This window comes from Paenibacillus nitricinens, assembly GCF_052056485.1.
Classification (GTDB): Bacteria; Bacillota; Bacilli; order Paenibacillales; family Paenibacillaceae; genus Paenibacillus_AQ; species Paenibacillus_AQ nitricinens.
On the sequence record NZ_CP183948.1, the window covers coordinates 5,824,824 to 5,882,494 of the forward strand.

At 44.3% G+C, this 57,671-nt stretch carries 44 protein-coding genes (2 of these 44 cut by a window edge); 7 read left to right on the top strand and 37 right to left on the bottom strand.

Features of this window, described 5'->3' with window-relative positions:
* The 8 genes from ACN6KS_RS25870 to ACN6KS_RS25905 form a co-directional block, all read right to left on the bottom strand.
* Nucleotides 1-2,493, bottom strand: the start of a protein-coding gene (locus ACN6KS_RS25870; RefSeq protein WP_440960782.1) for a pectinesterase family protein. 4,881 nt of this gene lie to the left of the window's left edge; the window shows 2,493 of its 7,374 coding nt (coding positions 1-2,493); the start codon lies at nucleotides 2,491-2,493; its stop codon lies beyond the left edge, outside the window.
* Nucleotides 2,494-2,574: 81 nt separating this feature from the next.
* On the bottom strand, nucleotides 2,575-4,161 hold the full coding sequence (locus ACN6KS_RS25875) for a glycoside hydrolase family 43 protein (RefSeq protein WP_440960783.1): 1,587 nt from the start codon (nucleotides 4,159-4,161) through the stop codon (nucleotides 2,575-2,577).
* Complete coding sequence (locus ACN6KS_RS25880; protein WP_440960784.1) at nucleotides 4,158-5,129, bottom strand: pectinesterase family protein; 972 nt, start codon at nucleotides 5,127-5,129, stop codon at nucleotides 4,158-4,160. The genes ACN6KS_RS25875 and ACN6KS_RS25880 overlap by 4 nt, the downstream gene beginning before the upstream one ends.
* A 17-nt stretch (nucleotides 5,130-5,146) precedes the next feature.
* On the bottom strand, nucleotides 5,147-6,040 hold the full coding sequence (locus ACN6KS_RS25885) for a dienelactone hydrolase family protein (RefSeq protein WP_440960785.1): 894 nt from the start codon (nucleotides 6,038-6,040) through the stop codon (nucleotides 5,147-5,149).
* Entirely contained in the window at nucleotides 6,040-7,410 is a 1,371-nt protein-coding gene (locus ACN6KS_RS25890; protein ID WP_440960786.1) for a glycoside hydrolase family 28 protein, read from the bottom strand. The genes ACN6KS_RS25885 and ACN6KS_RS25890 overlap by 1 nt, the downstream gene beginning before the upstream one ends.
* A 5-nt stretch (nucleotides 7,411-7,415) precedes the next feature.
* Complete coding sequence (locus ACN6KS_RS25895) at nucleotides 7,416-8,573, bottom strand: glycoside hydrolase family 88/105 protein (protein ID WP_440960787.1); 1,158 nt, start codon at nucleotides 8,571-8,573, stop codon at nucleotides 7,416-7,418.
* 99 nt (nucleotides 8,574-8,672) lie between these two features.
* Nucleotides 8,673-10,220 (bottom strand): extracellular solute-binding protein, encoded by a 1,548-nt coding sequence (locus ACN6KS_RS25900; RefSeq protein WP_440960788.1) that lies wholly within the window; start codon nucleotides 10,218-10,220, stop codon nucleotides 8,673-8,675.
* An 88-nt stretch (nucleotides 10,221-10,308) separates the two neighbouring features.
* Nucleotides 10,309-11,244, bottom strand: a complete 936-nt coding sequence (locus ACN6KS_RS25905) for an ABC transporter permease (protein WP_373455834.1) — start codon at nucleotides 11,242-11,244, stop codon at nucleotides 10,309-10,311.
* Nucleotides 11,245-11,549: 305 nt separating this feature from the next.
* Here ACN6KS_RS25905 and ACN6KS_RS25910 point away from each other — a divergent pair, with 305 nt between their 5' ends.
* The gene (locus tag ACN6KS_RS25910; protein ID WP_094871828.1) at nucleotides 11,550-12,434 is read left to right on the top strand and encodes a carbohydrate ABC transporter permease; all 885 of its coding nucleotides are present in this window, start codon (nucleotides 11,550-11,552) and stop codon (nucleotides 12,432-12,434) included.
* Between the two features lie 68 nt (nucleotides 12,435-12,502).
* Here the strand turns inward: ACN6KS_RS25910 and ACN6KS_RS25915 are convergent, their stop codons facing one another.
* From ACN6KS_RS25915 to ACN6KS_RS25950, 8 genes are all read right to left on the bottom strand, one after another.
* On the bottom strand, nucleotides 12,503-14,746 hold the full coding sequence (locus ACN6KS_RS25915) for an AraC family transcriptional regulator (protein ID WP_440960789.1): 2,244 nt from the start codon (nucleotides 14,744-14,746) through the stop codon (nucleotides 12,503-12,505).
* Between the two features lie 232 nt (nucleotides 14,747-14,978).
* Entirely contained in the window at nucleotides 14,979-17,642 is a 2,664-nt protein-coding gene (locus ACN6KS_RS25920) for a copper amine oxidase N-terminal domain-containing protein (protein ID WP_440960790.1), read from the bottom strand.
* Nucleotides 17,643-17,821: 179 nt separating this feature from the next.
* On the bottom strand, nucleotides 17,822-19,894 hold the full coding sequence (locus ACN6KS_RS25925; protein ID WP_094871833.1) for a peptidoglycan D,D-transpeptidase FtsI family protein: 2,073 nt from the start codon (nucleotides 19,892-19,894) through the stop codon (nucleotides 17,822-17,824).
* 543 nt (nucleotides 19,895-20,437) lie between these two features.
* Nucleotides 20,438-22,495, bottom strand: a complete 2,058-nt coding sequence (locus tag ACN6KS_RS25930) for an iron ABC transporter permease (protein WP_094871856.1) — start codon at nucleotides 22,493-22,495, stop codon at nucleotides 20,438-20,440.
* Nucleotides 22,496-22,503: 8 nt separating this feature from the next.
* Nucleotides 22,504-23,526 (bottom strand): ABC transporter substrate-binding protein, encoded by a 1,023-nt coding sequence (locus ACN6KS_RS25935; protein ID WP_440960791.1) that lies wholly within the window; start codon nucleotides 23,524-23,526, stop codon nucleotides 22,504-22,506.
* Between the two features lie 210 nt (nucleotides 23,527-23,736).
* The gene (gene licT, locus ACN6KS_RS25940; RefSeq protein WP_440960792.1) at nucleotides 23,737-24,576 is read right to left on the bottom strand and encodes a BglG family transcription antiterminator LicT; all 840 of its coding nucleotides are present in this window, start codon (nucleotides 24,574-24,576) and stop codon (nucleotides 23,737-23,739) included.
* A gap of 67 nt (nucleotides 24,577-24,643) precedes the next feature.
* Complete coding sequence (locus ACN6KS_RS25945) at nucleotides 24,644-26,509, bottom strand: beta-glucoside-specific PTS transporter subunit IIABC (protein WP_440960793.1); 1,866 nt, start codon at nucleotides 26,507-26,509, stop codon at nucleotides 24,644-24,646.
* Nucleotides 26,510-26,783: 274 nt separating this feature from the next.
* Entirely contained in the window at nucleotides 26,784-28,196 is a 1,413-nt protein-coding gene (locus tag ACN6KS_RS25950) for a glycoside hydrolase family 1 protein (protein WP_280788502.1), read from the bottom strand.
* Between the two features lie 112 nt (nucleotides 28,197-28,308).
* Between ACN6KS_RS25950 and ACN6KS_RS25955 the strand changes: the two genes are divergently transcribed.
* From ACN6KS_RS25955 to ACN6KS_RS25975, 5 genes are all read left to right on the top strand, one after another.
* Entirely contained in the window at nucleotides 28,309-29,277 is a 969-nt protein-coding gene (locus ACN6KS_RS25955; protein ID WP_094877118.1) for a LacI family DNA-binding transcriptional regulator, read from the top strand.
* A gap of 59 nt (nucleotides 29,278-29,336) precedes the next feature.
* Nucleotides 29,337-30,008 (top strand): response regulator transcription factor, encoded by a 672-nt coding sequence (locus ACN6KS_RS25960; protein WP_341135729.1) that lies wholly within the window; start codon nucleotides 29,337-29,339, stop codon nucleotides 30,006-30,008.
* Entirely contained in the window at nucleotides 30,005-31,057 is a 1,053-nt protein-coding gene (locus ACN6KS_RS25965) for an ATP-binding protein (protein ID WP_440960794.1), read from the top strand. The genes ACN6KS_RS25960 and ACN6KS_RS25965 overlap by 4 nt, the downstream gene beginning before the upstream one ends.
* Nucleotides 31,058-31,169: 112 nt before the next feature.
* Nucleotides 31,170-32,927, top strand: a complete 1,758-nt coding sequence (locus tag ACN6KS_RS25970) for an ABC transporter ATP-binding protein (RefSeq protein ID WP_440960795.1) — start codon at nucleotides 31,170-31,172, stop codon at nucleotides 32,925-32,927.
* Nucleotides 32,927-34,687: an ABC transporter ATP-binding protein gene (locus ACN6KS_RS25975; RefSeq protein WP_341135731.1), complete on the top strand. Its 1,761-nt coding sequence runs from the start codon at nucleotides 32,927-32,929 to the stop codon at nucleotides 34,685-34,687. The genes ACN6KS_RS25970 and ACN6KS_RS25975 overlap by 1 nt, the downstream gene beginning before the upstream one ends.
* 72 nt (nucleotides 34,688-34,759) lie before the next feature.
* On the opposite strand, the gene ACN6KS_RS25980 is transcribed toward ACN6KS_RS25975, so the two are convergent.
* Nucleotides 34,760-35,548 (bottom strand): TrmH family RNA methyltransferase, encoded by a 789-nt coding sequence (locus tag ACN6KS_RS25980; protein WP_094871847.1) that lies wholly within the window; start codon nucleotides 35,546-35,548, stop codon nucleotides 34,760-34,762.
* Between the two features lie 321 nt (nucleotides 35,549-35,869).
* Entirely contained in the window at nucleotides 35,870-36,529 is a 660-nt protein-coding gene (locus tag ACN6KS_RS25985) for a potassium channel family protein (protein WP_076285312.1), read from the bottom strand.
* A 232-nt stretch (nucleotides 36,530-36,761) separates the two neighbouring features.
* Here ACN6KS_RS25985 and ACN6KS_RS25990 point away from each other — a divergent pair, with 232 nt between their 5' ends.
* Nucleotides 36,762-36,998, top strand: a complete 237-nt coding sequence (locus tag ACN6KS_RS25990) for a small acid-soluble spore protein SspI (RefSeq protein ID WP_042130985.1) — start codon at nucleotides 36,762-36,764, stop codon at nucleotides 36,996-36,998.
* Between the two features lie 104 nt (nucleotides 36,999-37,102).
* On the opposite strand, the gene ACN6KS_RS25995 is transcribed toward ACN6KS_RS25990, so the two are convergent.
* The 19 genes from ACN6KS_RS25995 to ACN6KS_RS26085 all read right to left on the bottom strand — a co-directional run.
* A complete protein-coding gene (locus tag ACN6KS_RS25995) occupies nucleotides 37,103-38,701 on the bottom strand; it encodes a peptide chain release factor 3 (RefSeq protein WP_094871849.1) in 1,599 nt (532 codons plus the stop codon).
* A gap of 1,575 nt (nucleotides 38,702-40,276) precedes the next feature.
* Nucleotides 40,277-41,827 carry a glucose-6-phosphate dehydrogenase gene (gene zwf / locus ACN6KS_RS26000; RefSeq protein ID WP_094874745.1) on the bottom strand — a complete coding sequence of 517 codons (1,551 nt, stop codon included), beginning with the start codon at nucleotides 41,825-41,827 and terminating at the stop codon, nucleotides 40,277-40,279.
* A gap of 190 nt (nucleotides 41,828-42,017) precedes the next feature.
* On the bottom strand, nucleotides 42,018-42,833 hold the full coding sequence (locus ACN6KS_RS26005; RefSeq protein ID WP_440960796.1) for a YwmB family TATA-box binding protein: 816 nt from the start codon (nucleotides 42,831-42,833) through the stop codon (nucleotides 42,018-42,020).
* Between the two features lie 117 nt (nucleotides 42,834-42,950).
* Complete coding sequence (locus ACN6KS_RS26010; protein ID WP_179281788.1) at nucleotides 42,951-43,604, bottom strand: response regulator; 654 nt, start codon at nucleotides 43,602-43,604, stop codon at nucleotides 42,951-42,953.
* Nucleotides 43,605-43,622: 18 nt separating this feature from the next.
* Nucleotides 43,623-44,657, bottom strand: a complete 1,035-nt coding sequence (locus ACN6KS_RS26015) for a sensor histidine kinase (protein ID WP_094874747.1) — start codon at nucleotides 44,655-44,657, stop codon at nucleotides 43,623-43,625.
* Between the two features lie 30 nt (nucleotides 44,658-44,687).
* Complete coding sequence (gene liaF / locus ACN6KS_RS26020) at nucleotides 44,688-45,335, bottom strand: cell wall-active antibiotics response protein LiaF (protein WP_094874748.1); 648 nt, start codon at nucleotides 45,333-45,335, stop codon at nucleotides 44,688-44,690.
* 124 nt (nucleotides 45,336-45,459) lie between these two features.
* Nucleotides 45,460-46,164, bottom strand: a complete 705-nt coding sequence (locus ACN6KS_RS26025; protein WP_094874749.1) for a PspA/IM30 family protein — start codon at nucleotides 46,162-46,164, stop codon at nucleotides 45,460-45,462.
* Between the two features lie 3 nt (nucleotides 46,165-46,167).
* On the bottom strand, nucleotides 46,168-46,635 hold the full coding sequence (locus ACN6KS_RS26030; protein WP_094874752.1) for a PspC domain-containing protein: 468 nt from the start codon (nucleotides 46,633-46,635) through the stop codon (nucleotides 46,168-46,170).
* A gap of 4 nt (nucleotides 46,636-46,639) precedes the next feature.
* Nucleotides 46,640-47,317, bottom strand: a complete 678-nt coding sequence (locus tag ACN6KS_RS26035; RefSeq protein ID WP_440960797.1) for a PspA/IM30 family protein — start codon at nucleotides 47,315-47,317, stop codon at nucleotides 46,640-46,642.
* A gap of 44 nt (nucleotides 47,318-47,361) precedes the next feature.
* A complete protein-coding gene (locus ACN6KS_RS26040) occupies nucleotides 47,362-47,664 on the bottom strand; it encodes a LiaF transmembrane domain-containing protein (RefSeq protein WP_042191767.1) in 303 nt (100 codons plus the stop codon).
* Nucleotides 47,665-47,994: 330 nt separating this feature from the next.
* Nucleotides 47,995-49,017 carry a sensor histidine kinase gene (locus ACN6KS_RS26045; RefSeq protein WP_440960798.1) on the bottom strand — a complete coding sequence of 341 codons (1,023 nt, stop codon included), beginning with the start codon at nucleotides 49,015-49,017 and terminating at the stop codon, nucleotides 47,995-47,997.
* Nucleotides 49,018-49,019: 2 nt separating this feature from the next.
* Complete coding sequence (locus ACN6KS_RS26050) at nucleotides 49,020-49,697, bottom strand: response regulator transcription factor (RefSeq protein WP_094878670.1); 678 nt, start codon at nucleotides 49,695-49,697, stop codon at nucleotides 49,020-49,022.
* A gap of 66 nt (nucleotides 49,698-49,763) precedes the next feature.
* On the bottom strand, nucleotides 49,764-52,262 hold the full coding sequence (locus tag ACN6KS_RS26055) for an ABC transporter permease (RefSeq protein ID WP_440960799.1): 2,499 nt from the start codon (nucleotides 52,260-52,262) through the stop codon (nucleotides 49,764-49,766).
* Complete coding sequence (locus ACN6KS_RS26060) at nucleotides 52,262-52,936, bottom strand: ABC transporter ATP-binding protein (RefSeq protein ID WP_440960800.1); 675 nt, start codon at nucleotides 52,934-52,936, stop codon at nucleotides 52,262-52,264. Before ACN6KS_RS26060 ends, ACN6KS_RS26055 begins: the two co-directional genes overlap by 1 nt.
* A 121-nt stretch (nucleotides 52,937-53,057) precedes the next feature.
* Nucleotides 53,058-53,885, bottom strand: coding sequence for a MetQ/NlpA family ABC transporter substrate-binding protein (locus ACN6KS_RS26065; protein WP_094874514.1), 828 nt, complete (start codon nucleotides 53,883-53,885; stop codon nucleotides 53,058-53,060).
* 72 nt (nucleotides 53,886-53,957) lie between these two features.
* Nucleotides 53,958-54,620: a methionine ABC transporter permease gene (locus ACN6KS_RS26070; RefSeq protein ID WP_440960801.1), complete on the bottom strand. Its 663-nt coding sequence runs from the start codon at nucleotides 54,618-54,620 to the stop codon at nucleotides 53,958-53,960.
* The gene (locus ACN6KS_RS26075) at nucleotides 54,613-55,374 is read right to left on the bottom strand and encodes a methionine ABC transporter ATP-binding protein (protein ID WP_094874523.1); all 762 of its coding nucleotides are present in this window, start codon (nucleotides 55,372-55,374) and stop codon (nucleotides 54,613-54,615) included. Before ACN6KS_RS26075 ends, ACN6KS_RS26070 begins: the two co-directional genes overlap by 8 nt.
* Nucleotides 55,375-55,748: 374 nt before the next feature.
* A complete protein-coding gene (locus ACN6KS_RS26080) occupies nucleotides 55,749-57,146 on the bottom strand; it encodes an ADP-ribosylglycohydrolase family protein (RefSeq protein WP_094878675.1) in 1,398 nt (465 codons plus the stop codon).
* Nucleotides 57,147-57,149: 3 nt separating this feature from the next.
* Nucleotides 57,150-57,671: the 3' portion of a nucleoside hydrolase gene (locus tag ACN6KS_RS26085; protein ID WP_094874517.1), read on the bottom strand. The gene runs 432 nt beyond the window's last position; the window shows 522 of its 954 coding nt (coding positions 433-954); the start codon falls outside the window, past its right edge; its stop codon occupies nucleotides 57,150-57,152.

Sequence of the window (57,671 nt, forward strand, 5' to 3'; positions counted from 1 at the left end):
CATGGAATCGAAGCTTTCTCCAAGCTCATTCACCGCACTAACTACGTAATAATAGGTTTTCCCTGGGCTCAATCCAGAATCCTTATACTGGCTATCTAGGACATCTGTGCTGATCGTCTTGTAGGGACCACCTGAAACCTCACTACGTTTAACACTATACGATTGAGCAGTTTCTACCGTCTCCCAGTCCAGCTTCACCTTCTCCTCGCCTGCTGTTGCCGTAAGTCCACGAGGAGCACTCGGAAACTTATCCCCAAGCGAATTTAGCTCCACACCACTGAAGACAGAAGTATTATATCTGTTAACCTTGTTGTCTACTTTTGCTGCATCGGCTCCAAGACCAAAATAAACCGTGTCACTAAGACCAAGACTTACTGTACCGACCTTACTCCAAGTTAACTTATCTGGTGATATTAGGCCCGTCACTTCATTACCAAGACGAACCAATTTAACCCAATAAGGCGTATTGATGAAGCTTTCTGGCTCGGTTTTTATTACCTTGGCCCCTTCAGTAGAACGTGTAATTAGAACGCCTTTCTTGCCATATTTAACATAAGGGATCGCCAGCAAAGCCATCTTGGCATTATCCTTGAGGCCATCACGAATCATGACTCCTGCTTTAGCATAATCATCAGTCGGTGTCACGGAATCAATTTTAGCGATAATTTCTCCGTTGCCTTTCAGGGTTTGATAAGCAAAGTGAAAGTTATCAACCGCGCTTTCGCTTTCCGAAGTAGCTCCGATAAGTCCAGCCGACTTGAGCGTGATTTTGCCACTCTCCGGATGAAGTGTGGTCTGTCCGGCAATCCCTGGATGGCCAATATCCACTGACGTCCACGGGAGCGTAGAGCCTATTGTATTAACATGAATAGCCACGTTATCCGATTGTGTCTTAAGACCCTTATGGTCTATGGCCTGAACAACGAGGTAATGGGTCCCGTCTTGAACATTGTTCCAATCGAAACTGTAAGGTGCAGTGAGATCTTCCCCTAGCTTCACACCATTTACAATAAACTCCACTTTAGCAATTCCATCGCTATCACTCGCAGAAGCAGTTACGTTCACCTTACTACCTGACTCAAAGATTTGATTATTCGCAGGATAATTGATAGCGGTTACAGGATTATCTATGTGCTCCCCCTCTGCTTCACCTTGAATAATTAGATCATTCAAATATACTTCCAGATTGGTGTAACCTTCCATAGAAAGCGTCGTTCCATTGCGATCTTCAGGATCGGAAGGAGACAGACCTTTCGCCAGCTCCCATGCGTCATCCATTCCATCATGATCACTATCCACCACGCTTGATGCTGTCTCTGGATAATCGGGATACCCGCCAATTTCAATAGGAGAATTAATATGCTGCCCGGTACGGTTCTTCACATCATTAATGACTCGTGCATCATAGGCATCTCGTCTAGGCAGAGTGGCTCCCGCATCAGCCAGTACATTTACGTAAGCCTCCTCCGCTGACACCGCTTTATACGGATTAGGCATCGTTGCAGGCTCTGTAAGCTTAGAGATATTGGAGAACTTCTGCACACCCTTCCAATTGTCCGCAGTAACTTCCGTACTCCCCTCCATTATGTTCCCATCAATAAACAATCTGGTTTCTGGAGCCACTTCCCCGAACAATTGTTTATTCACACTGCTGTAGGTGTTTGGTCCATTTTTATAGTAATTATTAGTAATGTTATATCGATAATCCTCTGCTCCGCCACCATAAGTCGAGGCGAATCCCCAGTTATAAATAACGTTATTGGTCATCTCCGTCAGATCAATCAGCTTGGTGATCGTAGGTAATCGAGGGTTACGACTCGTACTATGAGCGATTAAATTATGGAGATAGCTGGCATTTTTACCACCCCAAATCCCCCCGTAACCATGGCGACCTTTTTGATGGCTAGTCATCAGCATACTTTCAGCAGATATCGACCATTGCACAGTAGTATTCTCGTTATCGTACAGACTGACCACTTCATCCACGGACCTGCTGAATGAGCTATGGTCAATAATAATATCCTTATGGTATCGTGATCCAAAGGCATCATCTTCACTAGCTACCCGGTCTCCTAGCCGGAAACGCATATACCGCATAATAATATTGTCCGCCTCAACAGATGTTGTGTAGTCGGTAACTGTGATCCCGTCACCTGGAGCCGTTTGCCCGGCAATCGTCAGATTGGAGCCGGTAATCTTGAGGGATTCCTTCAGATGGATGGTCCCTCCCACACGGAAGACAATAGTCCGATTGCTTTGGCTTACCGCATCGCGGAAAGAACCTGGAATGGGTGTTTCCTTGAGACCGTAATCAGCCAGCGTCGTCACTTCATACACAGATTGAGCTCTTCCACCGGTTACATATTTCCCGCCACCTTCCGCGCCGGGAAAGGCAGGAAGCGCTTCCAAATATGCAGCTTCAACACCCCCAAACGGTATACTTGTTGCGAGAAGACCTGCGACCAGCGCCCCAGATAACCATTTCCTCTTCATACAAGACCTCCTACTATCTATTGGAATAGGAAAAGGGCCTGATCCATTTGAAGCAGAACCCCTTCCTTAGTGAAGCCGTGTTTATTCCTTGCCCTGATAACGGAAATGAGCAAAATCAGCACTGCTGCCACCAGACTGCTGCATATCATGCGCTGCAATCCCAACAAAATTTCCAGTGAAACCACCCGATAAGAAGCTGATATTGTATGGATTGCCAAACAGCTTCCACTCCGTATCCTCACTGGTTTGATACATAAATTGACCCGTTACTTCCTTCACCTCAACTGCGATTCGAAGTGCTTCTCCCGCTTTCAGTCCAATCCTTACAGGTTCCGCAGTGAACTCATCCCTCTCACAACGCATTAACCGCAAGACCTTTCCAAGCCCTTCTTCATGACTGATGTACGCATACAGATAGTTATCTTCATTTAAGTATAGGAGCAGCCCCGCCATCTGAAGATAGCTAGACGGTTCATATTCAAGCGCTGTTTCTGCACGGAAACTCTTATCGGTCTGACGAATAGCCAGAATATGATGCTCAAATAGACTTTGTACCGATTCCCCAGCCCTGATCCTTAGCCATCCCGGTCTTTCAGCTAGAGAACACCAGCTTTCATTCCCAGGAATTCGTAATGTATTCCAGTTTTTTTTCAGCTCTGGACCGTTAAAGTCATCTTCAAACGCAAGTATCTGCGCTTGTTTGCGTGCTTGCGTCCCTTTAGGTGCAGGCACCTCTAGTAGCGGTGTATTTCCGCCAGAGGTTAGTCTTAGCCAGCCATCCTCATTCCAATACACCTGCTGAATAGCTGTCTCTCTCCCCAGAATGGCGAACTGACCTTCCAGTGGACGGGTGCACAAATGAGCCATGTACCACTCCCCATCAGGTGTCTCAACTAGACTTCCATGGCCTGCACATTGAAGCGGAAGTTCAGGATTATTCCGAGAGGTTAACATCGGATTGAGCGGATCGACCTCATACGGTCCGAGTAGCGCTTTAGATCGCGCCACGGTTACCGCGTGCCCTGATCCGGTGCCCCCTTCCGCCGTAATTAAATAGTAATAGCCTTCCCGCTTGTAAATATGTGGTGCTTCTGTCTTCTTGAGCGATGTACAATCAAAGATCTTAACGGACTCTCCCCTTAATTGACGCTGCTCAGGATCGTATTCCTGAATCACAATACCGCAGGACTTATTGCCTTCTGTGATGCGGTAATCCCACAGCTCATTCAGCAGCCATTTTCGCCCATCCTCATCATGATACAGAGAAGGATCAAACCCGCTGCTGTTCAGATAAATCGGCTCAGACCATGGACCCTCGATTGACTTCGCAGTCATCAGAAAGTTGTGGCAATCTTTAAAGGGCCTTTTGGTACTTTTTACGTCGGTATAGATCAGATAGAACAAGCCGTCATTATAACTAAGCTGTGGTGCCCAAATACTACAGTTGTTTGGATTGCCACGCAGATTTACCTGATGGGTTAGTACATCTGTACAATGCTCCCATTCCACCAAATCAGTTGATTGATACACACGCACACCAGGCAACCAGCCAAACGAGGAGACGACGATATAATAAGTTTCCCCTGCTCTTACGATACATGGATCTGGATTAAACCCTCTTAATACCGGATTGCGGATAACTGCGGTTTGTATATTGTCTGTAATCATTGTTGTGCTCCTTCCGAATTCCAAAAATTATTTCCTTTGAAAACTACATTCGCACTTGGCATCTCGTCTTCCGCTTCATAATATTGCACCCATTCCACACGCTGACGCTTCAAGCTGTTGGCATTCCGGATCCCGTGTTCTCGATAGCGGGCCGTTCTACGATTCGCTTCATTTCCCCAGTCGTTCCATCTCTCAGGATGAATATGAATTCCCATCAGACAGTTCACATACTCGGCAGCGGCATGCTCCCGCCATGGTCGCCCTAAATAGACATTCACTACATTGTCTGCTGCCGTCAATACACATTCGTTAAAAATATACCCGTACTCGGATTCTTTAGGTGTGGAAGCTGCGGTAATATAGCCCGGCTCGCCGTTTGAACGGCTCAGACTATGCAACTCACAATGCTCAAACCACGCCGTCGCACCACCAAAAATATAATCCACGGTCCCTTCTATTCGGCAGTGCTGGTACATCTGACGGTAATGGACATGATGTTCTCTCAAGGGAACGCCGCCAAAACCTCCACCCTTCTTCGAAGCAGACGGTAACGGCCCCGTAAACAGTGTGTCCTGATGCCCTTTAAAGGTGCAGTAACGAAAAACCGCTTCATCACAGTGAGCATATAGGGCAATGGCCTGCCCGACTGTATCTCCCTGTCCAGCCGTATTCGAAATGATCAGATTCTCCAGTGTCAGCCTACGCCCGCCCAGAAATAAGGTCGGGGTTGCGAACGTGCCAATTTCCTCTCCGTATTCATCCCTCTCCTTGGCATAACGGTTCATCCGAATCTCAACCGCCCCTATTCCAATAAGGGTTAGGTCCGAACGGTAAATTCGCACCTCTTCTTCATAGAGGCCTGACAAGATATATAAGGTTTCAGGCTGCATTGGAAACTGCTCTTCAAGAGCATCAACAGCCTCTTGAAGGGTATGATAATCGCAAAAATCTTCTTTCCCCACCAGCAAAGAGCATCCCTCTCATCCTATAAATGCTTGGTCATAAACGATTTCCAAGCTACCCGCATTTCCAGGGTTTCCATATGTCCGCTACCGGATATCATTGGTTTCCAGTTCTCTGGACTCCCTGCCATTCGGTACTTCTCATGCAGGCCTGAGGCTAAAAGCTCTACCCCTTCGAGCGGACACATCCGGTCATTGCGACCCGTCAGACTCATACGAGGACGAGGGGCAATTCTCGACTGAATATCAAGTGTGGTATAATGCTTCAGCAGTCCTAGAACATAAGAATAGAACCCATGATGGTCCAGTCCTCTTTTGGCGATTAGGGTATGAGCATCTACCTGTCCGCATATATCAACGGTTACCTTAATTCGTTCGTCCAGCGCAGCCAGCCACCAAGACATCAGCCCACCCATAGACATTCCAATCGTCGCCACCCGTGAGGCGTTTATATCAGGCCGTTCAGACATATAGTCAAGCAGACGTCGGCAGTCATGCAGCATCATTCCCCATAAGACCTGACCCTGCCAGAGCATTTCCTTCACTAGCTCACTTTCAGTTTTGCCCCGCCGTTCACCAAAGCACCACACATCGATGCAGCAAGCAGCATATCCCATACCCGTAAGCGTCTTTGCAAAAGAAGGCTGCTGCAGATAAGGACTGCTGCAAATGAATTCATTCCGTCCATTCTCATAATTCCCTCCATGGGAATGGTTGAAGATAACGAGTGGAAAAGGACCCTGCTGTTCAAGCGGAAGTGCAACATATGCCGGAACCTTCTCTATACCATTCAAATCCAGCAAAAGCGTCTCTAGCCGATAGCCGTCCCTTTCCTCTACACATAACAGCTGCACAGAAATCGGCCTGTTCTCTGGAAGATCGCCAAGCAGAGCTGTAAGTTTATCCTGTTCTAGCATTAGTCTTCCCGCCCGCTCAAATCTTCCTGTGAAGGAGCGACGGTCACCTGTTGGACTAACTCCTCCACTTTAAGAGTGTTTTTAGACTGACAGCCGCTAATGTCAATCGCCTCTCCATTTTCAATATAAAAAGCAGGTCCCTCATGATTTTCAATCGTTACTTGGCGGAAGCGGATGTCTTTTACGTTGCCAAGATAGAACCCGCGATTACTCATATCCTGAATCCCAGACATCATTGCCGGACGACCAGGAATCGCGTCTTCTGCCATCGATATATCAATATCTGAGAAGGTAATCTCCGAAATATACTGCTCTGCTAGACCGTATAGAAAACCAGCAGCAGCATGAACGTTCCGCGCAGTAATGTTGGCAAAGTGAATACGTCTGAAGCAAGGTGTTTCCTCGGTAATCGGATAAGGATTTTTGTCCCACACATATTTGTCCTTCCCACGAGAACCACAATAATAATAAAGATTAAGGATAAACGGACAAATCACGTCATCCATCACGATATTACTAACACGGATATCTTCGACAACACCTCCGCGTCCACGTCTAGATTTCAGCCGAATACCGCGATCCGTCTGTTTGAATACACAGTTGCTAATAACGATATTACGGATATCCCCGCTCATTTCACTTCCCAATACAACCCCGCCATGTCCATGGATCATCGTACAGTTCGTAATCGTAATATTTTCGCAGGCGATTCGCTCCTTCGTTTCCTCTGTTCCCGCTTTAATGGCAATGCAGTCATCACCTACATCAATATTGCAGTTGCTGATCCGGACATTCACGCAGGATTCTGGGTCAATGCCATCCGTATTGGGCGAATCCGCCGGGTTAAAAATCGACAGATTATCTATCGTAACATCTTGGCAACAGATAGGATTCACAGTCCAGCTAGGGGAGTTCACAAGTGTCAGATCTCTAAGTGTGACTCTACGGCAGTTATCGAAGCTGATAAGCTTCGGGCGAGGAAAGATCAGCGACTCGGGGGAATTACGTATCTTATCCCACCAAGATGCTCCCCCTCCATCCAGCTTGCCTGCACCCGTAACCGATACGTTTTCTAGATTGATCCCAAAAATACAAGAAGCATGAACTTTCTGCTTTACTCCCTCCCAGCGAGACTCCATCACGGGATAATCGTTCGGATCAGAGCTGAATTGAAGTACGGCTCCATGGCTAAGCTGTAGCTCAATGTTGCTCTTCATAAAGATTGCACCGGTATGATAAGTACCAGAAGGAACATAAACTATTCCTCCTCCAGCTTCGCTTGCTGCCTGAATCGCGCTAGCAATAGCTTCCGTCGAAGACTCCGTACTATTAGAGTGTGCTCCATAATGTACTATATTGTAGAAAGTCATAAGCTTCACTCGCTCCCTTTCATCACGGCAGGACGCTGCAAATATTCGTACTCACCACAAGCCAGAAGAAATGCGCCAAGCCCTTTTTGATCATTGGTAATGATAGGTTCACTGATGTAGTAGGCATACGTACCATCTCTTCGATCATCTCCTCCAAGTCCTGCGACTTGGCAATTCTTGTTCAAGTTGACCCAGCCATGCCTCGTTTCCATTACAAATTCCGTCAGAAGACCCTGATAGGCATGGTCAAGCATTTCGAACCAGCTGGCATTCAGTACACCGAGCCGTATGCCCTTAGCCAAAGCATAGGTAATCATGCTAGAAGCTGAAGCCTCCAGATAATTGCCCTTACGATCGCCCATGTTTACTACCTGGTACCAAACTCCGGAATCAGCATCCTGAACCTTACGAAGGGATGTCAACGTATCGGTAAGAATACGCACTAACTCATCGTAATCCGCATGTTCCGCAGGGAGTAAAGCAAGTGCATCCACCAGCGCCATGACATACCAGCCTAACGAGCGCCCCCAGAAATTGGGAGACAATCCCGTTTCGGGATCGCACCATGGCTGTACCCGCTTTTCATCCCAGGCGTGGAACATAAGACCTGTCTCTGCATCCTTGGTATGATGCTCACACAGAATAAATTGCCGGGTCACATCATCCAGACCCTTTCCGCTTTCATATTCTAGTAAATACTCCAGATAGAAGGGCGCGCCCATGTACAAGCCGTCTAGCCAAATCTGATACGGATATATATTCTTATGCCAAAACGCACCTTCCGAGGTTCGAGGATGCGTTGTTATCTGCTTCCTTAACAAATCTGCAGCCTTTTTATATTTCTCCTGCCCCGTTTCTTTATGGAGAAGAAACAGTAGCTTTCCGTTATTTAGATGATCAATGTTGTGTTCACCCAAGTGGTAACCCTTCACTGAGCCATCCTCTTCTATAAAATAATCCATATTATCTTTGATATATTGATAATATTTAGGCTCTCCCGTCTGTCTCCATAGTAGCTCAAAGCCCTTCAAAATGACGCCATAATCATATGACCACTTTCCATGATATCCTTTATCGTTATATAGTCTTGGTGTTCGTTCCATGATTGAATCAGCCATACGGATACCCCAGCTAGTACTTCTAACTGCAATGTTGTCGGCCATTTCTTCCTCCTGTTTGAATAAATATGGTCCTAAACGTTTCACTTTCGTTTAGGACCCATTCACTATTTTCTTATCCTGTCGTCTGTATTAATTAAGGGTTTACCCTTTATAAGCAGCCTCATATTCAGAAATCACCTTACTGCCTCCGGATTTCTTCCACTTCTCAATCTCAGCCTTATACTCCTCCACATTAATTTTGCCAAGAATATATTTATAAGTAGCATCTGTCACAATCTTCTGCAGTTCAGAACCTTGGGTTGAGAACGTCTCCGACTCCAGCGAGTAAGCAGGATTCAGTACAGCATAATCGGCATTCTCCTTGATCAGCTTCTCGGCTTCTACTTTGAGCGGATCAGCATCATGAATAGTGAATCCCAACTCTAAAGGACGGGAGCCTGCAAATGGCTGAACCTCCTGTTTCCACAGATTTGTATCTTTAATGGTAACGGCCTGATCCGCATCGATGGTGTAATGAACATCCTGAATTCCATAGGTCATCAAAGCGTAGACCTCTTCATTCATGAGATCATTAATAAATTTCAATATCCGTCTAAGCTCATTTTCATCCTTGACCTCGGATTTTGGGAAAGACAGCAGTCCACCGATTCCGTTGTTAGCGGACCAAATTGCACGATCTGCTTCATTGCCTGTGGAGGTGATATTGTTAACCATGACCAAATCCATATTATCCTGAATGCCTTTAGCCAAATTCAACAGGTTCTTGCTATCAAACAGAGCTCCAACATAAATTCCGGCCTTCCCCTGTGCAAAATTCTGCTGCTGATCTGTTTTAGCTGTCACAGCGAAGTCCTGATTAATATAGCCGCCATTATAGAGTGCTTTCATATAATCCATGGTTTTAATATAGGAATCTGTGTCAAATTCAGGTGTCATTTTCCCTGTGTCGTCTACACTCCATATATTTGGTGTTCCAAAGTAGGAACCCAAGGTCTTGAAGGCTCCATAAATAAGATCGCTACGATCCATAAACCCTGTAGTGTCCTTCTTGCCATTTCCGTCAGGATCCTTCTCGGTAAACGCTTTCGCAATTTCCATCAATTCATCGGTTGTTTTTGGCACCTGCAATCCCAGCTTATCCAGCCAATCCTTACGAATGACCACACCATTTCTCGCCAACGGCTTTTGGAAGGGAACCCCATACAATTTACCGCTAATGGAGGCCGAGGTACGTGTGTCTTGTGAAATCTTTGCCAGATTCGGGAACTCATCCAGATAAGGACTTACTTCCCAGAACATCCCCGCCTTTAAAGCGTTACGTACCGAGGAATTATCAAGGATAGTCAGGGTAACGATATCCGCCAAGGAATTGGAGGCTAGCGATGTATTAATCCGTTCTTCTTTGGAAGCATCGGGTATCCATGAGAATTCAATCTCTGTATTCGTAGCTTCTTCTATTTTGTCCAGAACAGTATTTGTAGGTGGAGTCGGAGTCTGCAGGATGTTCAGCCAGCTAATCTTTGCTTTAGACTCTAAAACATCAGCTGGTGTCGCTGTCGTCTTAGCCGCTGAATTCGTTCCCCCATTTGAAGAATTTGACTCCTTCGCGTTGTTGCCTCCTCCGCATGCAGTGAGTAACAGCCCGCTACACAGCATTAAGGCTACAAGTTTCTTGTAATTGCGATTCATCAACATTACCCCTTTTTTAAATGTATTTGTTGTTTTATCTTCCACCTCTGCCTAAAAGACAGAAGCATGAATTAGAGTCCTGAACAAGTTAGTAAACACCATCTTCTCCGATTTTCTTAGCCAACTTGTTCGACAGAATCACGAGAACCAAGCCAACCACACCTTTAAATAAACCTACGGTGGTACTGAAACTCAACTGGCCGTTCTTTAGGCCCGCGGTATAAATGTAGGTATCAAAAATCTCTCCAACCTCGCGGTTCAATGAATTAATCAGTAAGTACATATGTTCAAAGCCTAGATCCAGCGTATGACCAATCTTCAAAATAAGTAAGGTGATAATAATGGGTCGAATCGCTGGCAAGGTGATATGCCATGTTTTGCGCAATCTGCTTGCTCCATCCATTTCAGCTGCTTCATATAACTGGGTATCTACTACAGTAATGGCTGCCAGATAAATAATCGTCGACCAGCCAATCTCTTTCCAGATGATCTGTCCAATGTACACAGTACGCAGCCACTCTGGAGAAGTCAGGAAGCTGATTTTTTGCATCCCGAGCGCGGCCATCATTTCATTCAGCACCCCTCCATCCACGTTCATAAATACATAGGAAATGGAGACGATGATCACCCATGACATGAAATGGGGGATATAAATAATCGTTTGAATGGTGTTTTTGAACAGCTTGTGCTGAACCTCATTGAGCATCAACGCCAGTATAATCGGGAGCGGAAAAAAGATAACAATGTTTAAGGCAAATAAGATTAACGTATTACTCAATAGCATAAAGAAGGTTGGTTCGGTAAACAATCGGACGAAATGCTTAAGCCCAACCCAAGGGCTATCTGCTATGCCCAGAAACGGCTGATAATCCTGAAAGGCAATAATAAGACCGCCCATAGGCAGGTACTTAAAAATAACAAAATATAGAAACCCCGGCAGTATCATCAGATACAATAATTTGTTTCTTTTTAAACTCAGCCAGCTATGCCCTGTTCGCTTTTTCCTCACTGGTTTGACTTTCATGTTCAGCATGGTGACGTTTGCCTCTTTCACCTGATCGGCCTCCTTGATCGCGTTTCCTTACGATTCTCAGATTACGATCATTCGTCTATTACGTATATAATCTTCAGATACTGATACTACGAAATCCGCGTGGTTATAGGCTTTTTCGTTCCTCCACCTCTTATAGTGATTACTACAATACATAAGGATCATCTGCAATTCCGCACGCTTTTCATGCCCAGAACAAAGCCCAAGCTAATGATTATATACGGAATAACAGACCCCTGATAAAGTTTCATTGAAACGATTACAAGGAGGATAACTGCATGACGCAACCATCTTTTAAAAAATTAACTTTGGGCAGCCGGCTGTTTACAATTGTAAATACCACACTACTTTCGCTCATTGCCCTCATCTGTCTTTTACCCTTTGTCAATGTGTTTGCCAGCTCTTTTGCTTCAACGCAGGAAGTGGTAGAGAAGAGGTTTATCCTGTTCCCAACAACCTTCTCTCTGGATGCTTACCGTTATATACTGTCAACGCCCACGATTTTTAAAGGGTTAGGTGTATCCATCGGTGTAACCTTAGCAGGGACTGTTGTAAGTATGATTCTTACTGCTTTAATGGCCTATGGGTTATCTAGAAAGTATCTATATGGAAGAGATTTTATCAATTTTGTAGTCGTGTTCTCCATGCTGTTCAGCGGGGGGATGATTCCCACTTTTCTCGTGGTCAAATATTTCGGGCTCATCGACTCCTACTGGTCCATGATTATGCCGGTTGCGATCAATGCCTTTAACCTGATCATTATGCGCAACTTCTTTCAGGCTCTGCCGGAAGGACTCGAGGAATCCGCCAAGATTGACGGATCCAATGATTTTGGTGTTCTGTTCAAAATCATGCTTCCACTAGCGCTGCCCTCTATCGCGACGCTCTCCCTATTCTACGGGGTAGCTTACTGGAACACTTATATGAGTGCAGTTTTATATATGACAGATTCTACGAAATGGCCAATTCAAGTGCTTCTGCGTCAGATCGTAATCGTCTCTAGTGGTATGCAGGGTGATAATGCTTCGGTCGATATTCTCCCGCCTGCACAAACTATCAAAATGGCGGTAATCGTAGTCGCTACCGTTCCAATGTTGATTGCTTATCCTTTTGTACAGAAGCATTTCACAAAAGGAGCTTTGCTCGGTTCTGTTAAAGGCTAAGCTTCCATAAGATGCGAAACAGCCAGCTCCCATAATCTGGAGGCTGGCTGTTTTTGTGATTTAATCAATTACTTGTCCTGTTTCAGGTTGCGGTAAGCGCCAGGGGTTACATGTTCTTTTTTACGGAAGGATCGAATAAAGTTCTGAGAATTATGGTATTGCAATCGTTCGGCGATCTCTTTAATGGTCATATCGGTCTCCACCAGCCACTTTTTAGCCATTTCTAATCGATAGTTCATCACATACTCGCTAAACGTCATGCCGTATTCCTTTTTGAAAATACTGCTTAAATAGTTAGGACTATAATGAAGGCGATCTCCGATTAATTCCAGGGACAGATCCTGATCGAACTCAGAACGGACAATCACTGCAATTTTATCAGACAAGAGGCGGAACTGACGGTCGGTCTTCTCCTTTACGCTTGAGACCATCGGATGGATAACTTCCTTCACCAGGATACGTTCAATTTCTTCCGGGTTACGGATGTCTAATAATCGGTGGTACAACGTATAATTATCCTCCGTCAACAGAACCTCAACACCTAGCAGCTGCTCTAGCTGTATCAGATTGTTTACGAAACGAATTAATGTGACTTCGAAATTCAGCGGATTCTTGCTATGCTTCATCATTTCTCCCAGCAGTGGGTACAGAGAACGTGAGACTTGTTCTTCATCCCCAATCCGAATCGCATCAAATAGCTGTGACTCTAACTCAGACGGATAATAAAGGAGAACAGGGCCTGAGATCACTCTCGATATATCCTCGTAGAAAATAATTGACTCTTTCCCCAGATTTAACCGATGATGTAGCGCCTGCTTACTCATCTCACAAGCTTCCTTGCTTAATAATAAATCATCGTAGAAATTGCTAATTCCGACGCTGACAGATAGTTTTAAGACCTCTCTAGCTGTTCGAATTATCGTCTTAGCATATTCTAATACTTGCCTCCTGTTCTCCTGTTCATTCGTTCCCTCAAAGATCAAAATGGTCGCTTGCGTGCGGTCGTTTAATAGAATAGGGATCATCCGATCCTCCTGCGGAATCCTTTCTTCTACCAGCTTGTTAACCGCAACAAGTAAAAGATCTTTATCAATCGCCTGACGTTCACCATAGTTATCCAGTTGAATCAATAAGGTGGCGTACACAGAATCCTCTGACAGCTTATGACCGAAGCGTTGCATACCCTGCTTGAGCTCCTCAGGCGATATCCGGTTACGGAATAAATTGAGAATAAACTGGGTTTCCAGCTGAGGCATTTCAGATTCAATGAGACCCTCAAGACTTTCCTTCTCCGATAAAATCGTATCGATAGAGCTGATAATCCAATCCACCTCATTTTTAGGCTCCAGCTGAGAGTTGACTGGCAAAATACGTTGAATCTGCCGGAAGGGCTTGGTGAAATACAATGAGATCACGTAAGCGATGATCACGATCAACAGTGTGATTAGTAGTACCATCATTACAATCCCGTATCTTGTTGTCTTTAAGGCATCGGAGATTTCACGTTGATCCAACAAGGTTACATAAACCCAATTATTGTAGGGAGATTTAGCGTAAATCGCCTTCATCGATTGGTGGTCGGCCCTCTCCAGAGCAATCGCTCCATTAGTACCTCCGCTGCCAGCAACATACGTGATATGTCCTAATTGCCTACTTGATAGTAAGGATTTCCCCGTTTCGGACTCATATAAAAGCTCTCCCTCCCGGTTAAGAATATATACCGGGGTGTTTCCTTCCGTTTGAAGCGTGTTATGTAAGGTTTGAAGTGAGATATCAGATAAGGCAATCGCCTGTTTGGTTTGTGAAAATACTGGCAAGGTATTTACAAACCGGATGCCTTTATCCGTCTTAATCCAGAATAATCCCCGGCTTCGATTATCGATATAGCTCTCATACAGAGTATTACGTTCTTCTTTCGATAAATGCGAGAGCTTACCATTGGAGATTTGCCAATTCTGCTCCAGACTAATTAAAGAATAGTCTACGAAATCCATTCCCATCGTAGCAATATAATTAAGCTGAGAGTTAATATCCCGGTACGCCTCAAAATCCCGCTCCGTAATTGGATTCTGAACGACTTCCCTAAAAGAACTAGTCGTACTGTAAGTATTAAAAGCGTATTCGATTGTTTGAATTTTCTGTTCTAAGGTGTTTTTAATTTGTGTAATTAAACTCTGCTTGCCGTCTGCCACTCTTTCAATCACTGAATTTATAGTCGTTAGATAAATATAGCTGCCGAAGCTAATGACTAGGCCAATACCCAGCACCAGAATAGGTACAAAAATCTTATAGAATATTCTGCCTCTTTTCATCGGTAGACTCCTTAAGAATGTAATTATTTTCAATTATAGCGCTTTCATTAGGCCAAACCAAATGTTTTTAATGCGATTATTAGTACCCTATATATTTCAGAGGATAATGTAACAATGAAAACGGTAAAAACCGCTTCATCAAGTCCTCTTGAAACTCAAGAAAATTATGTACATAAAAGAAAAGCCTGACCATGAATGGCCAGGCTAAAAATCCGTACTTCACGCGGTGAAGCTAAATTTCAAACTCTTCTGTTGAATTTGAAAGACCACCATTCTGTACACCACTATTATTGGCTACAGCAAGAACATACACCTTATATTTGACACCTTTAACAATTGAATCTCCATTAACATCCCTTGTCGCAGTGAATGTTGAACGATTCGTCCCGTTAGGGATTACCGACGAATAATAAGAGGAATTCACCGCAAGAGCATCCGCCGTACCAAACCCTTGTTTAGACGGAACCACCAATACTCGGTATTCCGAAATATTGCTCTCATTGGTGGATTTGTCGAAACTGATCAGGATTCTACCGCTACCTATTTCTTCTTTATACGTCACATTGGTTACAGAGACCACTGGAGTCTTAGTCGTAGACAACGTAATGACCGATGACTCCCCGGATAATGCATTGGGACCTGAATAATTACTACCACCCACAGCTAACACGTACACTTTATAACTAATTCCATCCTTTATCAAATTACCACGTACGTCTCTGGCGGAAGAATCTAATACTTGACTGGTACTGTTGCCTGATGTGTTTACCGAAGTGTAGTTAGAACTGGATACATTATTAGCTTCGGATAGGCTAAAGCTGCTGTAATATGACGTAGGCACCACCATAATTCGGTATTGGTTAATGAACGTTTCATCTGTGGCATGGCTAAACGACACCTTCAAATCTCTGCCATCGCCATAGTCATTTACATCGCTGACACTCAAATTTGTAACGGCTTTTACGCTAGAATCATTCAACAAAGTAATGACCGATGAAGCGGAAGAGAGCGCATTCGAATCCCAATAAATCCCGCTTCCAATGGATAACACATACACTCTATAGCTAGTTCCATTCTTAATCGAAGCTCCAAGAACATCTCTAGTTGACGAATTCAATACTTGACTGGTAGATGACCCAGATGTACTCACCGATGTATAGTTGCTACTGGATACATTATTCGCTTCAGCTAAACTAAAGCTACTATAATAGGATGTGGGTACTACCATAATCCGATACTGGCTAATATAGGTTTCGTCCGTCGGATGGGTGAAGGACACTCTCAGATCTCGTCCATCACCATAGTCGTTAACGTCACTAACACTCAAGTTTGAGACGATACTCACACTAGAATCATTCAACAACGTAATGACCGATGAAGGTGACGAAAGCACATTGCCAGTATTACTGCTTCCAATAGATAAAATATATACTTTATAGTTGACTCCATTCTTTATCAAAGCTCCACGTACATCTCTGGTTGATGAAGTCAATACTTGATTGGTTGTAGTACCTGTTGTACTCACTGCTGTATAGTAGGCACTGGATATATTATTAGCTTCAGCTAAACTAAAGCTACTGTAATATGACGTTGGAACTACCAGAATACGATACTGGCTAATATAGGTTTCGTCCGTCGCATGAGTAAATGATACCCTCAAATCTCGGCCATCATTATAGTTGTTAACGTCGCTAACATTTAAGTTAGAAACCCCTATGTTGGACAGTGTAATTGCTGAGGAAACAGATGACAACACATGATTAGCTGCATTACTGCTATCCATCGCCATGACAAACACTCTGTAGCTGACACCAGTTTTGATAAGAGCTCCGTCCACATCTCTGGCTCCTGAAGATAAGATTTGCGTGATATTATTACCTGTCTTGCTGACAAGCGTGTAATTCGCACTGGACACATTATTTGCTGCAGCTAAATTAAAATTCGAATAATTAGTAGCTTTGACAACAAATATCCGATAAGAACTTATCTTCGACTCATCTGACAGTTTATTGAAGCTGACGGATAAATCTCTTCCATCCCCATAATCACTTGTATCATTTACTTGTACATTATTTATTGCCGCTACAGTCTTATTCACTAGTGTCATAGTGGAGGATCCACTAGAAAGTGTACTGGCATTACTTCCTTTGCCAACCGTCAAGACATATGCCACATACGCTTGATTACTCTTAATTGAATCACCATCAACAGACCTTGAAGCAGAAGTCAATTTAATCGAAGGATTAGTTCCTGTTGGTAATACGGTAGAATAATTGTAAGAGGCTATCGTTTGTGCGGACGACAGATTGAGAATATTGCCTGATTTCACAATCAGTACACGGTAATGATCCACTAGTGACTCATTCGCCGCTCGAGTGAAGCTAACCTGAAGATCACGACCATCACCGAAATCACTCACATCCTGCGCTACTACGTTGGATACTGGCCCTGCATTTCCAACGTTCGAGGTTGAAGTTGTTATGGTTACAACTTGTGTCTTGGGGTTCCATCCCACTTCATGGCCCAGTGCTTCACTGACAAACCTTGTTGGAACCATCGTTCTCCCCTTCAGATTCAAACCAGGCACGTCTAGCGTTACAGCCTTATTGTTAATGGTGGCTGTCTTTGAGCCAATCTTTAACATAATCGTTGTATTATCTTTCGTTGCGGTTACAGTTTGTGCTTTTTGATCCCACTTGATGGTGGCATTAAAAGCTTCAAAGATAGCCCGCAGTGGCACCATCGTCCGCCCATTCACCATAACCGGTGCTTGATCTGTTGACAATCGAACCCCGTCAATAATAATACTGATCGGAGTAGCAGCCTTCACAGAGGATTGAAACATCATCGGTAAGACTACTAAAACTACTAATACTGAAATCCATAACTTCTTCACAGATCCACCCTCCTGGAATGACGAATACAATTTTTACCTACTCCTTTGACGCTGCTACCTAGATAAAAGTTTCATGATTTACTGGTTACAATATTTTAATCTAGACTCAGCCCCATTAATCGATCACAATCCCTCTTGGAAAAAGAAAATGGAGAGCGCGGAATGCGCCCTCCCTTCGATTATTCGTTCGTATTTTTCACAATATTCTTCTTCGGAATTCCGTCCAATCCATACTCCCAATCATACGCATCAAAGATTTTCCTAGCGACAGGTGCGGCGCTATTTGATCCGAACCCACCCTCAGGAATGACTACAGCCACAGCAAGTTTTGGATTGTCACGTGGTGCAAAGGCTATAAACACTCCGTTATCCCGGTTAATTTTTTTACTATCCGTTTGTTGTGAAGTCCCTGTTTTGCGGGCAAAATCATATGGGAAATCGCCGAAGGCACTTTTAACGTCACTATTCATCCCTTTCTTGATTTCCCGCCAATAGGATGGATCGAAATGGGTCACTTCATCAAGCACTTCCCGTTTGAACGCTTTGATAACCTTCCCATCTGAATCAGTGATTTTGCTTACCAGCTGCGGTTTAATTCGTTGCCCTTCATTGGCTAAAGTAGCCGCATATTGGGCTAACTGAAGAACTGTATAACGCCCCTGCTGTCCAAAAGAAGCATACACAAGCGCAGATTGAACAGATCCAGCTTTCGCTTCAGCCTTATAATTCAGATCGCCCAGGTATTCCCTAGGTAAACCTATACCTGTTGAAACACCAAGACCAAATTCCTTCATATAGGTGTCCCATACATCGATACCTTTAGACTTGTACTTGTCATACAATTTTTTTCCAATCATATCAACCATATATACGTTTGAGGATTTTTCAATTGCCTTGTAAGGATACAAAGAGTGGTATACATGATTCGATGAATTCCTTACAAAGGTCTCATGTCCCTCTCTACCAAATGAGGTGATTCCTTTATCTTGGTAAGTAGAAGATGTATTGATAAAGCCCTCTTTTAATCCAATCAGTACACTCAATGGTTTTATGGTCGAGCCGAGCAGCACCGTGGATTCGAAATTATGCCCCGATCTTCCTGATGAAAAGGGAGTGATCGTTCCGTTTTGATAATGTTTTTCGATTTGTTCATACTTCTCCGGTAAGATCGAACCCGTAGCCCAATCATTCGTATCATAGTCAGGCATACTCGCCATCGTAATAATATTACCTGTATCGACTTCCATGGCTACAGCGTAACCTGTTAAAGCATCAGGATGTGTTTCCCCCTGTACGGTGTGCGAGTGCAACCACTGAATCTGCTCTTTAATGGCCTCTTCGGTCTTCAGCTGAATTTTTTTATTTATCGTAGTCCAGATATTACTCCCTTTAACCGGAGGTTCAACACTGACGATTTTTTCCGCCATATTCTGCGGATCTACCGAAACTTCCTTATAACCATTCTGTCCTCGAAGCTCCTTCTGGTATTGCAGCTCCAAGCCATCAAAGCCTACTAGCTCATCCTCTTTATAGTTAAGACCAGGGTCCTGATTAGTTTTCATCGCCTGAAGTACATCCTTATAAAGATCTAAACTAGTAGAGGATTTAAAAAATTTCACATAACCAACCGCTTGTACAGCCACCGTATCGGTATCATAATGCCTAGAGCTTTCCTCTAACACCTCAAGATTGGGATATTCGTTTTTGTGCTCCAAAAAATAAGCAATTTCTTTCTTGGATAAACCTGATTTAATTCTTCGTGCCATATATCCAGATGATTTTTTAGAATATAAATCCATAACCTCAAGGATCTCTTTTGCTGTAATTTTTTTCTCATTAGGATCACCATAGGTTTCGAAGGCAGCTGCTAACTTGCTAGCCAGTGTGTTTGATTTATGATTTGCCTCGGCAGTTAATGTAGTTTTTTGGGTCGTTTTATCTGTTTTTGTGGCAGTATATTCTTTTTGCAAAGTGAGATATAAAGATTGAACGGGTGTAGAATAGGCCAATTTCTCACCTTCAGCTGCGAGGATATTCCCTCTCATTGCTGATAATGGAACTATTTTCATATCCCTATTAGCCTCGGCTTCAGTAAACTTAGATCCTTCGACAAATTGCAAGACTGCAAGACGAAGGATAATCACACAAAAAATAATAAAAGTGCTAAAGAAAAAAATATTGATTCTTAATTCACTAGAGTTATTTGTAGCTTTACTGTCGTCTTTTATACCTTTTCTGTCGAAGAGTCTCACATAATCCCACTCCCTATTTCCAAAATTCTACAATATAGGTTCTAAGTATAAACTAGCAAACTGAAATATACAAAATTAAGAATAATAGTTAAATAATTGTTCACAATCGATAATATCCAATTAAAAAAAACAGCAATCCTCAATATGCGAGAATCGCTGTTTTTTTTGTAGACGTTGGGTAGCCTGCACCTATGAATTGTCATCATTTGCTGAGGTTTAAGGACTCAAATGACGTTATTTGCAAGTTTTTAGCCTTTGGAGCTTGAATTCGACCTCCAGCGACGTTATTCCTTAGTAAGAGGGGCAAACTGAATAATTTTTATGCCAATAGCGGCTATGCAGTCATTTCCCACTTCAGATACGGAAATAAAGCTGATTTAGGGGTGGCTGTGTCCGATAGCAACTGCGTATGTGTAAGCTCCTCATCGAATGAAACGAAGTTTAAGGCGATCTAGATCGAGGAAGCGCTAATGAATTAGGGGATGCCCCAATGACCATTGTTATGGCTTTTGGAACACCCCCTATTTTATCTTATAGTAAAATCTATACTTTTCTAACCTGAGACCGATACATCAAGAACAAGAAATACGGAGCTCCGATCAACATTATAATAAGACCCGATGGGATTTCTTTTGGTGCCATAATGGTTCTTCCCAGCGTATCCGCAATCACAAGCATTATTCCGCCAAGTAATCCTGACAGAACAATGGATCGTCTCGTGTGATGTCCAATCATCATCCGTACTGCATGCGGCGCCATGAGCCCGAGGAATCCTATGGTTCCTACACTTGCAACGGCTCCCGCTGCAAGCATCACACCGATAATCATCGCCCACAGCCGAGTTCCTCGAACGGGTAGTCCTAAACCTGTTGAACTCTCATCGCCAAATGCTAGCAAATCGAATTTACGCCCCAAATAATATGCCAATGGAATGAGTACAATCAGGAAAATAAACAAGCTATTAAATTGATTCCAGCTTCGTCCGTAAGTCGAACCCGTTAACCAAATTAAAGAGCTGCTGCTCCATAAACTGCCCTTGACGATCATAACCTGTATTCCCGCAGAGGCGATCGCTGATACCGCGATCCCAAGCAGAATCAGGACAGAAGGATTCAAGTCTCTACGCCAGGCCATAAAAAACACAAAAGCCGCTGCCAGTGCACCACCTGCAATTGCTGCAATAGGGACCGCTAATACCGTCAATGCCGGAAAAGCGATCATCACGGTTAGCGCTCCTAGTCCAGCACCCGAAGTCACACCAATAATGGACGCGTCGGCCAGCGGATTTCGGACAGCGCTTTGAATCAAGACACCACTAATGGCAAGCGCAATACCGCCTCCAGCCGCAACGAGTGTACGTGGAAGTCGTAAATTCAGCAGGACGGAATAAGATCCATCACCGCTATGGACAAGACTGCTTAGCAGATCGCTAATTGGTATTTTGGTTCCTCCAAGTGACAAACTCACAAGGATAACAACAATGAGCAGTATGCTCATGAATATCACCGCCGGAACAAAGCGCATCCGAAGCGCTGTCCCTCCTATATTCATAGATGACTGACCAGCACCTGAACCCGATATATTTTTCATCTTGGTCAGCACCAGCCAAATAAGCCACGGCGCGCCAATAATCGCCATTACTGCACCAACCGGCATTTCACCCACACTGCTGCGCACTACCCGCGCGAGCGTATCCGCTGCCGTAATGAGCAGGGCTCCCCACAGCGCACTTGCAGGAATGAGCAGGTGATGCTTTCGAATACCGCTAAGCCGAACCAGATGTGGAGCCACCAGACCAACAAATCCGATCGGACCAACCACGCTGACCACGACCGCAGCCAACAATACCGATAAGCCTAGACCTAATCCCCGTGCCAACCCAACACGTTGCCCAAGTGAACGGGCTGTGGACTCATCGAGCTCTAAAGCATCAAATTGTCTGCCTCCGAGCACAGCGGCTATAAGCAGTGTAATTACAAAAGGCCAGGCATACTTCACACCGTCCCAATCTAGTTGAATCAGTGATCCTGAACCCCATAAGAATAAATTTTGCGTTTCGTTCTTGTTAAAAATATGTAGGGCGGATGTAAATGCTCCGAGAACCATAGACACGATCATACCTGACAAAGCCAATCTGACAGGTGTAGCCGCTTTACCTCCACTCAGCAAATAAGCAGCTAAAGCTGCAAACAATCCCCCTGCAACTGCCAGCAAGAATGGGAATTGATGCTGCAAAGCCGGGAAAGTAACCATACCAAGAACAACCATAAAATAAGCACCGGCATTAATCCCCAATGTATCTGAGGAAGCGAGCGGATTCTTCGTTATCGTCTGCAGTAAGGCTCCAGCCGCTGCCAGAGCGGCACCAGCCAGAAGGCCAATCACCGTACGCGGCATCCGAATATCCCAGAGCAGATTATGTTCCATCACATCCTGGCGGTTCAGCAATCCCTCCAACACCGTAGCTGCCGGGATTTTGGCTTCTCCAAAGCCTAGACTAAGAATGGATAGAACAAAGAGGGCGGCAAGGCCGCCCCCAAATATTCCAATGATTCGCCAGGTCATTCCACTTGAGGCCTCTTTGCTACTCTTCCCGTTCATAAATGCACTCATTTCGTTAATGTATTTACAACTTCATCCACGATAACTTTAGAGGAGATCGGGCCGCCGAACACCCAAGTAGTACTGCTCAATCCGAAAGTACGATTCTCTTTTACAAAGTTAAGTCCGTTCCAAACGGAATTATCCTTCAGTTCTTTCGTGAAAATATTATCATCCTTCTGAACGATATACATCAGGTTAGTATCCTGAACAGCTGGCAACGCTTCAACAGTTGAGGTACTGAATCCGTAAGCTTCGAATTTCTCCGGTTTCCAGTCGTTCTTCAGACCAATCCGATCCAATGTTTGTACCGCAAGTGAGTTATCTGTAAACAGACGCAACGTTGCTGCATTTTGATAGCTGTAAGCTTGGGTCAGTACATAGTTCAAGCCTTCTTTCCCTACTTCAGCCAGCTTTGCCTTTGCATCCGCATAGTGTGTATCCAAATCAGCAAGAACCTTATCGGCTTCTGCAGTTTTGCCTACTGCCGCTGCAATCGTTTTGAAGGTTTCTTCCATCAAAGTGTACTGATCGCCTTCTCCTTCATTCGGATACAGACCGAAAATCAGTGTTGGCGCAATACCTTTTAGTTGATCATAAATTCCTTCGTGCCCACCCGTATTGGCAATAATCAGATCAGGCCTTAATGAAGCAATCGTCTCCAGATCTGGCTCATCACGGGAACCAACATCAGTCACATTTGCATCAAGTGGTGCTTCAGAAGTCACATACAGCTTATAGTTCTCGTTATCGGCATTACCTACTGGCTGCATTCCTAGCGCAATAATATCCTCCGTAAAGGTCCATTCTAATACCACAACCTTTTGCGCAGGTTTGTCCAGCGTAATCTCACCTTTAGAATCTTTTAGTACAATAGGTCCGCCTGTAGATTCAGTGCTCGTTTTATCAGAGACCGTATTGTCAGCTGCTCCTGTATTGGATACCGCATTATTCTTTGAATTATTTCCACAGCCTGCTACCACTAATATGACAGCTATAATCATAAATAAACTGATTAACCTTTTGTGCATTTTCTTTATCCCCCTGTATTTTAACGATCGAAGTTGATTCTATGATAATTGTTATCAATCTATTGATAATGATTATCATAGAAAATCATACTAGTTATCTTATACGTGTTTTTAGCGAAAGTCAAAGTTAAAATTTAATATACAGCGCCTTGCCCCTAAAAAAAAGAAGTCCTAACAAATCAAGGCCTCCTTGATTTGTTAGGACTCTCCCTACTCCATGATCTGATTGGTGATTCTTTCAACGTGAATGGTGAGATACAGCATTTCATCATTTGTTAATTCACGGTTGTAGGTTTTGTAGATATAGATTTTAATTTTCTCAACACTTGCAAAAGCTTCCTTATATTGCTCCTTCACCAAATTAAATAAGCCATTCTCATTATCAGGCGGTGGAGTACCATTAATGAGGCGTTGCGCGAAAAATTTCAAATGAGTAATAAAGCGGTAATAGGCAAGGGATTCTTCATCATATTCTAGCCTGAAATGATGCTTCACGATATTTAAGATGTCGTTCATAATCTTCGTAATATTTACCATATTGGGCATTTCTTCGTTTAATTCAGCATTTACCAGATGGAGAGCAATATGTCCTGCCTCATCCTCAGGTAGCCTAATACCGAACTTGGAATGAATAATTTGCAGCGCAGCCTTCCCAACCTCGTATTCTTCCTTGTAGAACCTTTTAATTTCCCAAAGCATAGCGTTTTTAATCTTCAGCCCTTTTGAGAAGCGCTCCAAGGCAAAACTGATATGATCGGTCAGACTAACATAAATACTATCGTCCAGCATTTTACCGAGTTGTAGCTTGGCAAAGTTGATGATCTCTTCTGATAACTCCATATGCTCAATTGGAATCTCGGAAAGCAGCGTTTTTAGCTTATCTGAAAGCTTTTGATTGTTTAAAGTAAATATCTTTTCAATTTTCTCTTCCGCTAAGAAGTCTCCTCGCTTTTTCTTAAAGGCAAGTCCTCTCCCCATGATTACCAATTCAACATTGTGATCATCTATGACAGTAACAACATTGTTGTTCAACACTTTCTCAATCCGCATATTACAGCTCCTTGCAATCCTTTCCATTTTGCGTAGCTAGTCTGTTGTTATAATGTTCGACAAAAGATCAAACTACAACAGTCATCAAATCCACACCCGGTGTGATAGCCGTTTTTTTGGTACCAATCACATCACTAAAATTAGCAGTATTGGTGATAATGATCGGTGTTGTACATTGATAACCTTCATTTTTTATTTGTTCAAGATCAAATTCAATCAAGAGTTCACCCTGTTTGACGGTTGCTCCCTCTTCAACTTTCACATCAAAATATTTACCTTTTAATTTCACAGTTTCTATACCGATATGGATCAGGACTTCAACGCCCTCATCTGATACTACGGCAATACAGTGACCTGTTCTAAAAATGGTAGAAACCACCCCACTAACCGGTGAGTAGAGCTTACCTTCGGTAGGTTCGATGGCCATGCCCTTACCCATTGCTTCAGAGGCAAAAGCTGCATCATCAACGGAGGCTAAAGGAATTACGTTACCAGCTAGAGGGCTGACAACGGTTGAACTCTGCACAGCGTGAGGGAGAATAACCTCGCTCTTGTCAGTATTCGTCTTTTCTGCGACATCATTCACTTTTTCTTCTACAGCATTCACTTTCTTTTTATCTTCATAACCAAACATCATTGTAATCACCATTGCCAAAATAATCGTCACACCAGCGATGATCGCTTGAACTGCTAACGGAGAAAATGCCGGAAGACTTAATACACTCACAAAGGCGAAGACTTCCATCTTCACTTTGAAAAGACCACTAAGTGCGCCACCTATACCGCCAGCAATGGTTACATATATAAAGGTCCGTTTGTAACGGGTCAACAATCCGTAAATAATAGGTTCAGTTACACCTGAGAGCGCTCCTGGTAAAAATGTACTAGCAGCCAATGTTTTCAACTGCTTATCTCTTGTTTTCAGGAAGATCCCCAAGGCTACACCAAGTTGTGCAAAGATAGCCATGCCTGCCATTGCATAGATCGGATCTCCACCCTTAGCAATGTTCTCAAGAATAATCGGTACAAGCCCCCAGTGCAATCCGAGCACGGTCAAATACGTCCAAGAGATCCCTACTATTGCCCCCGTAACGATACCGCTCTTTGTACTGAGGAACAAAATAGCATCTCCAATTAAGTTCCCTACATTCACGCCAAAGGGTCCGAAAGCCAACAGGGTTAAAGGCACAATCACAATAAAACATATCATTGGAACCAAGAACATCTGCAAATCCTTGTGTATAAACTTTCTTAGTTGCTTATCCAATAAAGCGTATATACAGATGGCGATAAAAATCGGAAATACGCTTGAGGAATAGTCTGACATGACTAAAGGAATTCCTAAAAAATGTGGAGATTCAACACTCGCTAATCCCGTAATGTTAGGTTCAAGCAAGGCTGCACCGATACTACCACCCACATAAGCATTTACACCCAGTCTCATCGATAATGTAATACCTAAGAAAATTGGCAGAAAATAGAACACAGCATTACTAGCACCAGCCAATACTTTATAAGTCTCACCGTCTGCCGCTAAAACATTTAACGAAGTCAATACGGTTAACAGCGCTTTCAACATACCCGCACCTGCTAAGGCACCAATCAGTGGTGAAAAACTTCTAGAAATCACATCAAAAATCAGAGTCCCTAGCGGTTTCTTTACCTTTTTCTCACCAGAGTCACTACTAGGGGATATGGATTTAGCAATCTCTTTATAAACATCAGCTACATGGGTACCCACTATAACCTGGAATTGTCCCCCTTTGCTGACCACTCCAATAATCCCTTTCATTTTCTCCAGATTTTCTTTATCCACTTTTTGTTCGTCGTTAAGTGTGAATCTTAGTCGAGTGGCACAGTGGATCACGTTATTAATATTTTTCTCCCCACCGACAGATTGAATAATGTCTTTACCTAGCTGCTCATAACTCATTTTCGTACACCCCTTCGGTAACAGATCAGATCAATTAATCACGGAACACAGTGAACGAAAAAAAACCTAAATCACATCCATGCACGAAAGAGAAATCTCCCGTAAACATAAATGAAACTTAGGTTTTGCCTGCTATGCAGTAGCAATCCTGATATCCGATTAATTTATTACTTACAAATTAACATGTCCCATTAGCGATGTCAACGATAACCATAATTTGCATAATAAAAAGTCCTGATCATCAAGAGGATCTTGACGATCAGGACTTTCGCTATTACAACAGGCTCTGCCCGTTAGATTCAATCACTTCTTTGTACCAATGGAAGGACTTCTTGCGGAATCTTTCCAGCGTACCTGAACCATCATCATGACGGTCCACATAAATGAAGCCATAACGTTTCTTCAGCTCGGCGCTTGTTGCACTGACCAAGTCGATGCAGCCCCAGCTTGTATACCCCATAACTTCCACGCCGTCGGCAATCGCTTCCGCCACCTGTACCAGATGATCTCGTAAATAATTGATCCGGTAGTCGTCGTTTATCACCTTTTCACCGCTTCCATCTACAACGAGCTGATCCACGGCACCCAGACCATTTTCCACAACAAAGAGTGGCTTCTGGTATCGGTCATAGAACATATTCATCACATAACGTAAGCCCTGCGGATCGATTTGCCATCCCCAATCACTCGCTTCCAGATACGGATTTGGCACCCCGCCTAACAGGTTCCCTTCCCCTCTGATCTGTTTCTCTGGATCAGCCGTTTCACAAGTGCTCATATAGTAACTGAACGATATGAAATCCACGGTATGCTTGAGAATTTCTTCGTCCCCTGGCTCAAAATGAATGTGAATTCCGTTTTCTTTGAAGTAACGCTTCATGTATCCCGGGTAATATCCTCTAGCATGAACATCTGCAAAGAACATATTTTTATGATCACTTTGCATCGCTCGGATCAAATCATCCGGATGAGGAGTGAGTGGATAAATCGGCATACTTAGCACCATACATCCTATTTTAAAATCAGGATTGATCTCATGGCCGATCTTCACAGCCAAAGCGCTTGCTACGAACTCATGATGAATCGCCTGATACAAATCCTGCTTGCTCAATTGTTCCAATGGCGTGTTGATCCCACCGCTCATAAATGGGAACTCTAGAATGGAATTGATCTCGTTAAAGGTCAGCCAATATTTAACCTTGTCCTTGTAACGATTAAAGATCGTTCGCACATAACGCTCGTAAAAATCTACCATTTTGCGATTAACCCATCCATCGTATTCTCGTGCCAGATGCAGCGGAGTCTCATAATGGGAAATCGTTACTAACGGCTCGATACCGTATTTATGACACTCGTCGAATAGATCATCATAGAACTGCAGGCCTTTTTCATTCGGCTCCAGCTCGTCCCCTTTCGGGAAAATTCGGGACCAGGCAATAGATGTCCGAAATACTTTAAAGCCCATTTCTGCGAACAGCTTAATATCTTCTTTATAGCGGTGATAGAAGTCGATACCTATGAGCTTCATGTTATCGTCGGTAGGAACCTCTGTAGGAGCAGATTTAATTCCGTGTGGCATAACATCTTGGGTAGACCAGCCTTTTCCATCTTCCTGGTATGCCCCTTCAAGCTGGTTAGCAGCTACAGCACCGCCCCATAAGAATCCTTCTGGAAATTGTAAGTTCATGTTTCTTCCCGCCTTTGCTATTGTGATAGTATAGGATTACTGCTCTAATCCGAATCCTAACTCTTGGAACGCGTTACATGTCAAGCATTAATCATGCAAAGGAGAGAAGTCGATGTCTACTCTTGACGAAATTGCTAAGCTATCAGGCTTTTCTAAAGCTACGGTATCCCGAGTTCTGAACGATTCCCCACATGTCAGCAAGGAGACAAGAGAGAAAATTCTCGCCATCATGAAGGAGACGGACTATGTTCCCAATCGGAATGCTATTTCTTTATCGAAAGGCCAAACTCAGCAAATCGGCATGATTACCTTAGACCTGAATGAACTTATTCTGTGCTTTATGAACAGCTTCGTCGAAATTTCCGGCCATTACGGGTATCAGACGATTATTTATACCACTGGCGGAGATAAGCAAAAAGAGCTTCAAGCGTTCGAAGATCTTAAACAAAAAAGAGTCGACGCCCTGCTTATTTTGACCGCTGTTAACGATAAACATGTCATAACTTCCTACTGCAAATATGGACCGATCGTGTCATGGCAGCGCATGGACCATCCTGAAATCCCTTCCGTTGCCATGAACCAATATGATGGATATGCACTTGCTCTGGAGCATTTGATAGAACGAGGGTATAAACGTATCGCCAATGCTTTTGGCCGTCCTAGCAGCATTAATACTCAGAGCCGAAGATTAGCCTACGAACAAATCATGTCCAAATATAATCTTCCCGTCCTCGAGAAATGGTATTACACCACTATTTATGGAATTCAAGACGGAGAGCAATTAGTGAAGACATTCATGGGACAACCAGAACCGCCGGATGCCATTCTATGCGCCAATGATTTGGTGGCGGTAGGTGTTCTCAGCGAAGCTCGCAGGCAGAAGCTAGATGTGCCAAGGGACCTCGCCATCGTTGGTTTTGACAATTCAAAGCTGTCGCAGACGCTCGGAATAACCACTATTCAGAATCCGATTGCGGGACAGGCAGAGAATGCTTTTCTTTTGCTGGCTCCTGCATTGCTTGGACTGGACATGGAGCTGCAGCCACTGTCGTTTCAACTGATTGAACGGGAGACAACCTAACTAAGTCTGCCCATTCTCAGAATGCAATGAAATCTTAAGCTAAGAATTGGAGTGAAACCATGATTAAGATCCTTGTTGTGGAAGACGATAAGCATGTCAGAAAGCTGATGAACGCTGTCCTGAAACGGGAAGGTTATGAAGTGTTAACAGCCGAGAATGGCATTCAGGCATTGGAAGTTCTTGAAGTCCAGCACATTGATCTGATTATCCTCGATATCATGATGCCTGGAATGGATGGTTACGAATTCGCCGAAGAGCTAAGGAATGCCAACAACATGATCCCGATCCTCATGGCAACGGCCAAACAGCTTCCAGAAGATAAGAAAAAAGGATTCCGTCTCGGAACTGATGATTATATGACCAAGCCTGTAGATATAGAGGAAATGCTGTTGAGAATACAAGCCCTTCTGCGCCGCTCGCAGATTGTAAGCGCCCGGAAGCTTATTGTTGGTAAAGTCATTCTTGATTTCGATGCGTTAACAGTAATTCGAGACAATGAAAAACAGACACTTCCTCAGAAGGAGTTCCATCTCCTCTATAAGCTTCTATCCTATCCAGAGCGCATTTTCACTCGAATCCAGTTGATGGACGAAATCTGGGGGATGGACAGCGAAACTACAGACACTACGGTTAATGTGCATATCAACCGCTTGCGGAAACGGTTTGAGAACTATCCGGAGTTCGAACTTGTGTCCGTCCGCGGTCTCGGATACAAGGCGGTGAGAACATGATTAAAAAGCTAAGCAACAAAATCAGCCTGCCGATCTACTTCTCGCTTGCTGTATTTATTATTTTCCTTATTACAGTGCTAATCACCGGAATCCTAACCTATCTGTCCTTAGTCTTTGGCCTGCTGGATGAACGGATTCTCCAGGACAAAAAAATCCTAACCTTGATTATATTGATTGCCTGCACCATTATCGGTACCGTCACATCGGTAATTACCAGTCGCAGGATGCTGAAATCAATCCGCACATTTATTGATGCGATCGACCAGTTGGCCGGAGGGGACTTCTCTATGCGGCTGCAGCTCAAGCACCCTCCAGAATTCAAAATTCTCTCCGAGAATATTAACCGGATGGCTGAGGAACTAGGTGGTATTGAAATTCTGCGTACAGACTTTGTAAACAATTTCTCCCATGAATTCCGTACTCCGATTGTGTCGATTAAAGGGTTCGCTGAAATCCTGAAGGATGATGAGCTGAGCAAGGATGAACGAAATGAATACCTAGATATTGTTATCGAGGAATCTACCCGTTTGGCCGCTCTGGCCTCCAATGTCCTGAACCTCTCCAAAGTAGAGGCACAGGCGATATTAAGCGACCGGCAGCCCTTCAATGTTGGAGAACAAATTCGCCAATGCGTCCTGCTGCAGCATACTAACCTTACGAAAAAACATATATCCTTTAAAGCCAACGTGCAGGACTATATGGTACCCGGAAATAAAGAGATGCTGAACCAGATCTGGCTGAATTTATTGGACAATGCGATTAAATTTACTCCAGAGCACGGCGAAATCGAAGTGACCATGAGGCGGTTGAAAGATCAGGTCGAAATTACATTCCGTGATAATGGAGTAGGCATCAGTCCAAGTGCACTTCCAAAAGTCTTTGACAAGTTCTATCAGCAAGATACCTCTCACTCTTCTGCCGGCAATGGCCTGGGGCTTACGATAGTCCGAAAAATCATTGAACTGCACGGCGGAACCGTCACCTGCGACAGTGTTCCGCTGCAGGGAACAACCTTTACGATGCTACTCCCTGCCTCATCTAAGCCTTGATAGAACCGTTGGGTTCTTTCAGGGCTTTTCATTTTTTTTCAGCAAAAGTTAACTTTCAGTTTATTATTCTCCTTTACAATCAGAGCATCATTAATACAAAGGAGTCATTCTTATGTTGAAATTACTCAAGAATCTGGAACCCAAAGAATGGTTCTTATTCGGAATCAGCCTTATGTTCATCATCGCTCAAGTCTGGCTGGATTTAGAACTGCCTGACTACATGAGTGATATTACCCGGCTGATCCAGACACCAGGAAGCGAAATGAATGAAATTCTTGTCGCAGGAGGCTGGATGCTACTCTGTGCTCTTGGCAGTCTGGCGACCTCGGTTGTTGTAGCGGGCATTGCTGCGAGAATAGCGGCCGACTTGTCTGCAAGACTGCGTTCCAATTTGTTCGATAAGGTGCAGTCCTTCTCCATGGAGGAGATCAGCAACTTCTCAACAGCCAGTCTAATTACCCGATCCACGAATGACATCACGCAAGTACAAATGCTGATTGTGATCGGCTTACAGCTACTCGTGAAAGCACCAATCCTCGCAGTCTGGGCGATACTCAAGATTTCGGGTAAAAGCTGGGAGTGGACTCTTACGACAGGTGCTGCGGTCGCATTGCTAGTAGTTATTGTCGCAGTCTGTATCGTGCTCGTCCTGCCTAAATTTAAAAAGCTGCAGCTGCTTACAGATAATCTAAATCGTGTATCCAGAGAGAATCTTAACGGTCTTCGTGTCATCCGGGCGTATAATGCCGAGGAATATCAAGAACAGAAGTTCGCTGTAGCCAACAACGAGCTTACCAGCACCAACCTATTTACCAACAATGTAATGACCCTATTGATGCCAAGTATTACTTTGATTATGAGTGGACTCAGTCTCTCCATCTATTGGGTGGGTGCAGTGCTCATTCAAGCAGCCGAGGGTACCGCCAAGATGGGCTTGTTCTCAGATATGATCGTATTCTCATCTTATGCCATGCAAGTGGTTATGGCCTTTATGATGCTGATTATGATCTTTATTCTACTGCCCCGTGCTCAAGTATCGGCTAAACGTATCAATGAAGTGCTAGAAACAGTACCTAGCTTGAAGAATGGATCAGTAACTCAATTCCCTGTGAAGCGAGAAGATGAAATTGAATTCAAGGGGGTTAGCTTCAAATATCCAGATGCAGAGGAATATGTGTTGGAGAACATCAGCTTCACGGCGAAGCAGGGGGAGACGGTTGCTTTTATCGGATCTACAGGCTGCGGGAAAAGTACACTTGTTAACCTCATTCCCCGTTTCTATGATGCTACAGAAGGCGAAGTGCTGGTAAATGGTATCAATGTCAGAGAATACGACCAGCAAGCGCTGCGGAATAAAATGGGCTATGTCTCTCAGAAGGCTGTTCTATTTGGCGGAACAGTGTCCTCCAATATTGCATTTGGTGAGAACGGATCCGGTCAGGTCCTCAGTTCAGATATTGTAGATGCAGTGTACACTTCCCAATCCTCTGAATTTGTAGAAAAGCTAGAGGGGAACTATGATGCCCATATCGCCCAAGGCGGAACGAATCTGTCTGGCGGGCAAAAACAGCGGCTATCGATTGCCAGAGCGATTGCCCGGCGTCCAGAAATATTAATCTTTGACGATTCTTTCTCCGCGCTTGACTATAAGACTGACCGCAAACTGCGCAGTGAACTTAAGAAAGACGCGAATGATTCAACGATGCTGATCGTTGCACAGCGTATTGGTACAATTAAAGATGCCGACAAGATCATTGTGCTGGAAGCCGGACGAATCGCAGGTATGGGAACCCATGACGAACTAATGCAGTCCTGCGACATCTATCAGGAAATTGCTTATTCTCAGCTTACGAAGGAGGAGCTTGCATAATGAAAACCAAAAATAAAGGCCAGAATACATGGATCAAGCTGCTCCGCTACTGCCGTAAATATGTCCCGGTTATTGTGATTGCGCTAATCTGCGCGGCAGTTGGAACGGTGCTCACGTTATTCGGTCCGGACAAACTCTCCGAGATCACCGACAAAATTACAGCTGGTCTTGCCGGCAGCATCGATATGGACGGCATTACTACCATTGGCATTACCCTCGTCGTAATTTACGGCGTCGGTGCGTTGTTGTCACTCTCGCAAGGCTTGATCATGTCGATTATTACCCAGAAGGTCTCGAAGAAATTAAGAACTGATCTGGCTCATAAAATGAACAAACTTCCAATCTCCTACTATAATAAATCGGCCACAGGTGATATTTTATCCCGGGTAACGAATGATGTAGATACCATCGGGCAATCGATGAATCAGAGTATTGGTAATGTCGTGACCGCCATAGCCATGTTCGTCGGCTCGATCGTCATGATGCTGAAGACCAATGTAATTATGACCCTTACCGCTATCGTGGCAACGATCATCGGCTTTGGCCTTATGGTGGTCATTATGAAGAAATCACAGAAATATTTTGCTAGCCAGCAGGAGTATTTAGGTAAAATCAACGGTCATGTCGAAGAAGTGTACACAGGACATAATGTAGTTAAAGCGTATAATGGCGAAGCGCAGATGCGCACTACCTTCCAGGAATTAAATCAGGGACTGAAGAACAGCGCCTTCAAAGCGCAATTCCTCTCTGGGCTGATGCCACCCCTGATGGGCTTTATTGGTAATCTAGGATTCGTTGCCGTCTGTATCGTTGGTGGTGTACTCGCCATGAACGGCACGATTTCTTTTGGGGTTATCGTCGCCTTCATTATGTATGTACGTTACTTTACCCAGCCGTTGTCCCAGATTGCCCAGGCCGCGCAAAGTCTGCAAGCTGCATCTGCAGCTGGCGGACGCGTGTTCGAATTTCTGGAGGCTGAGGAAATGGAAGACGAGAGCCACAAAGAGAACACAATGCCAACTGCTAAAGGTAAAGTAAAATTTGATCAAGTACAATTTGCGTATGAGACTTCAGAAAAACTGATTATCAATAACTTCTCGACAGATGTAAAACCTGGGCAGAAAGTGGCTATCGTTGGTCCTACCGGCGCAGGCAAAACTACGCTGGTCAATCTGCTCATCCGGTTCAACGAATTGACGGGCGGAGAAATCTACATCGATGATACGCCGATCAGCAGCCTGACGAGAGAAAATATTCATGATCTGTTCTGTATGGTCCTGCAGGATACTTGGCTGTTTGAAGGTACCATCAAAGAGAACCTGATTTACAATCAGCAGAACATAACGGACGAGAAGCTTATAGAGGCTTGCAAGTCCGTTGGCCTGCACCGCTTCATTAAATCCTTAAGTGACGGATACAACACCGTGCTGAACGATAAGGTTAATCTGTCCGCCGGACAAAAGCAGCAGCTGACTATCGCTCGCGCGATGCTGAAAGATGCTCCCATGCTCATTCTTGATGAAGCTACAAGCTCAGTGGATACCCGTACAGAGTTGCTGATTCAACAGGCGATGGATAAGCTTATGGAAGGCAGAACCTCTTTCGTTATCGCACACCGGCTCTCAACGATCAAGAACGCTGATGTGATTCTGGTCCTGAAGGACGGCGATATCCTGGAAAGCGGCAGCCACGCGGAATTGCTGGCTCGAAACGGATTCTATGCAGAGCTTTACAATAGCCAATTTGAGCAGGCTTCTTAAAACGACAAAAAAAACTGCAACTCAATCATGAGCTTGCAGTTTTTTATCGTCCGTTCCTGTATTAGAAACAGCTTAAACCTCTCGCTGTCTCATTCCCTCAAACAGCAAAATCGTCGCCGCCATCGCCGCATTCAGCGATTCCGCCCGCCCCGCCATCGGAATGATGATACTCTTGTCCACGAGACGCGCCGTTTCCGGCGAAATCCCCTTACCCTCGCTGCCAATCAGCAGCCACTGGCTGCCGTGAAAATCGTGCTCATAGCATGATTCTTCACCCTGCAGCGAAGTGCTCACCAGCAGTGTCCCATTTTCCCGGGCCTGTGGCAAAATCTCACTTAAATCTCCCTCCACCACCGGGAGATGGAACATTGAGCCCATCGTTGAACGGATGGTCTTCGGATTATAAAGGTCGGCACAGCCTTGGCCGAGGATCACTCCGTCTGCTCCCGCAGCATCCGCGCTGCGGATGATGGTGCCGACATTACCGGGGTCCTGGACGCCGTCCAGGACAACCACCAGACTATCCTTCTTCGCTAGGATAGCCGCTACCGCCTGCTGTTCCTTCCGCACAATGGCGAACACCGGCTGCGGTGTATTAGTGCTGCTACATTTCGAGATGATCGCCGCTGATACGCCAATCACATCCATGCCCTGAACGGACTGAAGAAGCCCTTTGAGTTCAGCGGGCATTCCCTTGTCTAAGTCATAAGCAAGGCATTCCACATCTGCTTCAGCCAGCAGCGCTTCCTGTACAAGATGAACGCCTTCTACGATATATTTACGAGCTTTGTCACGGTGCTTTTTCTCTTGCAGCCCGGCCCACTCTTTAACCCGCGTATTTTGCGGAGACATGATTTCCATAAAGTCTTCCTTTCTTATGCCTTGCCATTTATTCTTGCTCTTATATCTTTGTTCTTTATCTTTATCTTTATCTTTGTCTTTGTTCTTCTTCTCTTTTACTCCCCTATAAGCCTGATGAATACGTTATGGAGAGGAAATTTGGAACTGTAGGAGCGTAAGCGCTCGCCCGAAAGCTTTACGTAGTAAAACTCACTTCGAAAGCATAAGCAGTCTCCGGATTTTATCCGCAGCAGGCGTTTCAAATCAAAAAAATCTGGAGACAACAGCGTCCGGAAATCCAAACTTTCCTCGCAATAACGCTTATCATCAGAATCGCCTCACCTACTGATACGCGATCTCCAGCTTCGTCAGGTTATCTTTATGCCCAACGATTACAAGGATATCCCCATCGATCAATCGATCCTCTGCGCGAGGGGAGATGTTCATCTCTTCACCTTGGCGAATAGCCATTACGTTACAGCCATATTTTGCACGGATATCGAGCTCTTGTAGATTTTTCCCGAGCATCGATCCGGATACCTTCATGTCCAAAATACTATAATCAGGCGACAGCTCGATATAATCTAATATATTAGGCGAAGCCAAATGGTGCGCAACCCGCATTCCCATATCCCGTTCAGGATAAATCACCTTGTCTGCACCAATTTTGCCTAATACTTTGCCGTGCAGCTCACTTTTTGCTTTTGCGATAATTGCTGGTACACCAAGGTCCTTCAGGATTAAAGTGGTAAGAATGCTTGCTTGGATGTCCTCTCCAATAGCCACAACCACCACATCAAAATTGCGAATACCAAGTGCGCGTAGCGCTTCTTCATCCGTTGAATCTGCAGATACAGCGTGTGTAACTATATTTGAAATCTCCTGTGTCCGCTGCTCGTCCGCATCAATCGCAAGTACGTCAAACCCCATACCGCTGAGTGCTCTCGCAACACTGGATCCGAAACGCCCCATGCCAATGATGGCATATTGTTTTTTGGCCATGTCTTATGTACCTCCTGTAGCATTTCTATATCTCAAACAGTATATCATAAGCCAAGAAGAAACGTCATTGTCGTGCTTTATGGATGACAATCGTTTATCGCAAAAATATAAGAATGATGTATAGTGTCAACTTATACTACTTATATTTGAACAAAAACTTGAATTTCCAGCAGCTATACAGGGTACATTAAAACGACGTGAATATCACTATATTTCAAAAAGGAGGTACGTTATGCCGGTTACTATTGACTTACGCCAGGCGATTATTCATAAAGTGCATGGTCAATCTGAAGAAGATTTGCGGCATATGATTGAAGGCTCGGTAGACGGACCGGAAGCAGCACTCCCGGGACTTGGCGCCGTGTTTGAAATGATATGGAAGGACTTAGACACCGCTAAGCAAGATAATTTGGTGTCTATGCTGCATGATCACCTGGAGACTATTACCCCTGGGAATATCACATCATAACGTGACGTAATAAGTCAAAAACCTCCGCTTCTCCAGCGTGCAATTGCACGTCGGAAGCGGAGGTTTTTTATTAACATTTAGGATGTTCTAGCTTATATCCTTAATTATAGCAATGCTTTTGGAGCCATCTCTAGGAACGTAGCTGTCGGGTTCTTATCCATCGCTGTCCGCATAGCATATTCGTTCTCGAACAAGACAACAAAATTCCCCTTCTTATCTGTAACGAGCGTAGAGTTAATACGGAATTTACTCGCATCCGGTTTAGCATCATCTACGATCCAACGTGCAAACTGGTATGGCATACGCTGCAACAGAACATCGACACCATATTCACCCTTCATGCGGTACTCGAACACCTCAAACTGCAGCTGTCCCACTACGCCGAGCAGAATATCATCGAAGTTAACCGTGCGGAATACTTGAATCATACCCTCTTCAGTCAGCTGATCGACACCCTTTTGGAACTGCTTCGATTTCAAAGCATTTTTAATACTCACTTTAGCAAAAATCTCTGGTGAGAATGTTGGCAGCTCATCGAATTCCAATTCTCCTGCCTGGCTCAGTGTATCTCCAATTCTAAAAATACCTGGGTCAAACAACCCGATAATATCTCCCGGATAAGCTTCCTCTACGATATCACGGTCTTGGGCCAAAAATTGTTGCGGCTGGGCGAGCTTAATGTCCTTACCCGCACGTACATGCTTCACGCTCATCCCCCGTTCGAACTTACCGGATACAATACGCAGGAAGGCAATTCGGTCACGGTGAGCCGGGTTCATATTGGCTTGGATTTTGAACACATAACCTGTGAATTTCTCATTCATAGGTTCTATTAAACCTGTAGTGCTTCGGCGTGGTTCAGGCTTCGGTGCCAGATCCAAGAAATTATCGAGGAAAGTCTGTACGCCGAAATTGTTAATCGCACTACCGAAGAACACAGGTGTAAGTTCACCACTTAGTACTTTTTCATAGTCAAAAGCATCGCCTGCTACATCCAGCAGCTCCAGATCCTGACACAATTGATCATGCAGATATTCTCCCGCCATTTCACGAATGATTGGATCACGATATCCGTCAACCTTTTGCACCTTGATTACGGAGTGATCGTCACCTTGGAACAGCTCCACCTGATTCTTCATCCGGTCATATACGCCGCACAATTCACGTCCACTGCCAATCGGCCAGTTCATAGGCACAGAGCGAATGCCCAGTACCTGCTCCAGCTCTTCCATTAGATCAAACGGACTGCGTCCTTCACGGTCCAGCTTATTGATAAAAGTAAAGATTGGAATCCCACGTTTAGCACATACCTGAAACAGCTTGGTCGTTTGGGTTTCCACCCCTTTTGCCACGTCGATAAGCATGACCGCACTATCCGCTGCTGTTAGTGTACGGTAGGTGTCCTCACTAAAGTCTTGGTGACCCGGTGTATCCAAAATATTCACGCGGTGATTCAAATAATCAAACTGCATCACAGAGGAAGTAACAGAAATCCCCCGTTGCTTTTCAATTTCCATCCAGTCACTCGTTGCATGCTTGTTCGCCTTACGGGCCTTAACCGTTCCCGCCAGACGGATAGCGCCACCGAATAACAGTAGTTTTTCCGTTAAAGTTGTTTTACCCGCATCCGGGTGGGAAATGATCGCAAAGGTTCTGCGTCTGTCCACTTCCTTTTGCAGCTTCTGATCTATTGCTTTGTTCATTACACATATCCCTTCATATATAAAATTCCTGCTTCTGCTTCAATTACACTGGGGTTATCTTCAAATCGGTGCTCTGCTCATTGTTCATACCCCTTCATTTCTGAATGAATAGCTATCTTAGGTCTAGCTCCAGTCCGCTTCAAGTGAAAGCATCCCCTAAAGTATATCAAAATCCGGCAGATATTATCTACTAAAAAGCTTTTGCAGCAAAATATCTCCCAAATCAAGTCTATATCCTGTTCACCAGTTCCCATAGCTCAACAAGAAAAACGCCTGACGGCGTCCTTGGAACTAGAGTTACAAGCTGAGTACATCCGTTCCATACTCGTATCCATATGCACCTTCGTAGTGAGGTTCCGCTACGGACCGTACGGATCTTTATTTCGATGAAATGAGCACATATATTAGGGACGAATCGTATTGCACTTATTCCCTAATAACAAGCCTTTCCTGGGTGATTCAGGGCGGATAACAGCGCTAGTTCGATTACGTTACCGGAGGCACATTGTATTCGGTTTTTCGCATACATTTGGTTCGTTTACGTTACTGGAGGCACATTGTATTTGGTTTTTCGCATACATTGGCTCGATTACGTTACCGGAGGCACATTGTATTCGGTTTTTCGCATACATTGGCTCGGTTACGTTACCGTAGGCACAATGTATTCGGTTTTTCGCATACAATCGGCTCGTTTACGTTACTGGCGGCACATTGTATTCGGTTTTTCGCATACAATCGGCTCGGTTACGTTACTGGCGGCACATTGTATTCGGTTTTTCGCATACAATCGGCTCGTTTACGTTACCGTAGGCACAATGTATTCGGTTTTTCGCATACAATCGGCTCGGTTACGTTACTGGCGGCACATTGTATTCGGTTTTCCGCATACATTTGGCTCGTTTACGTTACCGGAGGTACATTGTATTCGGTTTTTCGCATACATTTGGCTCGGTTACGTTACCTGAGGCACATTGTATTCGGTTTTTCGCATACAATCGGCTCGGTTACGTTACTGGCGGCACATTGTATTCGGTTTTTCGCATACAATCGGCTCGTTTACGTTACTGGCGGCACATTGTATTCGGTTTTTCGCATACATTTGTCCGTAAGCTCGACTAAAACATGCATTTCAGAGGTTAAGGTCCGCTCGGTCCGTCCCAAAGAGGTGTGTGTTAATTGGAAACAGGGCTCCCCATGCCTACCTGTTGAATACAGGCCCCTCCCTTGAATTCGTTTCACATTTCTCCGCAGTAGTAAAATAGTTGTATTTCCTACACTTATAAGAAGTATTAGCATTTCCAATCGCCTTTAGTTGTATTTGATGCAATTAAAAATTCAATGTGCTAGCTTTTAGGCCTTATGCGGAGAAAATAGTTGCAGAGAATACACTTAAAAGACTAATTTCCACCCAATATGTGATTTTAATTGTACAAAGTGCAGCTATTTGAAAAATGCTCCTGTCGCCCGAGCGGCATTTGGAGCCAGAGTGGCCTTGGGAGGCTGAGTGTTTTCTAATCTCAGCATTACAAAAAATCTCCCTGCATCCTCTGCAGGGAGATAGCATTAACGCAAAGTTTAGTTATTCTTCAGCCATACTACATTATCTTCTTCTTGACCGTTTACCGGCCACCAATGGAAGCCATCCTGAGCAAGCAATTGATCCGCTTCAACCGGACCCCAAGTGCCAGCAGGATAAGAAGATAAATCACGCGACTCTTCCTTCCAAGCCTTCGCAATACGATCCACGAACGACCATGCCGACGATACCTCATCCCAACGAGTGAAATAAGTGGAATCTCCACGTGCCGCGTCATGAAGCAAGCGCTCGTAAGCTTCCGGGGAATTGATTCCAACCAAGCAGCTCTGACAGAAGTCCATAGCTAGTGGTTGAATTTCAGACTCGGAACCCGGCTTCTTGGCATTAATCTTTACATAAATGCCTTCCATTGGGTTCACACGGATAACAAGCAGGTTAGGCTCCAGCGTATGCTTTTGTCCCAAATAAACATTGGTTGGCATTCCCTTGAACTCAACTACCACTTCCGTTGTCTTCACCGGTAGACGTTTACCTGTACGAATATAGAAAGGAACTCCAGCCCAGCGGAAGTTATCTACAAACACACGGGCAGCAAAATACGTCTCAGTACTCGATTCAGGATCAACCTTATCTTCCTGACGATAAGCAGGAAGGGGCTTTCCACCATGCAAGCCTTGAATATACTGTGCTCTCACGACGTTCTCACGAACCTCGTCAGATGTACCATAAGGACGAAGGGAACGAAGTACCTTCACCTTCTCGTCACGAATATCTTCTGCAAGCAGACGGCTTGGTGGTTCCATTGCGATCATAGTCAGCAGTTGCAATATATGATTCTGGCCCATATCCCGTAACGCTCCAGCATGGTCATAATAACCACCACGCTCTTCAACACCTACGGTTTCGCCAAGTGTAATTTGAATATTGGCAATGTGCTTATTATTCCAAAGCGGTTCGAAAAAAGCGTTGGCAAAACGAATGACTTCGATATTCTGAACCATTTCTTTACCAAGATAATGATCGATCCGGTAGATCTCCTCTTCCTTGAATACCTCACGGATCTGCTCGTTCAGCTGCTCAGCTGACTCCAGATTATATCCAAAAGGCTTCTCGATGACGAGGCGATTCCAACCTGTGCTATCCAGCATGCCGCCAGCCTTAAGGTTGAACGAGACACTGCCGAACAATTCAGGTGCCAACGCAAGATAGAACATCCGATTGCCCGGAATTCTGAACTTCTCTTCAAGAGCTTCTGTTTGAGCTCTTAATTCACGGAAGCCATCAATATCGTTGATGTCCAGAGATTTGTATTCAAAATGCTGTACAAACTCATTCCATTCGTTCTCTTCTCCCGCTTTATAACGGCAGAATTCAAGGATGGATTCCTTCACATCACTTCTAAATTCTTCCTGAGTACGCGGGCGCCGCGCCACGCCAATTACCGCAAAATCATGTGCCAGCTTACCTTCACGGTACAAGCTGTAAATCGCCGGGAAAAGCTTACGCCGGGCTAAATCTCCGGTTGCCCCAAAGATAAAAAAGACAGCACCGGGTGTGTGCAGTGCATCAAGGGTTTGATTTTCAGCCATGGCTCCTCATCTTTCTGTATGTAATATAGTTTATTGACATTCTCAGCGTCGAGTAAACGACGTTATGTCATTTTAGCATATTCCTAAAAAGGATGCTATCAGATTCCTGACAAATACTCTCGGGATTTCGAGAATTTCAATTAAAATTTCTTATTACTAATTATATCTTTGCTTATAAAAAAGGAATTTGTCAGTATTCGATGGTGATTAATGGTAAGCCAATGGTTAGGCGATTCGTCCCATTTTGATCTTCCTGATGCACTGCGATTTGCGCTGAAACCGAATGGTTCCCGCTGACTACCGAGCGTTTCAAATCAGGAACCGAATACGTACGGCTGACTGTTGCTACATCCTTATAGCTCTCTTTCTCACTCACAGTTTTAAACTGCTCTTTAAGTAACCCTTCGGTTTGCGACAATACACCTTCAGGTCCCCCCTGGTTTTCAGCTATTCCTTGAAGGGATACATTCCATTCTGCCTTGATGTTACTCTGTTCTAGGATTGTACTAACTTCATCGGCAGCCCCCTGAAAGCTAACCTTATCCTTTAAATCAGCAGTATCTAACGTCACAATAACATAACTATTTCCTTCTCCAAGCTCGCTCCAAAATAAGGAGAGACGTGATCCATATGGTTTTACCGCTGCTGAACGATAGGTCATATGCCCATCTTCATCATTTCCTGACGGTACTGTCAATCCAAGGCGGGCGCTAAGCTTAGCCACTTCAACAGAAGGATCATTGTAACCGCTGATTGCCCCTTGCCATTTTAAGACGATATGTAGTGGTGAACCAGATACCGTTGTTTTCGTCCCGAGATCTATTAAACTCATCAGTGAAGCATTCAGTTCCGATGTTACTGATGTATGTGAAACAGCTTCGTCTTGATCGATTGATTTTGCTTTAGCGCTTTGAAGGTTTACCAGTAAAGCTACAATGCAGCACAGGAATAATAATATAAAAAGAGTCCCTTTTTTTGTTCCGTTGTTCAACATAGCCTTCAGCATAATTTATTCTCCCTTTCGAACCTCTCTAGCAATCTACTAGACAGTATGTACGAATTAGGAGATTCTAAACTTATGCATTAAAAAAAGACTGAAGCAAGAGGCTTCAGCCTTTGGTTTCTATTCAGCTAGTCCATTTTTATATGCATAAATAGCTGCTTGGGTTCGGTCTTCCACACCCAGCTTCGCGAGAATATTCGTTACATGAAATTTCACAGTCTTGATCCCAATAATTAGTTGGTCCGCGATATCCTGATTCGATTTACCTTGCGCCAGCAGACGTAATACTTCCATCTCGCGCTCTGTAAGCTCTTTATAAGCAGGAGATTCACCCTTTGCATTGTTTCGAAAACGATTCATCATTTTAGAGGCGACCTGTGACTCCAGTACAGACTGGCCTCTTGCCGCGGCACGTATGGCATCTGCCACTTCAGTAGCTCGTGAGGTCTTTAGTAAATAACTGAATGCACCTGCTTCAATCACCGGATACATTTTTTCATCATCCAGATAGCTTGTCAACACAATAACTTTGATTTCGGGATACTGCTTCATTAGCTGTTTGGTCGTTTCAATTCCATCCATCCCATCCATGACAAGATCCATCAGGACTACATCCGGATTGTACTCTTGTGCCAGGCGGATACCTTCTTCCCCACTTCCAGCTTCCCCTACGACTTCTATTCCGTCTTCAGTACCTAGAACAGCAGCTAGTCCAATCCGTACCATTTCATGATCATCTACAAGCAATACCTTAATGGCTTCCTCCATCTCCATGGTCACTCTTTCCTCCTATTATTCATTGACTAACGGAACGGTAATTTCAATCCGCATTCCTTTACCCGGAGCGGTAATAAACTGAATGGAACCTCCGATTTCATTCATCCGCTCCTGCATATTCGACAAACCGTAGGAAGTTTGTTTACTATCATCCATTTCAAAACCAATCCCATCATCACGGAGCGTCAACCGAACCGTATCTCCTCGACGATGCAGCCTAATTTCCATCTTTTCTGCTTTCGCATGACGAAGCGTATTAGAGATTGCCTCCTGCACAATACGGAATAAGTGATTCTCTACCCCTTTTAGCAATTGTACATCAGGGTCCATCTCGAACACGATTTCTATCGGTACTTTAACCTTAAGCTCCTTGATCAGCTCCTGTAGCCCCTGCTCTAATCCCTTACCTTCCAAATAAACAGGTCTTAAGTGCAGCAATAATGCTCTCATCTCTGATTGTGCTACAGCAGACATTTCCTCAATCAGTGCAATTTGCCGTTGCGCCTTGTCAAAATCCTTCTCCAGGGTCCGGCCTACAGCCGTGGCGGTCATAGAGATCGCGAACAGCTGCTGAGAGACAGCATCATGCAATTCACGCGCAAGCCGTTGCCGCTCTTCCATAATAGCAGATACTCGTGCTTGCTCCGCGAGCTTCGCGTTATTTGTAGACAATCGCTGCAGTGTTGTCACTTGGTTTTCCCATTTTCCGCTGATTCGGCCCAATTGTTCCCCGAGCCTTCCCAGCTCATCATCGCCCAAGTCTGGCATAGATAGCGTTAAGTTTCCCTTCTCCCACAATACGAGCGTTTCTCTCAGGCGTTCCAACTTTCGCTTTACCCGAAAGCTCTGATAGAAGCCAAAGCCAACCCCGAACCCCATGGGCAGCAGAATTAAAGTGAAGGCCGTACGTAATCCAATCGTCCAGCTTTCAAAAGGTTTCAAATAGCCATATGTATACATGGTGTACAATATCACTAGCAGCATGACAAAAGAGAACAGAGCCCCCTCACCCATACTGCGTGACATCATATTTTTATTCTTTCTTTCCATACGGGGACCCTCCCTTCAGTATCAAACTAATCAGGATAATCGCACATCCAAATCTCCCATCAAATAAGACACACTAAACTTTACCTTATACTCACTGCTCTCATAGTTAGGGGATTTCCAGTTCAGACGGTTTAGCATACCTGTGTCCCGCTGGTTACCAAATTCAATCGATCCAAAAAGCACAAAGGCTTCGATTTCTATCCCGTAATCATCTGACAATTGAATGTCCATATCCCCAAAGATACCTTGAAACAGCATCACCGTTTCTTTTTGCTCCGCCATAGCCAGTGAAAGATCAAGATCGGCCTCTCCAAGGATATGCCATGAGCTGAGGCTATGCATCACCCAGGGTGAGCGATCCCAGTCAAATCTAGACGAAAAGTTCTGCTTCTGCATGAACCCTTCCTTACGCTGAACTCTTTTGGATTTAGTAAAAAACATCCCTAAAGAAATCAAGCAAATCCCCAGTACCAGCACCAAATGATCCAGCAAAAGCAATATAGCGCCAATCCCGAGCAGCTTATAACCCTGCTTCACTTTGCCTGACGTCGTGCGGTAGACTCCTAGGAACAGGAATAGAAGCGCGACAATGGAGAAAAAGCCGAGCCATCTACCAAAAATCATCATGCAGCCAACACCGATCAGTCCGATGGCAATCAAACGGTTTCGTTTATCCATTTCGCACCTCCTACAAGATATATTATAGCCAGCCGCTACAAAAGCCATATCGGTATGGAGATCCATACCGTATGGCTTCTTCTTGTCCAGCATATCATATCTGCTTAAGTTTTAGGAACAGGATTTAATCTTCTTTTTTGTTTAAAGAAGGAGCAGCCGGTGTATCATTCAGCTTGCTTCTTAATGCAGCCAGTTGCTCATCCACTTTCAGTTGCTTCTCAACATCGACTGGTTTAGTGTAGGCAGCGGATGGGCTGTAAGGTGCACGCATTACATCTGCTTCTGCTTCAAGCTGCATAATCTTCTCTTCCATCCGGTGGAATCCGAGTGACGCACTGCCACTTTCGATGGAATGCACGCTACTGATTTGTGTCATTTGTTTCTTCGCCTTAGCCATTTGAGCGCGGGATACGAGCTCGTTACGCTTGTTGCGCAGCTTGTAGAATTCATCCTTCATATCATGCAGCTGTCCAACCAATTCCTTCGCTTGCACTTCAGCCTGAGCATGAAGATCGCTGTATTCCGCTTGTTTTTGATCGAAGTAGATTTTTTCTTCCAACAGCTTGCGAGTCACTTCTTCTTGGCCGTTTTTCAATGCCAATTCAGCTTGTGCTCCACGTTGTGCGGACATTTTTGCTGCTTCTTCCACGCGTTGCTTCATGCGACGTTCGTTCGCCATTTGCTTGGCAACTGTAACTTCCGCTTCGTGAATTTCAGCCTCCATATCGCGCAGATATTGGTTAAGCATTACGATTGGGTCCTCTACCTTATCCAACAAGTCATTTACCGACGCCTTAGTCATATCTTTAATTCTTTGAAATACTCCCATGATTTACAATTCCCCTTTCTCATATTTAGACAGTTTTTGTTTGAGTTCTTCTACTTCTTTTTGCAGAGCCTTCTTCTCGATATCCTTCATCATCGCATCCAAACCGGAATCCGGAGCTGAATAAGCGTTGTTCTTTTCAAAATTAGGATTGTAGTTAGGTTGGCGTCCGTAAGGTCCATGTCCGCCGTTAGCCTGCGGTCCGTGTCCATGTTCTGGTCTACCTGAGTAAGGACCATCGAATGGGCCACCCGGTGCACCAGGGCCTGGTCCGAAAGGATTATAATGCGTAGGCTCCTTCGGAATGACCAGCGCAGCGATGAAGTACACTGGAATCACGGCACCTCCTGTAAACGGAATGCTGACCAGTAACAGAATCCGGAATAGCGTGGAATCAATACCGAGTGTCTCAGATAATCCACCTGCAAGACCCGTCATCACTTTATCTCTTGTTGAACGATATAATCGACTCATAGCGCTACTCCTTTCCACCATTGTTCAGTTTCTCCTTTAAGCGTGCCATTTCTCTTTCGAGTACGGTAGCTACAGTCTCACCTGCTTGCACCGCATATTCCTGTCCCATGCGACGTACATCGCGCAGGCTCTTCGCTTCTAATTCCCAATCTGACATCCGATCTTCCAGACGTCCGAACATTTTGGGAACATCACCACCGTTACCATAAGCACTTGCTCTTTGATTCATCCGTTGCTGCAGTCTCAGCGACTCCATCCGGGCTGCGTAATACTGACGTTTGCTATAAACTGTCTGATACTCTATTTTCAGCTCATTCAGCTGTCCTTCAAGTACAAACAAGGATTGCTTACTTTGTTCAAATAGCCCGCTGTACTGCTCCAACTTTTCCTCGTGAATGATCTTTTCTTGCAAAGCCAGCTTTGCAAGATGATCTTCTCCTGCTTTTAATGCGAGTAACGCCTGTTCCTCACGTTTGTTTCTCATGGCAGTCGCTTGGTTCACTTGCTGTTGCAATTGCTTCGTATGGGAAGCGTATTGCTGATACAATCTTTCAGCTTCACTGATTTCCTCGCGAGTTGAATGTAGAAATTGATCAATTAGCTTCACAGGATCTTGACTTTGCTCTAGACGTTCATTTAGATTAGCTACTGTAATATCCCTCATGCGACGAAAAACACTCATAATCTCCTGCTCCCTCCCTGCTTCTTGTTTAAGTACAATTCTTCTTAATAAGTACCATTTCTTCTACCCTTTAAAGCTGACACTCCCCATACGATCAACGCCACACCTAGAAGTGGTCCGATGATCCAGGAAAGCTTCGCGATCAAGGTCATGACACCAATGAACATTAGTACCCAACCGATAACCTTGCGTCCACTCTTAATCCCATAGTACCCGAGAACAACCAGCAATACTGGGAACAGTAATCTGAAAATACCGTGAATCAGAGGAAGCGCTAAACCGAGCAGCATTACCGCACCAATCACAATCAGTACAACCGCTAATCCGTTTCCTTGTCTTCTTTGCATTATTTTCTCACCGCCTTTCGTTTCGTTGTCCTTAACCTTATAGCCTTATTCTAGAGCAAATCGCAGACTTTCAAAACAGACCAACGACGGTTTTTGGTACTGGACCTTAGTCGAGGTAGCTGTGCGACTGCAGACCACTATAGGGCTAGCAAAGGACTTTTCATCAATGAAATAGCGACTTTAACAAGCATAAACGCCTTTGGCGTCCTTATAAGGACGGTAAGCGTTTATGCGAGAAATATAAGGATAATGTATAACGTGAAACATATACTTTCTTATATTTTGAGAAAAAACCCCAATTTAGGGGCTAAGCTTCGAGTACATTCAGAATCAGCGTAACGGCAAAAATATAGAAAAAACACTTCCTTTACTTAACTCGGATCTCACTTTTATATATCCACCCTGCTCGGTCACAATTTTACGGGCTAAATAAAGGCCTATGCCAACACCTTCAGTTCCATTGGAACCCGCACCTCGGTAAAATCGTTTAAAAATGTCATTCATCTCAGCGGCAGGAATTCCTATTCCACCATCGGCAACATCAATCCTTGCAAAAAGATCATACCTGCGAATCGTAATTCTAACACTGCAGGACCCGAGCGTATATTTCAGAGCATTATCGATGATGTTATAGATAGCTTCTCCCGTCCACTTGGGATCATGTTGCAGCATAATTCCCTGATCGGATTCCAGTAAGATCTCTATATTCTTTTGCTCGGCTGCTGGAAACGCCTGTTTGATCGCTGACAACACAGTATTCTCAAGACCATACTTCTCCGTATGAAGCTCTATAATACCGGATTCGAGACGCGATAACTTGATCAGATTCTCCATGAGCCAATACAGCTTCTCAATCTGGCTACCCATATGGCGAATAAATTCACTGCGTGTTTCAGCGGGGAGTCCTTCATCCATAAGAAGGCTGTTATACATCCCTAAATTGGCTAAAGGAGTCTTAAGTTGATGAGAGATATCAGAGATCAATGTTTTGACTTCTTGACTCTCTTCACGGTAGCGCTGCTTCTGCGAAGACAACAGCTCAGATAATTGAATAACCTGATGCTGTAATTTAGAGAGAAGTGTATCCTCCTGTACCGGGAACATCTGAGTCATTTGTCCATTAATAAGATCTTGAATCAGTCTCGACAATGAAAATAGAGTGTTTAGCATTTCTTTACGAAGCGCGAGCACAAAACTTATAAACAGCAAAACCATCAAGCTAATAAACACCACGGATACAATAACTACATGCCTCTCAGGCTTATAATAGATAAGCATAGATACAAACAACACAACGGCTACAGCAAAAAAGGTGAACGAGCTCCAAATAATTTTTGTAAAGGGATTCTTCATCCTTACTCTCCCCATGTGTAGCCGATACCGAATACAGTTTTAATATATTGACAATCTTTCGGATCATCCTCAATTTTAGACCGCAGCCTACGAATATTTACGCTTAGTGTATTCTCATCCACGAAATTACCATCTATATCCCATAGCTTCTCCAGCATTAACCTCCTAGTAAGAACTTGACCGCTATTTTCGGTTAAGATGGCAAGGAGACGATACTCATTAGTGGTTAGTTTTATTTCTTGTCCATATTTGTAAATCTTCATTTTGGCTGAGTTAATTGTAATATCCTTGTAATGAAACAGCTCTGAGCCCCCATCAGTGCCTGTTCGTCGGAGAACAGCCTTAACACGTTGCAAAAGTACGGCCATGCTAAATGGCTTCGCAATATAATCATCAGCTCCTAGCCCAAATCCAGCTACCATATCCTGCTCCGTATCGTTGGCAGTTAGAAATATAACCGGAATGGAACTCGTTCGCCGAATTTCCCGACACAGTATAAGGCCACTCTCATCGGGGAGATTAATGTCCAAAAGGACCAGACCGATGGTCTGATCCTGATTCGCAGAGATGCCCTCTTGATAAGAATAGGCCTGAATAATCTTATGGTTTTCTTTTTCAAGCATGAACTTTAATCCCTCATTTAAGAGACGATCATCCTCTACTATTAGAATGGTTGTCATTGAAACTCACCTCAATACCTATCATTGTAACAAGCAGAGGAAGGCTACGCTGTAAATTAATTAGCTCTATTCCATTTGCCGCAGACGTTCCACAATGCTGTCCTTTTTAATTTGCTTATAAGCAATAAGCGGAACACTCAGGCAAACCACAAAAACGAGTACAATTGCAATTGAAAGCGGAAGGGTTGGGAAGCTAAACACAGCATAAGTAGCTTCTTGGCTGAACAGGCTATAAGCACCGTAACTGATTAATGTGCCTATTGTTGAGATTAGCAATGTAGATATGATCGCATAACCTGCTCCTTCAAACAGCAACAGCTTTCTCATCTGCTTAGAGGTCATCCCGATGCTCTCCATCACTGCGAACTCCAGCTTCCGAGCTACAACTCCTGTATACATAATATTAACGTAATTCAAAATTCCAATCAGCGCTAGAATGAGCGCAATTCCGCCACCCATAATGTAAAAGGTTAACTTTGCCGATTCCATGAATTTTTCCATATACAGCTTCGACTCCAGCTTCAGCTCACTATCTCCGCCGATGAGTCCTTCCAATTGATCGGTAATCTGCTTCCAGTCTTCTGAGTCAGCATTAATATACACTTTACTTATAAGTGGGTTTTTCATAAATTTCTCCATTGCAGTGTGACTGATGTATACATTCGGAGCTACAAAATGTGCCGACCCTAGAGAGCTGAAGTCACCTAGCCCGCCAATATCGAAAGATTGTGTCGCTTCGCTGTTTATAGGACCTATTTGAAATAGATCTCCTATCTCAAGACCACTGAGACTAAAATTGTCCAGCAAGGCGATCTCACCTTTTTCAAAGCGTTCCATATCTACAGTGATTTCTAATTTCTCTTCCATCTTCTTAACCTGAGCTGAGTCTAACCCAATAACATGGGTCATTGAGAACATGCTTTGAGGCACAGCTAATTGTTCATCGGTAGGGCGATCTGTGTGATATGATTTTGCGAATTCATCCATATACTTACTGAACACCTTAGGATCATACTTGATCTGACCTATCCCGGTATAAGCTTTGAAGACCTCTTTTACTCCCTTTATATCCTGAATTTCCTTGATCATATCCTCTGTAATCTTGGCTTTCATTTCCCCCTCAAACCCAAAGGACATCGTCTGATTGGACAGCGTGAAATCGCTATCCATGTATTCAGCAATAAAATGATCTGTACTCATACTAAGCACAAGCGTATTGATCACCAGAAAAGTTGTCAGCCCGAGAAATAAAGAGAGAAATACAACCATCGCTCTTTTTTTCACTCTAAAAATATTACGCCAAGCCAGTCGATGCAGCTTAGATCCGCCAGTTCCCCGCTTCGTCTTAGCTTTAACCATCGTACCTGTATATCTCACCGCTTCTATTGGAGAGACTTTGCCAGCGATAGAGGCAGGTTTGATAGCGCTAAACATGGTGGTCAACCAAGCAAACAACGCAGCTCCAATAAAGATTAACGGGTGAAAAGAAATCACCACGCCCGTATCCAAATCCATTGTACTCATAGCCAGCGGCACCATTACGAAGGAAGTCACAGCTCCTGCGGCAAGTCCCAGTGGGATAGCGATAAGTGCTAACCGTGAAGCCTGTGCCCTAACTATTTTTTTAATCTGCAGTTGTGTAGTTCCTAGCGTTCTAAGTAGACCGTAGAACCTTGTATCCCTTGAGACAGAAATATAAAGCACATTATAAATTAATAAATATCCGCTCAACATAACAAATAATATAATTCCAGCATAACCGATCAAAGTCGCTGTTCTATCTGAAGAGGTAGACGATTGGTTAGAGACAGGTTCGAGCTTTTGATTTTTTTCTAATGTAATATCCTGTTGCAAACGCGAGATAAGTTCATCCGTGTTTTTCTCATTAAATAGAATAGTGGCATTTTTGGGATTCTTAAGATCTACGCCATGAGCTGTAGCAAAAGCCCCCGATACCAGCATAGCTCCAGAATTCCCGGTACGGACATGACTGTAATCGGTAAACCATCCACTTAGTACGAAGTTGTTATTCTCTTGAGATTTCACCCCATCTCGCGAAACAGAGTAAGTAAATGGCAAGCTCATGCCTAACTGCGGATCATTAATCCCCAACGACTGTAATATCCATAATGGAACGGCGATTTCATTGTCCTTCTCTGGGTACTTGCCCTTTAATCCGTCGATCACAGGCACACGCATTTCTGTCCATTCCGTAGAGTCATACCAGAGCAAAGCTAAATTAAGGTCTCCCCATTCAGGAGTATTGACAACATCCCCCACTTTGGACTGAAGTCCGATGGTCTTAATATAGGAATGTTCCTTTAACTTGTTTAATTGCTGTTCTGACGGTGAGGTCAAGTAGGCATCAGCCATGGTCCCGTTTATTTTCAAGTGCTGCATTTCGAAGGTTTTATAGTTGCTAAGTCCAATACTAAAAAAAGAAGTAATAAGCCAGGTAGTAAGCACGATGGCTATAATTACGAACCGATTTCGGGTCCGGTTGGCTTTCAGGCTCCTGCTTGTCAGCTTTTTAACAATTGGTTTATTGCTGTTTGGAAACATCATCACAATGCCCCTCCAGTAACTTTACCGTCCTCTATCCGGATGGTCCGGTCTGCAAGCTGAGCAATCTCTTCATTATGAGTAATCATTAGAATCGTCTGATTAAACTGTCTGCTAGTTACTTTGAGTAATCCAATGACCTCCTGACTAGTAATGCTGTCCAAGTTCCCTGTAGGTTCATCTGCTAGGATAATGGAAGGTTTAGCTGCCAAGGCTCGTGCGATAGCTACCCTTTGCTGCTGACCGCCTGATAGCTGACCGGGGAGGTTGTCCAATTTTTGCGAGAGACCTAACGTATTCACAATATGATCCACGAAATCCTTATCTATTTTGTTTCCATCCAGCTCTATGGGTAGCACTATATTCTCGTATACATTCAGAATCGGCACCAGATTGTAGTTCTGAAACACAAATCCAATTTTTCTTCTCCTAAATACGGTTAACTCATCATCCTTCATCCTAAAAATATTCTTTCCATCTATGATCACTTGTCCATCAGTTGCCCGATCAAGTCCGCCAAGCATATGTAAGAGCGTTGACTTCCCACTTCCTGATGTCCCGACAATCGCTATAAATTCACCGTTGTGTATCTCTACGTTAATACCATCTAGTGCCTTGACCAGGTTAGTACCCTTACCGTAATGTTTTGTGAGATTAATTGCGCTAAGTACAGACATATCCCCATCTCCATTCCGCTTTGTTATTCTACAACCCATTATATAGAGCAGTTCTTACATTCTAGTGACACAAAAAAAGACTTGCCCATAATGGACAAGTCTCGTTGAATTACTAATCTAACTATTTAAAAGCAGGCAACGCGATATCCGCGTAATTATCCTCAAGGAATTTCTTCACTTCAGGGCCGCTAATGCGTTTAGCCAACTTCTGAATCGCATCAGAGTCCTTGTTGTCTTCACGTGCAACCAAGGTGATGGTGAATTCAGAATCTTCGCCTTCAGTAATCAGCGCATCTTTCTTCGGTGTCAATCCAAGTGGGCTAGCATAAGCCGGAGTCATTGCTACTAGATCTCCATCATCCAGCATACGGGCCAACATCAACAAATCTACTTCCTCAAACTTAAAGTTTTTTGGATTTTCAGTAATGTCTGCTTGTGTAGCCTGGATGCCTACGCCTTCTTTTAGCTTAATCAAATCGGCTGCAGCAAACATCTGTAAGGAACGACCGATATTTGAAGGATCATTAGCCATTACTAGTGTTGCACCTTCCGGCAGATCCGCAACATTCTTGTAGCGCTTGGAGTATCCACCATAAATAGCGTCATAGACAGGCTGTACCTCTACTAGATTGGAGCCTTTACTTTCATTAAACTGCTTCATATAAGGAACGTGTTGGAAAAAGTTAGCGTCTACCTCTTTATTCGCCAAAGCTTCATTAGGCTGCACATTGTCAGACAGCACAACAATTTCAAGATCAATACCATCTTCCTTCAGAAGTGGCTTTACAATGTCCAGAATTTCCGTCATTGGTGGAATCAAAGTAGCAATCTTTAATTTGGTTAAATCATCGCTACCTTTGGCAGTATTGTTCTTTGCTGCATTATTAGAACCACAACCCGCTACTACCAATACCATTAACATTAGCACAATTATCATTGATTTTTTCATGATTACGACTAACCCCCGCTTTATATAGTAAACAAATTTGTATTTCCATGCTTTGCAATGAAGGGTAAACGATCAACGCTTATCTAACAGCCGCGAAATCGTTCCTCCTGTGAATTGAACCATCTGAACTAATACAATCATCACAACAATCGCATAGATCATCACTTCAGTCTCAAAACGCTGATAGCCATAACGGATCGCAAAATCGCCAACCCCGCCCCCTCCAACAACCCCCATTACGGTCGAGTAAGAGATAAAACTAATGGTAGAGGTAGTAAGCCCGAGCACCAGACCCGAACGGGCCTCTACATACAGGAATTTAAAGATCAACCCCAGCTTCGAGGCTCCCATAGACAACGCCGCTTCTATGACTCCTTTAGGAACCTCCAGCAAAGACTGCTCCACCAGACGTGAGTAATAAGCAATAGCAACTATGGATAATGGAACCGTGGCTGCCATTGTTCCAATCGCAGTTCCGACAAGGAAACGAGTGACGGGAATAAGTGCAACGACAAGCAGCAGGAATGGAAATGAACGGATAATATTTACGATGCTGTTAAGCACCAGTGACAATGTTTTATTCTCATAGAGCTGCCCTTTTCGGCAAAAGAACAACAACGTCCCGAGCGGAAGCCCCAGCAGCAGTGCGGCACCAACAGAAATGCCGACCATTATAAAAGTTTCTCCAATCGACTCCCACATCTGTGCCTGATATTGAAGTACATTATCAAACATGAGTTTCCCCCGCTTTACCCAGAATTTGATCCCGGTAGGAGCCAGTACGAACTGCAGCAGGCCGGAAATCACCGTCATCGCGAGAGAACGAATCTACGATTCGACCCTTTTCCATTACGGATACGTGCGTGCAAATGCTTTTGACAACATCCATCTCATGCGTAACAATCACTACAGTAACCCCAAGGCCCCCATTAATATGCTTCAGGACATTCAGAATATCCGCAGTTGTTCCTGGATCTAGTGAGGATGTTGGTTCGTCACATAGCAATAGTCCTGGACTGTTAGAAAGCGCCCGGGCGATCGCCACACGTTGTCGTTGTCCTCCACTTAGCTGTGCGGGATATTGCTCTGCCTTATCAGCCAATCCGACAAAATCGAGACATTCCTTCACCCGCTTCATCCGTTCACGCTTCGGCACCCCTGCCAGTTCCAGAGGGATCGAAATGTTGCGGCTTACCGTGACGTTATTGACCAGATTAAATTGCTGAAAAATCATCCCAATCTTTTCCCTAGCTTTCCGTAGCTGTTTACTCGGCATTCCGGTTAAATGTTGCCCTTCTACGGTTACTGTCCCTTGGTCCGGCTTTTCCAGCAGATTAATTAGTCGCAGCAGTGTGGATTTCCCTGCACCGCTTTCACCAATAATCCCGTGAATCGATCCTTTCTTCACATCCAGCGATACATCATCCACCGCCTGATACATGCCGTCCTTCAGCTTGAAGGCTTTACTCACCCCACTCAGCGATAGGATTGCAAACTCCCCCTTCCTTTCCATTTATACTGGAACCTTCTAAGCCAAGGTTTGTACTATAATTATTTAAAAACTGTTTTACTAAAAATCTCTTTAAATAATAAGGCATTTTATGTTCTGTGTCATCATTTTTCTTCAAATGATATATCAGGAAAAAATAGTGATAACATAAAAACCCTTTATACCGGGCTATTTTTAAGTGTTTATCTCCCTAATAAATTACTGTACAACTCCCTCTTCAAATCAGGATTCTCCTGTTACCTAACTCCTAAACCCCTGTTACATCTATTTCAAGAACTAGATAGCTACGAAAAAAAGGATGTCTAAGCTCGATAGCTTAAGACATCCTTTTTTTTCTATTCGCATTCCCTGATCTAAGACTTTCCGTCAAGCTCCTTGCGAATCTTCAAGAACACCTGATAGCTTCGCTCCGCGCATTCCGAAATCGCTATCGGATGGAACCCAGGCAGATCCGCATATAGCGTATCATGGAGCGGTTCAACCCACGAAGCCGGCAGCACACTTGCTCCAAGCTTCGCTCCCATAATAGAACCAACTGTAGCACCATTACAGTCTGTATCCATTCCGCCGTAAACGGATGTAACGACCGCTTTTTCAAAATCATTCCCCCCATAGACTAGCGAAGCAGCCACAAGAGCTGCATTATTATTGGTATGCACCGCATCATAATGACTGAATGTATCCCAAATTTTACTCACTAATTCACGCTCACTCTTGGCCTTCTGTGCAATATCTATACCCCGTAGAACGTCACTTGCCAGACGGCTAGTACTAGGGATCTCACTAAGAGCAATCTCAAGAATACGCTCGTTATCTTTTTCAGCAAAAGCTGCCGAAATCATCGCCGCATTAAACATTTCGCCATAGATCCCGTTCTTCACATGTGAAAAAGAAGCATCGCGCCAGCCTAACTCCGCCGCAAGCTCAGGATGACCCGCCGCACCATAAGCCAGCCCGTCTGCGCGTATTGCCGCACCAATCCATTCCCGGTAAGGATTTAAGTGCATCCGCACTCTTTCCTGCCGCGCCAACCAATCCGCAGGCTTCTCACCATGCAGATGAGACGTCTCCTGTGCAAAATTCATATACGACTGTGTCTCTGCCGTACATACCTGAGCATATGTCAGATATTTATGCCAGAGCTTCCCGATATCCCAAGAATCCCAGTCCAGCCCCTTCTGCTCCAGCAACATAAGGCCTAGAACCGTGTAACGAATATCATCATCGCTCTCCATAAACTTAATAGTCTCGCTGGTACTCGCATACGTCCAATCACTTAAACCAAGGCCATATTCTGCCTCTGCCCGCGAATGCCCAGGCGTATAACCAGTAATTGGCCATGCGTCCGCACCCCGGAACCACAGCTCAATATTCTCCCAGCCCGGGCGTCCATCTTTACCGTAGAGGTAGTCCCAATACTCCAGTGGTTTGCCAAGTGCGCAACCGACACTTCTACCTAGCCAAGCTCCGTAGAACTTATCTCTCCATTCTGCTTCGCTCCAGTCAGCCTCAAGCTTGCGTGGACCTTCTGGACGTAGACGACGAATCTCTTCCAGTGAAGACGGCTCTTCATAAGGAAAGTCCTCAGCAACCGTGAGCTCCATCAACTCGTTGTATACTTGCATCAGCTTAATCTCATCGGCACCTGCAGCAGCTAGTTTATCCGCGAAGCCGTTAATCCTGCAGCCTTCTTCTCCACGCTGAACCAATTCAAACTGAACCGTCTCCTGAAGTCTCTCCCATCCTGCCATAGGTTAATTCCCTTCAGCCGCAAGCAGCTCTTGATCTAGCTTTTCCAGTGAATCAAAGATCAGTTTCATAAATGCTTCCCGGTCTACTCCCACCAGAACTTCTACATTTGCTGGACGATCTGTCTTCTTTCGTTTGTCTGCAACCGTCATTCCACGTGTTAGCTTGCCTTCTGTCTCTACCGTTACATATAGATGCTCGGATTCAAACAGTTCTGGATGCAAGAGCCAAGCTACGGCGCATGGATCATGCAGTGCACTGCCGACATAGCCCATTTTCTTTCCGAAGATCGAATAGAAATCTAACAGCTCTCCGACCATAGTGGACACTGGCCCACGCTCTTTCAATGCTGCGATCTCATCTTCGAAAATGGCTGCCTTATCAGTCACATCCAGACCACTCATCGTAATCGGAATACCCGACTCAAACACGATACGAGCAGCTTCAGGATCTACATAGATGTTAAACTCCGCAGTAGAGGTTACATTTCCATAAGAAATTCCTCCGCCCATCAGTGAAATCTTTTC

Bases quoted from the DNA above. Each gene is read 5' to 3' on its own strand.
- ACN6KS_RS25985 (WP_076285312.1), bottom strand. From the start codon at position 36,529: ATGGCCAAAAAACAATATGCCATCATTGGCATGGGGCGTTTCGGATCC.
- ACN6KS_RS26040 (WP_042191767.1), bottom strand. From the start codon at position 47,664: ATGCAAAGAAGACAAGGAAACGGATTAGCGGTTGTACTGATTGTGATT.
- ACN6KS_RS26045 (WP_440960798.1), bottom strand. From the start codon at position 49,017: ATGAAGAATCCCTTTACAAAAATTATTTGGAGCTCGTTCACCTTTTTT.
- ACN6KS_RS25965 (WP_440960794.1), top strand. From the start codon at position 30,005: ATGATTAAAAAGCTAAGCAACAAAATCAGCCTGCCGATCTACTTCTCG.
- ACN6KS_RS25905 (WP_373455834.1), bottom strand. From the start codon at position 11,244: ATGAAAGTCAAACCAGTGAGGAAAAAGCGAACAGGGCATAGCTGGCTG.
- licT (WP_440960792.1), bottom strand. From the start codon at position 24,576: ATGCGGATTGAGAAAGTGTTGAACAACAATGTTGTTACTGTCATAGAT.
- ACN6KS_RS26065 (WP_094874514.1), bottom strand. From the start codon at position 53,885: ATGAAAAAATCAATGATAATTGTGCTAATGTTAATGGTATTGGTAGTA.
- ACN6KS_RS25995 (WP_094871849.1), bottom strand. From the start codon at position 38,701: ATGAACAAAGCAATAGATCAGAAGCTGCAAAAGGAAGTGGACAGACGC.
- ACN6KS_RS25975 (WP_341135731.1), top strand. From the start codon at position 32,927: ATGAAAACCAAAAATAAAGGCCAGAATACATGGATCAAGCTGCTCCGC.
- ACN6KS_RS25935 (WP_440960791.1), bottom strand. From the start codon at position 23,526: ATGCACAAAAGGTTAATCAGTTTATTTATGATTATAGCTGTCATATTA.
- liaF (WP_094874748.1), bottom strand. From the start codon at position 45,335: ATGGATAAACGAAACCGTTTGATTGCCATCGGACTGATCGGTGTTGGC.
- zwf (WP_094874745.1), bottom strand. From the start codon at position 41,827: ATGGCTGAAAATCAAACCCTTGATGCACTGCACACACCCGGTGCTGTC.
- ACN6KS_RS26015 (WP_094874747.1), bottom strand. From the start codon at position 44,657: ATGGAAAGAAAGAATAAAAATATGATGTCACGCAGTATGGGTGAGGGG.
- ACN6KS_RS26060 (WP_440960800.1), bottom strand. From the start codon at position 52,936: ATGTCTGTACTTAGCGCAATTAATCTCACAAAACATTACGGTAAGGGT.
- ACN6KS_RS26025 (WP_094874749.1), bottom strand. From the start codon at position 46,164: ATGGGAGTATTTCAAAGAATTAAAGATATGACTAAGGCGTCGGTAAAT.
- ACN6KS_RS25900 (WP_440960788.1), bottom strand. From the start codon at position 10,220: ATGAATCGCAATTACAAGAAACTTGTAGCCTTAATGCTGTGTAGCGGG.
- ACN6KS_RS25945 (WP_440960793.1), bottom strand. From the start codon at position 26,509: ATGAGTTATGAGCAGCTAGGTAAAGACATTATTCAATCTGTCGGTGGG.
- ACN6KS_RS25890 (WP_440960786.1), bottom strand. From the start codon at position 7,410: ATGACTTTCTACAATATAGTACATTATGGAGCACACTCTAATAGTACG.
- ACN6KS_RS25885 (WP_440960785.1), bottom strand. From the start codon at position 6,040: ATGCTAGAACAGGATAAACTTACAGCTCTGCTTGGCGATCTTCCAGAG.
- ACN6KS_RS25910 (WP_094871828.1), top strand. From the start codon at position 11,550: ATGACGCAACCATCTTTTAAAAAATTAACTTTGGGCAGCCGGCTGTTT.
- ACN6KS_RS25915 (WP_440960789.1), bottom strand. From the start codon at position 14,746: ATGAAAAGAGGCAGAATATTCTATAAGATTTTTGTACCTATTCTGGTG.
- ACN6KS_RS26010 (WP_179281788.1), bottom strand. From the start codon at position 43,604: ATGGAGATGGAGGAAGCCATTAAGGTATTGCTTGTAGATGATCATGAA.
- ACN6KS_RS26080 (WP_094878675.1), bottom strand. From the start codon at position 57,146: ATGGCAGGATGGGAGAGACTTCAGGAGACGGTTCAGTTTGAATTGGTT.
- ACN6KS_RS26070 (WP_440960801.1), bottom strand. From the start codon at position 54,620: ATGTTTGATAATGTACTTCAATATCAGGCACAGATGTGGGAGTCGATT.
- ACN6KS_RS25970 (WP_440960795.1), top strand. From the start codon at position 31,170: ATGTTGAAATTACTCAAGAATCTGGAACCCAAAGAATGGTTCTTATTC.
- ACN6KS_RS26005 (WP_440960796.1), bottom strand. From the start codon at position 42,833: ATGCTGAAGGCTATGTTGAACAACGGAACAAAAAAAGGGACTCTTTTT.
- ACN6KS_RS25955 (WP_094877118.1), top strand. From the start codon at position 28,309: ATGTCTACTCTTGACGAAATTGCTAAGCTATCAGGCTTTTCTAAAGCT.
- ACN6KS_RS25930 (WP_094871856.1), bottom strand. From the start codon at position 22,495: ATGAACGGGAAGAGTAGCAAAGAGGCCTCAAGTGGAATGACCTGGCGA.
- ACN6KS_RS25950 (WP_280788502.1), bottom strand. From the start codon at position 28,196: ATGAACTTACAATTTCCAGAAGGATTCTTATGGGGCGGTGCTGTAGCT.
- ACN6KS_RS26035 (WP_440960797.1), bottom strand. From the start codon at position 47,317: ATGAGTGTTTTTCGTCGCATGAGGGATATTACAGTAGCTAATCTAAAT.
- ACN6KS_RS26030 (WP_094874752.1), bottom strand. From the start codon at position 46,635: ATGAGTCGATTATATCGTTCAACAAGAGATAAAGTGATGACGGGTCTT.
- ACN6KS_RS25875 (WP_440960783.1), bottom strand. From the start codon at position 4,161: ATGATTACAGACAATATACAAACCGCAGTTATCCGCAATCCGGTATTA.
- ACN6KS_RS25980 (WP_094871847.1), bottom strand. From the start codon at position 35,548: ATGGAAATCATGTCTCCGCAAAATACGCGGGTTAAAGAGTGGGCCGGG.
- ACN6KS_RS26055 (WP_440960799.1), bottom strand. From the start codon at position 52,262: ATGATGTTTCCAAACAGCAATAAACCAATTGTTAAAAAGCTGACAAGC.
- ACN6KS_RS25990 (WP_042130985.1), top strand. From the start codon at position 36,762: ATGCCGGTTACTATTGACTTACGCCAGGCGATTATTCATAAAGTGCAT.
- ACN6KS_RS25960 (WP_341135729.1), top strand. From the start codon at position 29,337: ATGATTAAGATCCTTGTTGTGGAAGACGATAAGCATGTCAGAAAGCTG.
- ACN6KS_RS25895 (WP_440960787.1), bottom strand. From the start codon at position 8,573: ATGGCCGACAACATTGCAGTTAGAAGTACTAGCTGGGGTATCCGTATG.
- ACN6KS_RS26050 (WP_094878670.1), bottom strand. From the start codon at position 49,697: ATGACAACCATTCTAATAGTAGAGGATGATCGTCTCTTAAATGAGGGA.